The following is a 57671-nucleotide window of genomic DNA, read 5'->3' on the forward strand; positions in this document are numbered from 1 at the left end:
GTGGTACTGCCTGTCCGCCACCATCGGTGTAAGTGGCCGACAGGATGTAATTGCCTCCCGGTGTTTTCAAATGATCTTTCAAGGTTAAAGAACCCTGCTGCGGTAAACTTTTCGCCTGTTCTTCGCCAAGCGTCATAATGTACTTCACGATCTCGCCTGCCTGGGCCGTGCTCAGTTGCGGGTGCGCCGCCATAGAGTGTTCGCCCCAAACACCGCCACCACCTTTGATGATCTTGGAGGACAGGTATTCCAGGAAGTCTTTATTGCCCTTGTATTTTTTCGCTACTTCCACAAAAGCAGGACCTACAGATTTTTTATCTAATTGGTGACAAGCTTTACAGTCGCTGCTTTCCATGATCAGTTTGCCCGGATGCGCCGGCACCACCGTTACCTGCTGGTGGCCTACCTGCGGCTGGCCGCTGATGCGTGGCATGTAATGTAAACCTACCATCAGTCTTTCCGTAGCAATAGTGCCATCTTCTTTATCCGACACGGTTACCGCGTATTCCAGTGGTGTGTTATCAAAATAGAAAGTAGTGTTGCCTGTATTTCGCACGGCCACATCAGGCAGGGTATTGCCCACACGGATCAGGATTTCTGCGGTGCTTTTTTCGCCGGAAGGGTCGGTAACGGTGAGGGTTGCACTATAAGTGCCGTTGTTCTTGAAAGTGTATTCAGGATTGATGGCATCAGAAGTGGCATTGCCTTCGAACTTCCATTCATATTTCAGCTCATCTTCGTCATAATCGTAGCTGTCTTTACCGCTGAAGTGAACGGTGAGTGGCGCGGAACCTACTGTATCCGCAGTAGTGATTACCGCCTGTGGCTTACGGTTGCCGGCGTTGTACGTTACGCGTACCAGCCGGGCATCGTCGTTATCTACACCATATACAGATCCGTATTCGAGGATATAGAAGTCCCCTTTAGGACCAACCGCCATATCGATCGGGCGCCTGAAATCGCCGTTGGTGGCCATGAACGGCTCCATACGTTTGTAGTTTTGCTGCTCGTCGAGGCGAACGGCAAATATCCAGTTACGCATCCAGTCATAGATAAACAAAGCCTTGTCATAGTACTCCGGCAGTTTAGTATCAGACTTCAGGTCTTTGCTGTAGTGGTACACCGGACCAGCCATGGCAGAACGGCCACCGTTGCCGATGAGCGGAAACTCTTCGGAGAAGTTGTACGGATACCATATCATCGCCTTACGGGCAGCCGGCAATGTTCTTGCACCGGTATTGTTCAAAGATGGGTTTACCACTTCTTCAGGATTGAAAGCCGCCCCGAGTTGTTTGTTAACAAAATCATACATCAGGTAAGGCTTGTTATCACCCACGAAATAAGGCCAGCCGTAGTTGCCCGCCGTTTTCGCCTGGTTGATCTCATCGTAGCCGCGTGGTCCCTGCTTACCATCGTCGCCTGCATCGGGACCAATCTCACCCCAATAAAGAATATTTGTCGCCTGGTCTACCGAAATCCGGTAAGGGTTACGACAGCCCATCGTATAAATCTCCGGACGGGTGCCTGCAGTACCTTTCGGGAACAGGTTGCCTTCCGGAATGGTGTAAGAACCATCTGCTTCAGGATGAATGCGTAATATTTTTCCTCTTAAGTCGTTGGTGTTAGAAGCGGAACGCTGTGCATCAAACGTAATACGGCCGGGCGTTTCGTCGATTGGCGCATAACCGTCGGATGCAAATGGCACGGTGTTATCTCCCGTAGAAATAAACAAGTTGCCTTTGCTATCCCATTCCAGTGAACCGCCTGTATGCGCACTCACTTCCAGTTCCAGCGGAATGGTAATCAACACTTTTTCAGATGACAGATCGATAGAGTCCGCGCTGTGCATCACGAAGCGGGATACACGTTGTGCAGCCGGCATCGTCGGCGGTGTATAGAAGAAGTAAATGAAGTGATTCTTATCGAAATTCGGATCGATGGTGAGGCCCAGCAAACCGTTACCAAAACCTTCTTTGGTATCCGGCATTACCGGGAATGTATACACAACCTTAGTACTATTCGCGGTAGGGTTGTAGTAGTAAAACTTACCACTGCGTTCGATGAAGTACGCGCCGCCTTCGCTGGTCACCGCCAGTTCCATGGGCTCGTTCAGGTCGTTGCTCAGTATCGTTTTGGTAAAGCGATTGTCCTCGGGCGTTTTTACTGCATATGCTTTGCTGTAATCCAGCGGCGTGTTGTTACCCATTGCGTATTGAATGCCGCCGAGCAGGTGTTGCAGGAACTGCGGCTCTTTAAAGCTTTCGGAAGTATGTCCGCCGCCGGTATAAAATGCGCGGCCGCCATCGTATTCGTGGTACCAGGCAATCGGGTGATTGTCGCCGTTCTCGCCACCGTCGTAGGAATTTTCATCCAGTTTGGCGAGTACTTTAATGGCGGGATTGATGCTTTTGTAGTTATACCATTCGTCGGTACGCTCCCAGTTGGCCGCCATACCGCGTGTAGATGCATGCGCCGTATCCGTTACCATCACCATCGCCTTTCTTACATTCGGATCGTTGGGATGGCTTTTAAAATAGGCGCCTACCAGTTTGTTATACCACGGCCATTCATACTCTGTATCCGCCGCGGCGTGTATACCTACAAAACCGCCACCGGCCTGAATGTAACGTTCAAACGCCACCTGCTGCGTGCCATTGAGCACATTGCCGGTCGTGCTTAGGAAGATCACCGCGCCATACTTTTTCAGCTTATCTTCTTTAAACCAGGTAGCATCGCTGGTGGTATCCACCTTAAAGCCATGCTGCTTACCCAGTTCGATAATTGCTGCAGCGCCATCGGGGATTGACTCGTGGTAAAAACCGGCTGTTTTTGTAAATACAAGCACCCGTGGACCCGGATCGCCACAGGAGGTAATCATAAATAAGGAGAGGAGCAGCAGTACAATGCCGCCCACGCGATAACGCAGATTCATGTTCGTTCTATTGATTTAAAGTGCCGCTAAAATAAAAGATTGCCCCCGGCTTTTCGGGAGGAATATTAAGAACGGTAAATTATACACTTATGCTTGTTCCAGCAAGAAAAATGTGTGCTGCTCGCCAATAAAATGATTGTAAATCAATATTCGCCGGATGGGATCCGGCACGTTGGTCGCATAGGATTGCAGCATGTCGGGCAACTGCTGGTGCTTTAATATCTGCGCCCCGAGCCACACCGCGAAGGCGCCTGCGGTATCGTGTTCGCCGCACAGTTGCTTAAAAGGAACTTCAGGTGTAGCCGGACAATGTGCGGACAACAACACCCGGTAGTAATGATCGGTATTGATGTCGCCATTACGGCCGGTGATCACAAGGTCGATGTCGGTGGGCTTAAGGCCATGCTGTTCGAGAAACACGGGCAAGGCTTTATTCAGTGCTTCAGCACTGGGCTTGTACAGCATTTTCATACCGGTCACACATGCTTCTGCATTGGGTGTGCGCTCCGTTCCCAGCATAAAGAACGTAGCTCCCTCGCCGGAAATACTGCCGCTTGTGTTATGATCAAACATTGCAGCGTTGCCGGTAGGCGTATCTTTCCAGAAACCGATGCGACTCTTGATGTAAAAATGTTCGTCGGTCATTTCCTCGAACGCGCCGGTAAGCGTGTTGCCCACTCCTTCGTGCAATTGCAGCATGCTGTCGAGCAGCGCGTTTTCGAAGGAGAAGCCGCGGTGTACGAAGGTGTTATTATAACCGGTGCTTTGTTGCTGTAAAGCAATCAGCCCGTTTACGGAGTTGTAAGTGGATTGAATGAAAGGCGTGGGGTTCAGCGCACGTTCCTGGTATTGTTCAATGTCGCGTATGAACTTTTCGGTGTCGGACAGGCTGCCTTTGCCAGTACCGGTCACGATTACCTGCGGGGCAGGCTGACCGCTGTTCTGCACGGCTTTTAATGCAGCGGTAAGCCCCATCTTCAGCATACGGCTCATACGACGCAGGCTATTCGGCGGAATGAACGCTTTATAGTCTGGCTCCGCAGCTACCAGGTTATTGGTACTGGTCGTTACCATCGGCGCCGAAAAGAAATCGCCGTCGAAGGTGTGCTGGGCGGAGATGGCCGCGCTGCCTTGTATGTAACACCTGTGTTTATTCATATCTGCTGATCACCAAAGAGGCATTATTGCCGCCAAAGCCAAAGGAATTGGATATCACGTTCTGCACCGGGAATTGCTCCAGCAACCTGGTTTCCGGTGTAACGTCTGCCTCTTCCATCTTTTCTGAAAAGTTTAAATTAGGGAACACCATCTGCTCACGGATCGCCAGTACGGAAAAGATCGCCTCGATGGCGCCCGCCGCGGCCAGCGTGTGGCCGGTAAATGGTTTGGTAGAACTGAACATCGGCACCTTATCTCCAAAAAGCCGCAGCAATGCCTTTCCTTCGGAAGCGTCGTTGTTCAGCGTGGCCGTGCCGTGTACGTTTACATACTGCACTTCGCCGATCGTACGTCCACTCATGGCCAGCGCCTGTTTCATGGCGTTGTAAGCACCGTCGCCCTCCGGCGATGGCGCCGTGGGGTGAAAGGCCTCGTTGGCATTACAGTATCCACTCAGTTCGGCCAGTACACGCGCGCCGCGGCGTTTCACCTGCGACTCACTTTCCAGCACGAGGTAAGCGGCCCCCTCGCCGAGGTTAAGCCCGTTACGGTCCCGGTCGAAAGGTTTGCAATGCTGTTTATCAATATTTTTTAAGGAATTGAAACCGTTGATGGTAAAACGCGTAAGTGCTTCCGTACCGCCGCAGATCGCAAGATCGAGCTGCCCGTGTTTAATGAGCCTCGCCCCGTACATAAGCGCGTTGGCCGATGAGGAGCAGGCGGTACTGATGGTAGCGATGTGTGCGCCAATACCTGTTTCGTCGGCAATGCGCTGCGTACAATCGGCACAATCGAGGGTATCGATATAATCGAGGAACTCGCCTTGTTTGTCGGGGTTAATGATATCGAAATATACTTTCTCCGTATCACACATACCGCCTACGGTGGAGGCGTTTACGAAACCGGCGGCGGGGAGGTCGGCTTCTGTCAGACCAGCGCTTTGCAGCGCTTCCTTCATGGCAATGAGGCCCAGTAAGGTGGTGCGGGTGTAGCCCTGCACACCGGGCGCACCGGCCATAACTGCCAGCTGCTCCGTGCTATGACGCACTTCGGCAACGGGCAATATATCTTTATGAATGGTATCTATATGGCGGGTAGGCCCCAGGGCTGACTGCTGTAAACGCAGGCTGCGCAGGTTCTCCATCACATTATCACCAATGGCGGTGATCAACCCCATCCCTGTTATAAACACACGTTCCGCCATGCAAATAAAAACTTACGCAGGTTGTTTAGACTGGATAAATTCTGCCATCGACTGCACAGAAGCCAGTATTTTACGGCCTTCGCGCGGGTCTTCCACTTTAATGTTGTACTGTCTTTCGAGCAGCACCATCAGCTCCAGCGAATCGATGCTGTCGAGTCCCAGGCCTTCGCCGAACAAAGGCGCGTTGTCGTCGATGTCTTCGGGTTTAGTGTCCTGAAGGTTAAGGGCTTCGATAATCTGTTGCTTCAGTTTAAGTTTTAATTCTTCCATAATGTTGCAGGTTGTCACCTCTTTTTATATTGTCTTACGAGGTTGGGTAACCAATGCGGCTACCGGCAAACGGTCGTAAAAATAACGATTTAAGATAGTTTAGAAAACATTTATTGTCGTGGCTGGCTTAGGCCATGCGGCGTTTCTCCCACCAGGCAGCCACGCCGAGCATCACCAAACAGAATGCCAGTAAGCGGCCGATCTCCGGTAATATCATGCGTAACCCGCCGTTGCGCAGGTACAGGTCATTGATCGCATCCAGCCCCCAGCTGAGCGGGGACAGGCGGCCCATGAACTGAATGTTTTCTGGCATGATGTCCAATGGGATCCAGATACCGCCAATGGCGGATAATATCACGATAGAGATGGCGCCGAAACTCAGCGCCTGGTTCGGGGTGCTGAATACGGTACCGACTAAAATACCGTACGAGGTAGCCGCCAAACCAATGCTTACGGCAGTCACGAACGCAGCGAAGTGATCGCGGCCGAGTGCCAGTTTGGGCAGGTCCAGTACGGGCAGCAGGTACATGCCTACCAATATCATCAGGTAAAACTGCACCACGCAAATGCTCACGAAGAAGAACATCTTGCCCGTAAGAATTTGCAGGTACGAACCTGGAATGAGTTTCATGCGTAACAGGCTGCCGTCTTCCCGCTCGCGGATCATGTTACCGGCAATCGAGATCACGATAAAGAACATGGCAAAGATGCTCCAGGCCGGCACATTGTGTTGCACCGAGTTGGAAATCACATCGATCTTCTTTTCCTGCGAAGTGGTTTGCTCAACCAGTCCTACGGCCTTCAGGCGAATAGCCGGGAACGTATCTGTAGAAAGTGAATCTTTATTGCGCAATTGCTGGCGGATGCGTTCGAGCAGCAGATCGGTCTCCACCTGGGTAAGAAAATTGTCGATCGCCTGGTGAATAGCACTGCGGAACGCTTTTTTGGCGGCAGGATCAAAATACACCTGCACGTTTAAGGAGTCGTTACCTACTTTGACAGGCAGCTGCGAAGGCAGGCCCATACGTTTCGAAATATCGTTTACGATCTTGTTCGCATTGCTAACGATACTCGCCGTAGCACCTTTGGGTATGATGATGCTGATCTTGTATTCGCCGGTATTGACGCGACGGATCGCATCTTCCGTAGTAATCGGCTGACCATTCAGGGAGTCGAGCATGTTGAATTGTCCGGTGTTACCCAGCCCTTGTTTAATATAACGCGCCAGCCGGCCGTGGTCATTATCTACGGTGAGTATATCGAACTTAACTTCCTGGTAATCTTTAAAAGGAGCGTCCTGGATAACGGCCATGACGGTAATGAGCACTACGGGCATAATGAACAGCAGGGCCAGTCCGGCCTTGTCGCGCATCAGCAGCAACCATTCTTTTTTTATCGTTGCAAGTATCCTTAACATCGTTCGGTTTAATCTCTCAGGGCGTGACCCGTATAATGTAAAAACACATCTTCGAGGTTGCGGCAGGCGGGGTTCTGTTGTATCAACGCCATCGGCTGGCCTTGTACGATCAGTTTACCTTCGTCCATAATTACCACTTCCTCGCAAATGGATTGTGCTTCTTCCAGCAGATGGGAAGTGTATAACACACTCACGCCCTGCTTATTGTAGTCCCGCAAAAACTGGAGGATCATACTGCGCGATTGCACGTCAACACCAGCCGTAGGTTCATCGAGTACGAGCAGTTTAGGATCGTGCAGGATGGCGGCGATAATATTCGTGCGGCGTTTCATGCCACCTGAAAACTTGTGTACTTCTTTGTGGGCAGCCTTTTCCAGGCCAAACAGCTCCAGGTAATCTTCTACTTTTTTCCGCAGGGATTTGCCTTTTAGTCCGTACAGGTTACCGAAGTAAGTGAGGTTCTCGATCGCCGTCAGTTGCGGGAACAAAGCAATCTGCTGGGGTACGATACCCACCAGTCGTTTAATTTGTTCGCGGTGATCGGCATCCTGTGGCAAGTCATGAATACGTACCTCGCCCCGGTCCAGCTTCGTGAGTCCGCACAAAATAGAAATAGTGGTGGTTTTGCCGGCGCCGTTGGGCCCGAGCAGCCCGGCTATCTTCCCTTCGGAAAATGCGAAGCTGAGGCCTTGCAATGTTGGCTGCAGTGCTCCCCTGTAGGTTTTAAAAAGTGCGTTAACGGCGAAACTGTGCATACTACAATTTTACCTGCGCCAGTTTCTTAAAGAACGCTTCTTCCGTATCGGCAATGTGCAGCAGCAGTTTGCTTAAGTCCTGGTAAGAAGTACCTGCGGCGGAGCGGCTTTTACAAACACGGCCTGCTTCGAACGCGAAGTTGCGCCAGAGGTCACCTATCTTCGTGAGTTCACCGGCGAGCGTTTTTAGTTCGGGCTTGTCCAGCACCTGCGAAGCTTCCTGTAAGAAAGCCGCGTAGATAAAGCGGAAGCCGGCACCACCGGTACCAATTTCTTCCTGCATACGGATCACATTACCGAGGTACAGCGATGCCTTACGCGGACCCACTTTCTCCGGGTATTTCGCCAAACGTTTTGCGAGGAAGCGAATGCCTTTTACGCCGAACATCGGCAGGGGTATTTTCAGCATGTAGTGGCAGGTTTGTTTAATGCCATCTACAATTCCTTTTTTGAGTGATACGGCTTTAGGCACATTCACGGGATAATACATCTTCCCTTTCGGTGCCGGAAACCCTTGTGCAAAGCGGGCCTGGGCCAGGCTTTTACTGTCTATCTCGGTAATGCTTTCCATAATCGGATCGCTGACGAGATAGGTGTCCTGGTCCTTTTTACCGTATACGACCAGGTTATGGGCGTTAAAGTGAAAGCGGTAAGATTCGGGGAAGTAAGGCAGGTAGTACACGGAACTGAGCATGCCCACGGGCGTTCCCTGTTCCAGCACGCGGTCCAGTTCGGCCATGGCTTTTTCGGGCGTACCGAACTTCTGCGTTTTCACCTCCACGCCTACCCTCTTGCAAACATTTTTGAAGATTTGTCCGGGTGCCACACGGTAGGTACTGCCCGGAACACCATTCACTTTCACGAATGGCAGGTGGGCGAAAAAGATGCCCGCACCAATACCAAAAGCCATCGGCTCACTGATCTCCAGTCCGTAATGACGAAACATGTTCGACACTACGCCGCATTCGCAATGCGCTGTTTGCTGGTGTTTGAAATCTATCATAAGACCTTATTGTACTTGTTTAAGTTGAGCTACCGTAATATTAAAGGTAGATGCGTACCGCTGTAACAGGTCTTCGCTTAAATGTTGAAATACATCCGGCTTCATGTGCCGCTTTACCTGCCATTGCCACTTACCCACGTAACCGGCCAGTTGCGGCAGGGTGAGCAGGGATTTCTCCATATAGTAAGCGATGGGGCTCAGCTTTCCGGCGAGCACGGCTGCGCGTGTTTGTTCCACTTTCTCATTGATCTCTTCCCAGGCCTGTGACATGGCGATGTTTTCGGGCTCCCATCCAACGCTGGTGGCGGTGGTGTACTTCCCGCTATCGTCCACGGCATAAAAAAGCTGTTTAAATGTGCCTTGATGCATATTTTCCCCGTCCTGGGGTACTTCTTCTTTTTTCATGTCCGGCAGTTTTTGAGGGTTAAAAGTATCAATTTATGCATTCAATAAAAAAAGGAGGCCGCCGCAACGGCCCCCAGGTTATATTGACTTGTATAGATCTGGTGGTTACACTACGGTGATGTGTGCGTAAGCGTATGAGAAACGCGCGCTTTCGGGCACCATCATCGCAATGGTATCGCCTTTTTTCAGTTGGCCGCCCGACAGCAGTTCCTCCAGCATGAAATAAGGAGATGCGGTACCAACGTTACCCACGCGGGTAAGGTTCGTAAACCATTTTTCCTGCGGGATGGGTACTCCCAGTTTTGTAATTTCCTCGTCGATCTTCATACGGAAGAATTCAGAAGACAGGTGTGGCAGGAAGTAGGTCAGCTTATCGATGTCAATATTATGTTTCTCTACTAATTCTTTCCACATTTTAGCGCCGGAAGGAACGATGTTTTTGCCCAGCAGGCGGGTATCCTGTTTAAAGGAAAACACGCTGTTGTTCGCCCACTCCTCGGGGCTCATATCGATCCAGCCTGTTGTGGAGCCGTCGGGTTGTTTTACCGCCCCGGCGTACATGCAGGTTTCCAGTTCGTGTGCGTAGGAAGCAATTTCTACCCAATCGACACGCAGGCTTAAGCCATCTTCGTTAGGTTTGTCCTGGAACAGCGCCGCGCTGGCACCGTCGGACAGCATCCAACGGAGAAAATCCTTTTCAAAAGCGATGATCGGGTTTTCGGTGAGTTGCTTGAGGTTATCTGTTTCCGGGTTGAATTTTTCGGCCAGCAACCAGCTGGAGAATTTTTCGGAACCGGTGCTTACTGCATTTTCGGAGTTGCCGCTTTTAATAGACATAAAAGCGTATTTGAAAGCCTGCATACCAGCGGCACAAGCGCCTGTGGCGGCAATCAGCTCAACGGGCTGGCATTTCAGGATGCCGTGCACCATGGCGGCGTGGTTAGGCAGCAACTGGTCAGGCGATGTGGTGCCGCAGGCCAGGAGCTGTAATTTGGTCATTGGGAACTTTTCATCAAACAATCCTTCAACCGCTTTAGCTGTCATCTCGGCATTCGTGTGGGTCGTTTTTCCGTTCTTATCGAGGGCGTAATAACGCGTTTTGATCTTGTTATTGCCAAGCACGATCGATCTCGCACGGGAAGGCCTGCCATCTACCATCCCCAGTATGCTCTCCATTTGGTCATTCCCCACCGGCTCATTGGGTAAAAATTTTGCGAGCCTCGTGATATAAACTTCTTTCATGTCTGAATTTAAAAGTTATTGCGGTCGTAAATATATAATCTTAAACGTAAATACCCATTAAGGGTCCGGCTGTACTGCCCGAAAATCATATTCATTTCACTTTCCGGGCGCAAAATTACAGATAAGCCGTCAATTGCGTTAACGCAGCGAAACACCTTTATGGTATTCCACCTCGTCTTCCAGCTCTTTCTTCTTAAAAATAACCGCAAATTTAGCAGATATAGCAGATATCGGTGTAAGGGTAAATATGCCCAGTATCAGCAGGGTACGGTACATCTTGATACGACCTTGTCTTTCCGCCGCGCCGGGACCGCCTTTTTCGGCGATGTAACCTGCCCAGAAGCGGAAGGGCTTTTGTGCACGGGCTTCCAGCACTACCAGGCCTGGGTTGATTTCCACCGCGCCCAGTTTAAGCAGCGCGGGCTGCAGACTACTCCAGTCTTTCGTGACCAGCGCCCGGGCGATCGGCTCGCCGAAGCGGGAGGCCGCCTGTATATCCGCCGAGCTAACGCCCGCTTCGGGCAGCAGTCCACTCGCTTCCTTCTGGCCTTTGAACGCCCAGCGGAAAACAGTGAGTACAGATACCAGGTTATTATGTTTATCCACCAGCACCACGTTACCAACCAGGTTGGCGCCGGCATCTTTCAGATATTGTTTTACTCTTTCCTGGGGATTGAGCCACATGTTGCGTGCGCCAACGAGGGTGAGCACATTCTTTCCTTTTAACAGACGTTTACCGGCTTCACTTTGAAGAAATGCCGTTACAGGTTGTGATGGTGACAGGAACCAAGGCTGATAAGCGAGGACTACCAGGTCGAAATGCTCGTCCGCACTGGTCTTCAAGGGTTCGATCGCCCGAGGCCTGTGCAGCACGCACTCCGGCATGGCATCGTAAAATTGCTGTTTGGTCCATGGAAACGGGAAAGGTGCCACGGGCACAATCTGCTCAAATCTGATATCGGCCTTTCCCTGCAAAGGCGCCAATACCCGGTCAATAATCGCTTTCAGCTGGCCAGTTTGGGTGAAATAAATCACCAATATCTTAGGATTGTCTGTCATAGTTGGTATTCCGAATGCAACAATTGAGGCGTAAACTTACCTATTTTTTTAATAAGACTGACCAACCCGCTCTATTCCTTACGTACCGATCCGGAACCGACGATGCTCGTATTTCCCGCCGTAGCGTCGCCACGGTAGCGCACATCGCCGCTGCCGGCAATGTTCGCTTCTATTTTGATGCTGGCATACACGTGCGCATCGCCACTGCCTGAAATATCCACCTTTACATTTTCGGCCAGCAGTTCGCTGCCATGGAAGTTGCTGCTGCCGGCAATACTTACGTTCATATCGCGGGTTTTACCCTTCAGTTCCATATCGCCGCTGCCCGCAATTTCTACGTCCACCGACGGCGCGTCCAGTTCGGCGGCTTTAATAACACCCGACCCGGACAGGCTGAACAGCATTTTATCGTCGGCAGTAAATTTATCCTTCATATATATATTACCAGACCCGGAGAGCGACACCGCATCCAGAGAAGCAACGGTAATGTATACCCGAACAGGTTTGCTCGTGCGGATGGAAGTATTATTGCGTTGTTTTACGATCAGCTCTCCCTCTTCAGCTTCCAGCTCAATGTAAGGTTGCACGTTCTCGTCCGTTTCAATTTCTACTCTGGCGGTGGCGCCCTGGTGTATGTATACATCCATACTGCCGCGGATATCGATCCGCTGGAACGGTACTACTTCACGTGCTTGCTTTACTACATGACCGTTTCCCTTAACGCGCTCATTACCAATCATTTCATCGCATCCGCTAAAAACAAATACAGTAGTAACGGCCAGGAGCAGGCAGGTAAATATATTCCTCATAAAAGCTAAATTTTAGATATGACGATTTTTGGGTGGATTGAAAAACAGCAGAAAATTACAAAAAGCTGCGCATTGGAGCGTGCTCAATTTTGAAATCCCGCGGATCGGCTTTTCTCCTTTTCAGGCTTTAACCTATCTTTGCACCCATCATGACAGAAAAGATATTGATCCTCGACTTCGGTTCCCAGTATACGCAGCTGATTGCACGTGTTATCAGGGAGCTTAATGTGTATTGTGAAATTCAGCCCTGCACCTCCCCGATCAACTGGGAAAGCAGTATCAAAGGCGTGATCCTTTCGGGCAGCCCGTTTTCCGTTAACGATCCCAATGCACCTTTGGTGGACATTGCGGCCATGGCGGAAAAAGTACCCGTACTGGGCGTTTGCTACGGCGCGCAGCTGATGGCCAAAGTATTTGGCGGTGAAGTGGCCAAAAGCAACTTCCGCGAGTACGGCCGGGCGTACATGACACACCAGGACAAAGAAGAAAAATTGTTATTTGATATCAGCGCACAGAGCCAGGTTTGGATGAGCCATGCCGACTCTATCGTGCGCAGCCCCGAGGCATTTGAAGTGATCGCTACCACCGAAAACATCCCGGTAGCTGCCTTTAAATGCACCACCCTCACCACCCACCCGATGTTCGGCCTCCAGTTCCACCCGGAAGTGACGCACTCCATCGAGGGTAAACAAATCGTTCGCAACTTCCTTGTACACATCTGCGGTATGAAACAGGAGTGGACACCCGCTGCCTTCGTGCAGGAAACGGTGGAGCGCATCCGCCAGCAGGTAGGTAATAAACGCGTGGTAATGGCGCTGAGCGGTGGGGTTGACTCTACCGTAGCAGCAGAACTGATCCACAAGGCGATTGGCGCAAACCTGTTCTGTATTTTTGTGGATAACGGTCTGCTTCGTAAAGACGAATACGAAACCGTACTGGACTCCTATAAACATATGGGCCTGAACGTAAAAGGCATCAACGCAAAAGATCTGTTCTACGGCGAATTAGACGGTGTGAAAGATCCGGAGCAAAAACGTAAGATCATTGGCCGCCTGTTCATCGAAGTGTTCCAGCAGGAAGCCACCGCGCTGACGGACATTTCCTTCCTCGGACAGGGCACTATTTACCCGGACGTGATCGAGTCGGTTTCTGTAAATGGCCCGTCTGCCACGATCAAATCGCACCACAATGTGGGTGGTTTGCCGGAGAAGATGAACATGCAGCTGGTAGAGCCGCTGCGTTTCCTCTTTAAAGATGAAGTGCGCCGTGTAGGTAAAGAAATCGGCATCAGCGACGTGTTCCTGGCCCGTCACCCCTTCCCGGGTCCTGGTCTGGCCATCCGCATCCTGGGCGAGATCAACGCTGAAAAAGTAGCCCTGCTGCAGGAAGCCGATGCTATTTACATGGAGAACCTGAAAGAATCCGGCCTGTACAACCAGGTTTGGCAGGCGGGCACCATCCTGCTGCCGGTGCAGAGCGTGGGTGTAATGGGTGACGAACGGACTTACGAATTTACTATCGCCTTGCGTGCAGTAACGTCTACCGATGGTATGACCGCCGACTGGGCGCATCTGCCGTACGAGTTCCTCGCTAAAGTATCTAACGACATTATCAATAAAGTGAAAGGTATTAACCGGGTGGTGTACGACATCAGTTCGAAGCCGCCAGCCACCATCGAGTGGGAATAATACCCGATAATACAGTACTGGCGGCTCCGCAAAGGCCGCCAGTATTATTTCTGAAAACACCTGTTCACCAGCTCCCAGGCACACTTGGGAACGATTTTTGTAATTTTTGGACGCTATGAACCGATCAACGTCACTCCACAGCCTGGCCATCATTACGGTTTGCGCCGTACTGCTGTCGGGTTGCTCCGTTTTTAAAAAGGCGCCTGCCAAAACAGACGGGCCGCCACCATCCCTTTCCAAACCTGTAGAAGAAAAAAACCGGAAGCGCCTAAAAAAGAAACCTCCAAAGCTGCGCCATTCAATGTGCCCGCTTTTGGTAAAGAAGTAAAGAAAGCTTCGTACAACGTAGCGGTGTTTGCACCACTTTACCTCGATTCTGTTTTTGCTAACGCTACCGACCTGCCCGGCCGCACCATGCCGCGCTACGTATTACCCGGACTCGAATTTTATGAAGGCGTACAACTGGCGCTCGACTCCCTGGAAAAACAGGGAATGGCGCTGAACGTGTTCGTATATGATAATAAAGCCCGCCAGAACGATGTTTCCGCCCTCATCCGCAACAAACAGCTGGATGCCGTGGACCTGATCATCGGCGCGGTAAGTACGCCGGAACTGAAGACCCTGAGTGACTTTGCGAAAGAGAAACAGGTAAACCTCATTTCCGCCACTTACCCGAACGACGGCGGCATCACTGACAATCCATTCCTGCTGATCACGAACAGTACGTTAAAGTCACATGTGGAAGCGATCCAGGAATATGTGCAGAAAGGTTTTGCCAATCGTAACGTGTTGATCGTGCGCCGCAATAACAGCTTCGAAGCGAAACTGGCGGAAGACATCAAAGCGTCCAACGAAAAAATGGCGTACGACAAAAAATCACGCGTGCGTGAAGTGATCTGGAGCGATGCAACCAGCGAATCTGAATTGTCTAAATACTTACTGACAGACAGACCCAACCTTTGCATCGTAACCGCGCTGGACGAAGCCGGTGCCCGTTCTATCGTACGCAAAATGGCTACGCTGGCCACCACCTACCCCATCCAGGTGTTTGGTATGCCTACCTGGGACGTGATGAAGTTTAAAGAGCCGGAATATGCAGGCGTAACCCTGTACTACTCCACTCCTTACTTCAACGATAAGACTGACAGTTACAGCAAATACATCAACGACTACTTCCGTAGAACGTACAAAAGCCGCCCGTCGGACATGGCGTTTAAGGGCTTTGAGTATACCTGGTACTTCCTGAAGCTGCTGCAGCAGGACGGCATGTACTTCAACAAATCGCTGAACCGCGAGCCGCTGAAGCTGTACACCAACTTCAATTTTCAGCCGATCTACCTGAAACAAGGTGCAGAAACGCCTGATTACTTTGAGAACAAGAACATCTACATTATCCAGAAAGGCGACAGCGCGGACTATAAAATGAACGCTTTACAATAAGTCACCTTACCAACATATTCAAGGGCTGCCGGTACACGGCGGCCCTTTTTGCGTAACTTACATCCTGCCAAACCGATTTATACCCAAAAAACACCGGTTGGTGTATCGTTTTTCGAGCCCCTGAAATCTCCTGTAATTTTGTATTCGTTAAAACAACCCACTATGCGACCACTTTTATACCTGACTTTGTTTATCACCCTCCTTACCCCGCTGGCAGCCGCCGCACAAAATGGTGGCCTCCAAGGCAAAGTAACTGACACGAACACGCCACTCAAACAAGCAAGTGTAACGCTTTTCAAAAATGGCAAACAGGTAAGTAATCAACTTACCAGCGACCAGGGCGCCTTCGCATTTAAATCCCTGGACACCGGCCGCTACAGCCTCGGCATTTCCTTTTTAGGCTATCGCGATACGCTGGCTGGTCCGTTTACGGTGGCCGATAAAATGCTGGATGTTGCCCCCATCAGCATGATTTCCAGCGCTAAGGACCTGAAAGGCGTAACCGTGGCCACTATACAACCTGCTATTACCATGAGCGGCGATAAGATGATAGTGAACGTTGCGCAGAGTGCCGCTGCGGCGGGCAGCAATGCTTTCGAGGTCGTGTCCAAATCACCCGGCGTAATGGCCGACCAGGACGGCAACCTGAAACTGAACGGCAAGTCGGTGAACGTTTACATCGACGGCCGTCCGTCCAATCTTTCCGGCGAAGACCTGAAGAACCAGTTAAGCGGGCTGCCTGCATCCAGCGTTGACAAGATCGAACTGATGAGCAACCCATCCACCCGCTACGATGCGCAGGGCGCGGCGATCATCAATATCAAGATGAACAAACCCAAAGACATGGGCGTTAACGGCACTACGACACTGGGCGTTACCCAGGGTCGTTATACCCGCGGCAATGCTGGCTTCACGCTCAACTACCGCAAAAAGAAAGTGAATTTGTATGGTGGATACGATCACCTGTACACCCGGCAGTTTGTCGAAACAAAGTCGAACCGTTATTTCGAAGACGACTACCTGATCCGTGACGGGGACTTTGCCAGGGAACGTAAGAACACCGGCAATGCCCGTATCGGTATGGACTACGACATCAACAAAACTACTTCGCTCGGCGTACTCGTTAAAGGTACTTTAAGTGATCGCTACCGCACCTCCGACAACCGTACGAAGCTCGGCTTTCCCGGCCAGCCCATCGATTCGGGTACCCAGCAGCGCGCCACGGGCGACCAGGACATCCTGAACCCGTCTGTGAACGTATTCTTCAAAACTGGTAGCGAGAAAAAGAAGAACGAACTGACCATCAACATCGATTACTTCAATTACAACAAAGACTGGGACGATCATTTTTCTTCGCAGCGTATGAACGGATCTGATGTTAAAGTAGGTACACCTATCAACATCCGCAACAACTCCGACTCCCGAATTTACCTGTACGCCATGAGTGCCGACTTTGTACAACCTACCAAGTTCGCCAAACTGGAAGCAGGGCTCAAATCGACTTTTACCAAAACCGATAATAATACCATCTGGGAGAACCAGTTCGGCAATGCCTGGCTGAATGACGACGGCAAAACCAATCACTTTATCTACAAAGAAAATGTGAACGCAGCGTATGTGGGCTTGAACAAAGTAGTGAAGAAACTCACCTACAATGCCGTACTGCGTATGGAGCACACCCACGCATCCGGCCACTCGCTTACGACCGGCGAAAAGTTTGATCGCAACTATGCACAGCTGTTTCCGAGCGCCAGCATCAGCTATGCACACAACATGACGAACTCGATCAACGTATCGTATCGCCGCAGCATACAGCGTTTTGGTTACGAGATCGTGAACCCGTTTATCACGTATAAAAATGCGTACACTTACCAGCAGGGCAACCCAAACATCAGGCCATCGCTGAGCAGCACCGTAGAAGCCACCTGGTCGCACAAATACATGTTGTTCACCACAGTTGGGTATGTGCATGGCAAAGACAACCTGAGTCCCACTTTCCGTTTGGACCCGGATAAAAAGATCCTGATCAACGGGTACGACAACCTGGGTAAATTCGATGTGGTGTATGCGAACGTGGTACTCACCAAAAATCTGACTAAAAAGATTCACACCACATTTGTAGTAACCGGCATGTACATCAACATAAAAACCGACATGGGCGGCGGTGAGGTGTTCCAGAAAAAAAGCATCGCTGCTAACGCCAACCTGCAAACTACAGTCAACCTGCCTAAAAGCTTTTTCTTAGAAGTGAACGGACAAATGATGACGCCGATGAGCGCCGGTTACGCCGCCATCAACACCATGGGCGCCATCGACCTGGGACTTCGTAAGAACATACTTAAGAACGCCGGCACCTTAAAACTGGGCGTGACCGACATTCTAAACACCAAACAATACGACATTGATGTCGATTACCAGAACGTTAAAACCACCAACAAAATCAATATGGACACCCGCACCGTAGCGTTCGTGTTCACCTATCGTTTTGGCAACAAAAATGTGAAGCAAAGTAAAACACGTAAAAATGCAATAGAAGCAGAAACCAACCGTACCAATGTGAACACATTCTAAGATTAAATTGTAAATTCAGCCAGCTCCCCGTTCCGCCATTCCGGGGGCTGGTATTTTTAGCAACTAACCATGAAGAACATCTTACACGCCATCGGGCGATTTTTTAAAAGTGAATGGAAGCGGCTGCTGGTCATATTCGTATCCGTCGTAGCCTTTTATGTACTCATGCTACTGGTCGCCTTTTCGCTGGTGCCGGAAGCAGCTGAAGCGGCGTACAACCTGTGGCCGCAGAAGCTCTTGGCTCGCCTGGGTTCCATACTCATAACCACCATTACTTACTACGTACTGATTTTTGTGATCGTCCTACCGTTCCTCGATAAACGAAAACTGGGAAGGTTTTTCCTGCTCACAATCGGTTTCTTCCTGCTGAAACTCGGCTACAGCTTCTGGATGGATTTTCATACCATGGACAATGTAAAGATCAACACCGGCAGCGGCCCCGCATCCGCGCGCATAGAGGGTTTCATACAATTACACCGCTCCCTGTTTTTCATCATGGCGCAGGCCATCAACTACATGTCGGCCCTGTTCTTTTCGCTCATCATCGGCATGATCATCCTCTGGAACCAGCGCGGCAAACGCCAGAAGGAACTGGAAAAACAGAAACTGGATGCGGAACTCAGCGCCATCAAGTACCAGATCAACCCACACTTTTTGTTCAACTCCCTCAGCTTCATTTACAGTAAAACGGTGCCGCTCAGCGAAGAAGTATCTAACGCCGTAATGCTGCTTTCCGACATCATGCGCTACGCACTGGGCAAAGAGGAAGATGCCAATGGCAAAGTGGCACTGAGCAGCGAGATCACGCATATGAAAAACGTGATCGAGATTAACCAGATGCGTTTCAACAATAAACTCAACATCCTTTACAGTGAAGACATACAGCACCCCGGCGCCCGCATTACCCCGCTGGTGCTCATCACGCTGGTAGAAAATGCGTTTAAACACGGCGACCTGTCCGACCCGGCCAATCCGCTCATTATTCAGCTGGAAGCGAATATGGACCGGATTCGTTTTTATATTTGTAACAAGAAGAAAAAAGGACCCAAAGAGCTGTCTACCGGCATCGGCATACAAAACGTACGCACCCGGCTGGAGCTAATGTACGGCAACAAATACGACTTTAAGATCCAGGAGGACGAGCATTTCTATATCACAACGTTAATCACTAACCTGTAGGCCATGATCAACTGTATAATCATCGACGACGAGCAGCATGCCATCGACCTGCTTACGCATCATATTGAGAAAACGCCTTTCCTGAACCTGGTGTATTCCACCACGGAACCGCTGGAAGCCTTGCAGTTATTGAACCAGCAAAAGATTGATCTCATTTTCCTGGATGTGCAGATGCCTTCTATGACGGGCATCGATTTCATTAAAGCGATCAACGGAAAAAGTAAGGTTATCCTAACCACCGCCTACAGCGAGTACGCCATGGAAGGTTTTGAAAACGAAGTGGTCGACTACCTGCTGAAACCCATATCCTTCGCCCGTTTCATTAAAGGCGCGCAACGGGCCTTGTCGCTTATACAACCTTCATTGCCGGCTCAACCTGTCGAAGAATCAGATTACATCTTCGTAAAAACGGAGCAGAAGGGCAAGCTGTTAAAAATCAACATCAACGACATACTGTTCATCGAAGGACTCAAAAACTACGTCACCATCCACACCCGCCAGGGCGAGCGCATCATCGCCTTGTTAAACATCCGCGACCTGGAGGAAAGACTGACGCAGCCAAAATTCTACCGCACCCACAAGTCTTTCATATTGGCCACCACCTTCATCCGCATGATCGAAGGCAACCAGGTACACCTCGAACATACGAAAGAAACCATCCCCATCGGCGACACATACCGCGAGGGATTTATGATGCAGATGAAGGAGAAAATTATGACCAATAAAAAATAGATGCTAGCACCAGCTTTTGTTCTTTTTTCAGCCGCCGTTGTGTCACTCACTTCAGCAACTGTTTCGCTATTCGTCATGGCGAGTGAAGCGCGTACTACTTTCATGTCGAGCGAGGCGCGCGTACTACTTTCATGTCGAGCGAAGCGCGTGTAGTACTTTCGTCATGGCGAGCGAAGCGCGGCCACCCTCGTATGTAGTCTTCGCATTAACAGCCGCCTGCCGTGACTCAGAGACTGCCCCGGAGGTTCGCTTCCTTTCAGTCGCGATGACGAAAAAGGGGCTAGCAGTTGCAGAACGGCCTGTTTATTGATGACATCCCCGTTATGAACGTACTTCAATTCACCGATAACGGTATTTACTGTCCGGCCGGCGGCTTTTACATCGACCCCTGGAAGCCGGTGGATAAGGCGGTGATTACGCACGCCCACTCCGACCACGCACGCTGGGGCAGTAAACATTACCTCTGTCAGCACGACAGCGTTCCATTACTGCAACTGCGCCTGGGCAAGGATATTTCCGTACAGGGAGCCGGTTACGGCGAAACAACCCTCATCAATGGCGTGGAAGTAAGTTTTCATCCTGCCGGGCATATGATAGGCTCTGCGCAGGTAAAAGTAACCGTACAGGGACAAACCTGGGTGGCCAGCGGCGACTACAAAACCGAGAACGACGGCATCAGTGGCGAGTTTGAGCCGGTAAAGTGCCACACCTTTATTACCGAAAGCACCTTCGGCCTGCCCATCTACACCTGGAAGCCGCAGCAACAACTATTCTCCAACATCCGCGACTGGATCAGCGCCAACCAGGCAGCCGGCAAAAACAGTGTATTGCTGGCTTACAGCCTGGGTAAAGCGCAGCGGATTATCTATAACCTGAAAGATCATGTACAGAAGTTCATGGTACATGGTGCGATTTATAACGGTCACCAGGTGTTACTCGAACATGGCTGGAACCTGCCACCGGTAGAGCGCATCACGCCAGACACACCCAAGTCCGCTTATGCAGATGCGGTGATCATTGCACCGCCTTCCGCCGCGGGCAGCACCTGGATGCGCAGGTTTAATCCCTACGCACTGGGCGTTTGCAGCGGATGGATGCAGGTACGGGGAAATATGCGCAGGCAAAATGCAGATGCGGGCTTCGCGATCTCCGATCATGCTGACTGGCCTGGCTTGCTCGCGGCGGTAAAAGCCACCGGGGCAGAGCAGGTACTGGCCACCCATGGCTTTAGCAGCACCTTTGCACGCTACCTGACCGAACAGGGGCTTAAAGCCGGGGAAGTAAAAACCCAGTTTGGAGAAGAGGAAGAACCGGTGACCGAGAACGAATCAGAACCATCCTAAATGAAGAGCGGATATGCACCACTTTGCAAGCCTGGTAAAAACACTCAGTAACAGCACCAAAACCAATGAAAAGCTCGACGCACTCAGTCAGTATTTCGCTACGGCGGATGAGAAAGACAAGTCGTGGGTGCTGGCAATTTTCTCCGGCCGCCGGCCGAAGCGGGTGGTTAATTCCACCCAGCTCAAAACGTGGTGCATGCAGCTGACCGGGCTTAGCGACTGGCTGTTCGACGAATGTTACCACACGGTAGGCGATCTGGCCGAAACGATCGCATTACTGTTGCCGGAGCCTTCCCGTAAAGCGGAAGCGCGTCCACTGCATTACTGGCTCGGACGACTACTCGAACTGGAAAAGGCGGAGGAATCCATCAAACAAGATTTCATTCTTACTACCTGGGACGAATTGCAAAGCAGCGAACGTTTCGTTTTTAATAAACTGATTACCGGCGGCTTTCGCATCGGAGTGTCGCAAAGTATGATGGTTAACGCCCTTTCGAAAACCTACGACATACCTGCGGCCACATTATCGCACCTGATCAGCGGTAACTGGGATGCGCGCACCACGTTGCTCAGCGACCTGCTGAACGCTGAGAATGCGCAGACCGACAACTCCAAGCCCTATCCTTTTTACCTCGCTTACGCATTGGAAAGTGGCGCTGACGAACTGGGAGCCCCGTCTGAATGGAACGCCGAATGGAAGTGGGACGGCATCCGCGGGCAACTCATCAAACGGAATGACGAAATATTTGTCTGGTCACGCGGGGAAGAACTCATCACTGAAAAGTTCCCGGAGTTTACGCCGCTGCTGTCCCTGCTACCTAATGGCTGTGTGATCGATGGGGAGATACTCACTTTCGACCAGGCAGAGGGCAGGCCGCTGCCCTTCCAGGCGTTGCAAACGCGTATCGGCCGTAAGAACGTCACAAAAAAACAACTACAGGAAGCGCCAGTGGTTTTGCTCAGTTACGACCTCCTGGAATGGCAGGGCAAAGATATACGCGAGCGGCCGTTACAGGAGCGCCGCGCACTGCTCGTACAACTAGTCGAAGAGATCAACCACCCGGCACTTCGCCTGAGCGCTTCAATCACCTTCGATCATTGGGAAGACCTTACTCGTCTGCGCCTGACCGCCCGCGACCAGGGCAGTGAGGGGCTCATGTTAAAACGCCTCTCCTCTCCTTACCAGGTAGGTCGCAAACGTGGCGACTGGTGGAAGTGGAAAGTGGACCCGCTGGTGATAGACGCAGTGATGATATACGCCCAAAAGGGGCATGGCCGCCGGTCGAACCTCTACACCGACTACACCTTCGCCGTGCGCGACGGCGAGCAGCTTATTCCCTTTACCAAGGCCTACTCCAGCCTCACGGATAAAGAGATTGCGCAGGTAGACAACTGGATCAGGCGTAACTCCCTGGAAAAGTTCGGTCCCGTAAGAACGGTGAAGGCCGAACTTGTGTTCGAAATTGCATTTGAGGGAATCGCTGCGTCAAGCAGGCATAAATCGGGTATTGCACTAAGGTTTCCGCGAATGAACCGCTGGCGGCAGGATAAAAAAGCGGACGAAATCAACACGTTAGAAGACCTCCGCGGCATGTTAGCAGTGTATGGATAACGACAAAAAGTCAGCACAAAATTAACGTTAGCGCTCCTGATTATTAGTACACTAAAATGATGGTTTTTATAGAACAACTATATATAACAAAAAACAATACTAACTCACTTCAACTCATCTTCAGGAGAAAAATTCACCATCGATGGTAGCCTCGTAACCTCCTTTATTATCAGGCACTTCAGAAAAAATGAGCAGCCTTGACGCGGAGGGTGAGATACCGGTTACTATAAAAAGTACTAACTTTACCCACAGCAAAAAACCTTCATAACTTAATTGAAGGAAAACCAATCATTAGTACCGATTTTTGAACGCATTAGTTGCAAGCAACGGCCAAAACAATACACCTCAACTGTCACAATTGGCAGTTGTATGGTTGCCCGCTTCTTACCTGCACTGTAAAATCCGACGCTTTTGAAGGGAAACAATAAAAAAGGAGCATCAAGGAATGACATTGCTTTCAGCATTATTAATGATAGGAATAGGGGTTCTCATTGGCACCTTCGGCACCCTCATTGGTGCTGGTGGAGGTTTTATACTGATGCCGCTGCTATTACTCATGTTCCCCGACATGTCGCCGGACGTACTTACGAGCATTTCCCTGTTCGTGGTATTCCTCAACGCCAGTTCCGGTACAGTCGCTTACGCCCGCATGAAAAGGATTGACTATCGTTCGGCGATCGTATTTGCCGTAGCAACGCTGCCTGGTTCTATTATCGGCGCGCTGGCTACTGGTTACATATCCAGGCACGTGTTCAACGTTGTATTGGGCTGCCTGTTAGTAGCGATCGCCGTCTTCCTCATACTTAAGCCGCAACAGGGTGCTTATGCCACCCGCTTCAACCGTGGCCGCCTGGTAACCCGCGACATCACAGAATCCTGTGGCGACCGGCATGTATTTTCTTTCAATATCTGGAACGGCATCCTGATCAGCTTTGGCGTGGGATTTTTGTCGAGCATGCTCGGTATCGGTGGTGGTATTATTCACGTACCGGCACTAGTAAGCCTGCTTAACTTCCCGATCCACATCGCTACCGCTACTTCGCACGCGATACTGGCGGTGATGGCGCTCACCAGTACGATTGTGCATATGGTACAGGGCAGCTTCTGGGAAGGATGGCAAACCGCTGTTTGCCTGGGTATTGGCGTTATTGCCGGCGCACAACTCGGCGCAGGACTCTCCCACCGCATCAAACCCAAAGGGATTATTATTGCGCTGGCTTGTGCATTACTTATCGTTGGGGTGCGGTTACTGATTACGAAATAAAGACCACGTTATCATACACCAAAGCAGGCCAGCAGGCCTGCTATTTTTTTGCCTGCTGCATTTTGAAGACCTTTTTGTCGGCCAGCACGAACACCAGATCGCAGGGTTTCGGGTCTAACATGTATTTTTCACCTTCTTGTCTGCCAACACAAACGTCGGATCACCGGGTTCGGGTTTACCATGTATTTTTCCACTTACTGCATTTTAAACACCTTCTTGTCTGCCAAAACAAACACCGGATCGCCGGGTTGCGGGTCTACCATATACATGCCCGTAAAGTGGCTAAATGCCGGCAACACTGCATATTCGCGACCAAAGTAGAAACAGGCCAGGCGCATACTCTGCCTTCCATAACCGAACATACGTACGCCGGGGTGAATATGGCCAGACAGCACATATTTACCTGCAGCATCTGCATCGGCGGCATCATGTACGAAGTGAATATTACCAAGCGTGAGTGAATCGTAGCGGCAGATTTCCAGTTCATCATACACCTGTTCGTCCATGATGTCGTGGTTGCCCGTAATAAGGTCGAACTGCAGTTGCGAAAACTGCCGCCTCCAGATTTTGAAGTACTGCACTTCATTGTTGACGCTGCTATGAAACATGTCGCCTACAATAATGACCTTTTGCGGGTTGTAATGCACGACCAGTTTCTGGAGGCAGAACAGGTCTTCCTGCACAATATTAGCGGGTATTGCAATCCCCGCTTTCCTGAAATGCGCGGATTTACCGAGGTGAAGATCAGAAACGATGAGCGCGCGCTCCTCCTCCCAATACAGCCCCTTTCCCGATGACACGCGCCAATGTTGCTCCCTGAAATGAAACGAAATATCTTCCACGCTGCAAAAATAAGTTTTAATCGGCTTCCAGCTGAAGCTGCATTTTTTTGATGCGGTCCTCCAGTTTTTCGCTGGTTAAACTTTCCCGCAGGCTGTCCACTTTGATCGGGAAGCAGAAAGGGGTTAACCGCACCGGCTCCGTGATCACGATCTTGCTGGCATTGATGCGCTCCAGCATTTCTCTCAGGCGTGCTTCTTCCATCTGGTAAAAGAAGGCCTCGTTGTATGCCTGCCGTAATAACAGGTTGTATGGGTCAAAATCGCGGAACACGTTAAATATCAGTGAAGCACCTGCCTGCAGGTGACGATTCGTTTTGCTTTTACCGGGGTAGCCGGTGAAGACGAGCCCCGCGATTACCGAAATATCCCGGAACTTTCGTCGCGCCATCTCGGTGGCATTCACACTGCTCTGCAAATCGATGTTCAGGTTGTCGAGCGTAAAGAAGCCGGCGGCATTGGCATCATCGATCGGTATTGGCTGGTCGGATAGTAATTCGAAACCGTAATCGTTCATGGCGATCGAAAAAGTGATCGGGTGTTGCTGACTGATGCGCCAGGCCAGCAAGGTGGCCATTACTTCATGCACCAGCCTGCCCTCGAACGGATACACGAACAGGTGATAACCGTCGCGCGTCTGGATCTTTTCCATCAGCAATTCGTTCTCCCCGGGTATGTGCGATAGCTGCTGCTGCAAATCGAACAAAGGTTTCAATACCTGTATTTCTATATCCTCGCTATTACCAGCAATCGCCTCCTGGAACTTATGCCGCAACATCTTACCCAGATTAGCGGATAAAGGCATACGCCCGCCGCCCCAGCTCGGCACGATCACCTTTTTGGCGGATGTCTTACGTACCAGTACTGTCATGTCTTTGATCATGATGAATTCCAGGTTACGGCCGCCTAAACTAAAGGCATCGCCGGCCTGCAGGCGGCTGATGAAAGACTCCTCGATAACACCTACATAACCGCCGCTGATAAACTTTACTTTCAGCATCGCGTCACTCACAATGGTTCCGATATGCAGGCGATGCCGCATAGCGATCTTACGATTGGTGCAGGTGTAAAAATCACCGTCGCGTTCCAGTTTTTTAAACTCATCGTATGCATGCAACGCTTCACCACCCGTGGTGAGAAACGACAGTAACCATTGCCAGTCGTCCTCCGTCAGTTCCCTGAAACAAAAAGTACCCTTTACTTCTTCCCATATCGTTGGCCCGTGAAAACCATTCGATACCGCGAGCGTCATCAGGTATTGCAGTAGTACGTCGTATGCTAACACCACGGGTATCCGGCTTTCGATAAGGCTTTGTTTCATCGCCGTTTTCAAGGCTGCAGCTTCTACCAGCTCCAGTGAGTGCGTGGGCAGAAACCAGATATTACTGACGGCATCCGGCTGGTGACCGCTACGTCCCGCACGCTGCAAGAAGCGCGCGACACCCTTCGGACTCCCTACCTGTATTACGGTATCCACCGGGCGGAAATCCACTCCCAGATCCAGGCTGCTCGTACACACCACGACCTTCAATGTACCGGTATGCAATGCCTCTTCTACCCAGATGCGCAATTCCGAATCGACGGAACCGTGATGCAGGGCGATGATACCTGCCAGGTCAGGCTCCTCGCGTAGTAAGCCGTGATACCATATTTCAGACTGAGATCTTGTATTGGTGAATAGTAATGTTGTATTGCTGTCATTGATGACCGGCAGCGCTTTATGTACCAGGCGAATGCCCAGGTGGCCCGCCCAGGGGTACTTCTCAATTTCATCGGGCAGAATGCTATACAGTGCCACCTTTTTATCCAGCGCTGCGCGCACCGTTACGCCCGACCAGGTATCCTTTCCCAGCAAAACTTCCAGCGCTTCATCCAGGTTACCGATGGTAGCGGATATACCCCATGTTTGCAGTTTTCGTCCCTGTTCCGCCGCAATGCCTTTTAACCGCGAAAGGCCCAGTTCCACCATCACACCGCGTTTGCTGCCCAGCAGCTCATGCCACTCGTCCACAATGACTGCGCGCAGACTTTTCAACACGTTCGCATGCTCCTTTTGCGCTAGCAGGATGTGCACACTTTCCGGTGTGATGAGCAATATCTCGGGCATTTGTTTCTTCTGCTGCGCACGTACTGACGTAGGGGTATCACCACTGCGAATACCTACATCCCAGGGAATGCCCAGCTCCAGCAAGGCCTCCTGCATGGCACGGGCAATGTCTTTCGCCAGTGCCCGTAAAGGAGTGATCCACATCATTTGCAGACCGTTTTTCATTTTGGTCTGATACTTCGGCTGCTCATTGATCCACTGGATCACCACCGCCAGGAACAACGAATACGTTTTACCAAAACCGGTAGGCGCATTCACCAGGCCGGAATGCCCGGCCAGGTATTGCTCCCAGGCCTGCTCCTGGAACGCGAATGGTTTCAATCCTTTATTCGCCAGCCAGTCTTTTACAACCTTACTGCCCTTTGACTTTTGCATCCTCATGAAATTACCACAAATCCTACAATAATCGCTCCGCTACATGACGCTGTGCCGATGGTCCTTCAAACACCCGGTCTTCGAAGTAACCAATCTTCTTCATCGCCTGCACGTTGATGGTAATCACACCAAACTCCTCCGTCACCAGCCCCTCCAGCACATAAAAGCCACCCTTCTGAAAAGGATAACGTCCGAGGCTTTGCGGGAAGTGAACGGTATCTACAAAATTCATTTCGCGGTCAAGGAAGGTACCGAAACACATTGGGTCGCCCTTACTGGTACGGATGTACTTCAACGTCACCAGGTAACCCAACACCTTCACCTGCTGCCCTACCTTACGATCGATCATCCCCGCCGTATCATAAACGTCCTGCTGATGGTCAAGCACCTCAAACGGGGAGGCCAGTGGGAACCCCAGCAACTCAATTTCATCGAACGCATCTTCATGCGTATGCTTGCTCAAATGGGGCAACTTCCAGTCGCGTGGCTCTTCGCGGAATAAGGACAAACGCGCATCTTCCGCCACTTGCTTGCGTAACAACAGGGAACTTTGCCAGAGCAGCGACTTTTTACTTTCACCCGTGAATTTGAAGGCACCCACACGGATAAGGATTTCCAGCTGCTCAGGAGCCGGAGCCGTTCGTGCGATAAAATCTTCCAGGCCACTAAACAACCCGTCTGCCTGCCGGCAACGCAACACCCGTTCCATCCACGCCTGCTCCAGCCGGTCTACCTGGATGAAGCCTGTATACACATCACTCCCTTTGATATTCGTGTAGTAGTCGCCGTCATTCACACACGGCGGGTGAAGCGTAACACCCGCTTTCGATAACTCCCGGAAGTAGAGTTCCCGGTTATAAAAGCCGCCGAAGTTATTGATAACGGCCACCATGAACTCCGCCGGGAAATACGTTTTCAGGAACAAACTCTGGTAACTCTCCACCGCAAAACTCGCCGAATGTGCTTTCGAAAAAGAGAAGTTCGCAAAGCTGGAAATCTGTCGCCATACTTCTTCACTCACACTGCGTTCGCGGCCCAGCCGGTCACAATTTTCAAAGAACTGTTGCTGTATCTTCCTGAAACTTTCTTCACCCCGGTATTTGCCTGACATCGCTCTCCGCAATGTATCCGCATCGGCTAATTCCAGGTCGGCAAAGCGATGCGCTACACGGATCACATCTTCCTGGTAAACCATTACGCCATAGGTTTCTGCCAGCAGTTCTTTCATCACCGGATGCAAGTATTCCGTTTTATCCGGATGATGAAAATTATGCACATACTGCCGCATCATACCTGCCTGCGCCACACCCGGACGAATGATTGAACTGGCCGCCACCAGTGTGATGTAATTTTCGCAGCGCAGCTTCTGCAACAACTGCCGCATGCCCGGCGATTCTATGTAGAAACAACCAATTGTATTTACCTGCCGCAGGTTTTGTTTCACGTGCTCATCCTCCATAAATCCCTTCACATCGTCGATATCCACATCTACCCCACGGTTTTGTTTCACCAGCGAAATCGTATCGCGTATATGCCCCAGGCCACGCTGGCTAAGAATATCGAACTTGTGCAGGTGAATACTCTCGGCCATATGCATATCCAGCTGCGCGGTGCTGAAACCTTTAGGCGGCATATGGGTGGCGCAATGCTGGTGAATAGGTGCCTCGCTGATCAACACACCGCCGGCATGAATACTGAGATGATTCGGATAAGCCTCCAGCATTTGCCCGTAATGGAGAATGCGGCGATGTACATTGTCGGTCCCTAACGACACCTCGTAAGGCTTTTCCAGTACGCGGTCGATCTCATACTTCGGCAGACCAAACACTTTCCCTAATTCCCGCACCACGGCATTGGTCTGGAAGGTATTGACCGTTCCCAGTAAAGCGGCATGCTTCTCCCCGTATTTCTTAAAAATGTACCGGAATATATCATCCCTGTCGCGCCAGGAAAAGTCGATGTCAAAATCGGGCGGACTGGCGCGATGCGGATTGAGAAACCGCTCGAAATACAGTCCCAGTGCTACCGGATCGACATTGGTGATGCCCAGGCAATAAGCCACCACTGAGTTAGCACCACTTCCTCTTCCTACGAAAAAGAAACCTCGGTTACGCGCGTAGCAGATGATGTCCCAGGTGATGAGGAAGTAGGCATTAAAATCCATCTTATCGATGATGTGTAACTCCTTTTCTACCCGCTGCCGTGCTTCTTCATGATCGGCTCCATAGCGCCAACCCAGGCCTTCCATCGCCTTTTCCCGCAACAGCTCTTTATCCGATTGCCTGCTACCGGTAAAAGTCTGTTTATTGCGGCTCGCCTTAAGATCAAACTGCACATCGCAACTGTCCATGATCCGCAATGTATTTTGTACGATAGACGGGTAGGCTGCATACCACTCCAGCATACGGTGCGGAGGTACAAACAATTCGTCTGATGCAGCCACTTCCTGCTGTGGCAATTGCGTGATTAGCAAATTGCAGTCTACCGCGCGTAACAACCGATGCAGCTCATATTGTTCCGTCGTAGCGAAGGTGACCGGCTGCAGCATCACGAGTTTATCACGCAAGGCCTGCACATCCATCCGAAACAAACGACTCAGCTCCCGGGGCCTTACACCTATCAATTCATGCTCGGCCAGCGACGCCGGATGCTGTGCTCCCCAGGGATACACCACGTAAACGCCGGGCATATACCCAGGCTTCGCGGGAAATGGTGCGCCACTATGCAGGTGCGCCGAAAGAAAGTCGTTAATGCTTAACCAACCTTCCATCTCCCTGGCCAGCAAGAGGTAACAAAACGTTCCACCGTTGCGGCATTCCATGCCTATAACCGGCTTGATGTCCGCCGCCCGGCATGCACGCACAAAGTCCCAGGCGCCGGTCGTACTGTTGATATTGGTAAGTGCCAGGGACGTAACACCCCATTCCTTTGCCAGCGAGACCAGCTCCTTATCCCTGATCGTGCCGTAACGCAAGCTGAACCAGTTTTTGCAATTCAGGTACATGCTGTGGCCCCCCGCATGATATATTGCCAGCCGAACTGGCTTTTAATACTATCGATCGCCTGGTAAAGCGAAATCATTTCCTCCGTATCATCAAACATGCTGATCTGGTAATTACCGCCCACCAGGTGACTTAATCTGACCCCTACCAATCGCACCAGTTGCCGGCGGTCGTACAACCGGTTAAAGATCTCCGTCACCTTTTGCAGCAGGATATGATCAGATCCCGTGTAAGGAATCACTGCCTGCTTGGTCACGGTATTAAAATCCGAATAACGCAATTTCACGGTTACACATCCGGCCAGCTTATCCTGCTGGCGTAGTTCAAAACCCACCTTCTCCGTCATCCTCACCAGCTCCCGGTGCAGGAACTTCAGGTCGATCGTATCAGTCGAAAATGTATTTTCCGTACCGATCGACTTCTGCTCGTGGTAGGGAACAACGGGCGTCTCATCGATCCCGTTAGCTTTGTTCCAGATCGCGATGCCGTTCTTCCCCATCCAGGCTTCCAGTAATGCAGGGGGAATTTCGCTCAGCGTTTTCACCGTTTCCACCCCTCGTTGCCTTAGTCGCGCAGCCGTTTCTTTCCCCACCATCGGCAACTTATCGACCGGCATAGGTGCGAGGAAAGATTTCTCCCCTCCGAACTCCACGGCCATTTGTCCGTTCGGCTTCGCCTCGTTGGTCGCTACTTTAGACACCATTTTATTAGATGCCAAGCCAAAGGAGATGGGCAGCCCCGTCATCTTCATGATCTTTCTTCTCAACTCCGATGTCCATTTCAGTGATCCGAAGTATTTATCCATCCCGGTAAGGTCGAGGTAAAATTCATCTATAGAAGACTTCTCATAGAGCGGCGCTTCCTCCGCAATCAATCCCGTCACCTGCTGTGACAGTTCGCTATAAAAATCATGATCGCCCGTTCGCACGATCGCCTCCGGACATAGGCGTAAGGCCGTTTTCATCGGCATGGCAGAATGTATACCGAACTTCCTTGCCTCGTAACTACAGGCGGCCACCACACCCCGGTCGCTCATCCCGCCTACCAGTAAAGGCCGGCCTTTCAGGCGCTGGTCCTTCAGGCACTCCGCCGATACGAAGAAGCAGTCCAGGTCGAAATGTGCGATCGATCTTTGCTCGAGAGAAATCATGTGATCTGATTTTATTCGAAAATACTAAATTATTTAGCTTTACTAAAATTATTAGCTTTATTTTTTCGCACATTCTTCAACTTATTCGCTTCGCCGCTGTAGTTAATAAGTACACGTTATGCGACCGGTTTCGACGGAACGTTTTTCTTCACCTAAACGATCGTTTTTATGAAACATCCGGACTATCTCAAAGAATTGTTTCTCATTGTCTTATTGCTCATTCCAATCATCTATCTGGGCATCATATGGAACAGTTTGCCAGACATTATGCCTACTAACTTCGCTGCTGATGGAACACCCGATCACATTGGTTACAAGGGCGAATTTCTTTTGTTAATGATCTTTCTTTTCTTCACCAACCTGCTGCTTTACTTCCTGTTCAGATACATCCCGAAAGTAGACGATGATATGCATAGGTCTGCAGCGCCCTTACACGCCGGCGAGTACTACCGCATCCGGCTGGGCATTCACCTTTACCTGGCGATATTCAGCTGTTTCGTGGTGTTGTTATTACAACTGGGTTACCTGCGCGGGCTGGAGAAGTGGGCATTTGCAGGCGTGGGCATCCTGATCATCGTATTAGGCTATTACCTTGGCAGGTTGCGCCCGAATTATTTTGTTGGCGTACGTACCCCCTGGACCTTACTGAGTAATGAAGTATGGCAGCGTACACACGAAATGGCGGGGAGGTTGTGGATGACGGTGGGAGCAGTCGTTTTCCTGGCAGGCTTCTTTTTACCGGTAATGACAGGCGTTTTCCTGATTTTCGTAGCCGTGGTGCTACTTTCCGCACTGCCCTACATCTATTCGTTCCGACTATACAATCGCGATAAGGGATAAAAAAAGCGGACAGGATGACTGCCCGCTTCTTTTACAAAAGAATATATTATAAGGTAGGGAACCATCCCCTGCCTTTGCTTACTACCATTACCACCTGCAGGATCACAAACAGGAAAGACAGACCGAACAACACAAGACCTTTCTTGTGTTTAGCCGCGTCCGTAGTTGCTTTTTTCACTTTTGAGCGACCGATGTGCGCCAATACGATAGCTACCAGTGCCAGGGCAAAGTGTTCTACCGCCCAAAAGCGCAGCTCGGGATTTTTCATCGCAGCGCCCATATCAGCCATCGCAGACTTCAGCAGCGGACTGATGCCGTATAAGATCAGACCGAACAACAGTTGCAGGTCCAGGAAAATCATATAAAATAAACCGGCTTTGTTATCAGCAGGCGTGAACGGCGTTTTACCGCTAACACCTTTAAAAGCGCGGAGTACAGCCCATAAGCCAGCCAGTACGATCGCCCATCTGAGGATGGAGTGAAGGAATAATACAGTTGTATACATATCAGATTTGTTTTTCTCCCGGCAAAAATAAGTGAAGCAGAAGAATATATTTGGTATTTATAAAAAATATTTGCTAATTTTGTTAGCATCGTTATACTAAATTATTTAGGGATGTCTATCGTTTGCCAAAACTTGAAATATCTGCGTAAGCAAAAAGGCTGGACGCAACAGGAATTTGCAGATAAACTGAACATAAAACGTTCCTTACTGGGCGCTTATGAAGAAGAACGCGCAGAGCCCCGCACAGAGGTGTTGGAGCTGGTGAGTGACATGTTCCGTGTATCCATTGACGATCTGCTTCGTCGCGACCTCAGTTCTCCTAAGGAGACCTTCCTCGAAAAGCGTCGCCAGCAGAAGTTAGGTACCAGTCGTCAGAACATCACGTTCGTTCCGGTTAAAGCGGCTGCGGGCTACCTGGCTGGCTTTAATGACGACGAGTTTATCGATGAGCTGAACAGCTTTACCCTTCCCATGATCGGCGCCGGCGACTATCGTGCGTTCGAGATTGCAGGAGATTCGATGTTACCCACTCCGTCAGGCTCTGTGATCGTTTGTCATAAGGTGGAAGGCTGGGAGGACATTAAAAACAACGAAACCCATATCGTTGTGACTGCCCGCGAAGGTATCGTGTACAAACGCGTCCTGAAAAGTAACCGTTCGAAAGGTAAGATTACACTGGTTTCGGACAATCCGCAATACGAGCCCTACCCGGTGAGTATGGAGGATGTACTGGAAGTATGGCAGACAGATGCCGTTATCCAGAAGATTGCCCAGCAGCAACGCGTAAGCGTTAATCATCTTGCCAGCGTTGTTACGCACCTCCAGGAGCAAGTGAGCCAGCTGAAAAAGAAGATGAAAGATTAGCCCCTCTTTCCCCGAAGATCATTATCACATCCGTCGTGCATGGAGCCTGGCACCCACCAGGCTTCCATGTACCGGTCGATCTGTTTTCCCATTAAACCAGATCAGCCGGGTAACTAAACTTTGCCTTCCCACCACAGGCAAGTGTCACCATGGAATAATTTTCTTCTGCAATCAGCCTCAGTAACTTTTCTCTGCCGCCGTTGTGTCACTCACTTCAGCGAGTGTCCCGCTATTCACCCTACTGAAACAAGCTGCGTTCCTGACGAACATTACAAAGATACGATGCGAAATTATCGTACGAACACGTGCTGTCGCGAAGTGTCGCCAGATGTCGTAACTACCGCAGAATGTCGTAATTGTCGCAAAAAATTTTGTGTTTAAGTTATGCGAGAGTTATCTGAGAGTTATGCGAGAGTTATGTGAGAGTTATCTACCCCCAAAATGCCGACAAACAAAATGCCGTAACGACGAATCGCTACGGCATCGGATAAAATAACGGCAAAGACTATTCGAGATTGAACAGGCCTTTGTTCAGCAATTGCAAGGTTTTATCCTTGTGCTGTCCACCCACGAGGATGGAAATATTGTGACGGCTGCCACCGTAAGAGATCATGCGCAGGGGCACTTCGTTCAGGCAGTCGAACAGTTTTTTAAGGATAGAAGGCGTAGCCGCTACTTCGTTACCTACAATGGAAACGATCGCCTGATGGTGATCGAGTTCCACGGTGCCGAATGGTTGAAGCTCCTTTAGTATCTGATCGAGGTGCGTTTGGTTATCGATGGTGATAGATACCGCTACTTCGGAAGTAGTGATCATATCGATTGGTGTACGATACTTTTCGAACACTTCGAAAATCTTGCGAAGGAACCCATAAGCCAGCAGCATGCGGCTGGATTTGATCTTGATAGCAATGATGCCATCTTTCGCCGCGATAGCTTTTACACCATCGCCACTAGGCAACTCGGTGATGATGGTACCTTTTGCCTCGGGCTGCATGGTGTTCAGCAATTTCACCGGGATGTTGAAATGCTGTGCAGGCCAGATAGACGCCGGATGCAGGATCTTGGCACCAAAGTAGGCCAGTTCCGCCGCTTCGTCGAAAGACAGTTGATCGATCGGGAAGGTCTTCTTTACTACCCTTGGATCATTGTTGTGCATACCGTCGATGTCGGTCCAGATTTGAACTTCTTTCGCTTGTATAGCGGCACCGATCAGGGAAGCAGAATAATCGCTGCCACCACGTTTCAGGTTATCTACCTCGCCACGTGCGTTGCGGCAAATGTAACCCTGTGTTACGAAAACACCTTTGCCACCATGCTTCTCCAGCAAGGCAGACAATTTAGTTTTGATGCGCGGAATTTCAGGCTCCTCGTACTCATCGATGCTCATGAAATCGAGCGCCGGGATCAGTTTTGCATCAACACCAGTTTCCTCGAGGTATGCACAGAAAAGTTTGGTAGACAGCAATTCGCCCTGGGCGAGAATATCTTTGTTCAGCGCCTCGTTGAAAGAGATTTTGAGAATGATGTTCAGGAACTCAAAATGCTCGTCAACAATAGCTTTGGCGGCATCCTGCGCGGCAGGTGACTTTACAAGGTCGTTGCAGAAAGTACGGTAATGCGCCTCCAGCTTATCGATCTGCAGCTTCGCTTGTTCCTTCTTACCTTCAGATAATGACTGGCCTATTTCCACCAGGGCATTAGTTGTGCCCGATAAGGCAGACAATACCACGATTTTCGGGTCCTGATCTGCAGTGATCAACGATGCTACGGCATGCATACGCTCTGGTTTACCAACCGAGGTTCCGCCAAATTTTAAAATTTTCATTTTGTATGAGCTGTCTATATATTACTTAGAAATCGAGTGCAAATTTAGCTGCTACTTCTTTTAAATCCTTTACCACTGGTAACAATAGCGGTATGCCCGAATTGATCCTTTCCGCTGCCATTTCTCTTTCAGGATCGCCGGGGATCAATACCGGTTGCGCTTCATCCACCGGGGTGGTGTTGCGGAAACGTTTGATCCAGGTATCCATATGCCCCTTAAACTCGTCGGCCGGACGGAAAGCATCCACGCGCATTGCGCCGAAGAAGTGCCCCAGCCCCTCACCCACCGGATCGGGCGGTAAAGGTAAAAAACTTACGAATGGTGGTGCCCAGGGACCGTAATTGGCGCCGGACAACACCGCAGAAAAGATATCGACCACAGCACCCAGGCAATAGCCTTTATGGCTGCCATGATCACGATCGCCGCCCAGTGGCAGTAATGCGCCGCCAGACTTTAATTCATTCGGATTGGTGGATGCATTGCCTGTTTTATCCTGCACCCAGCCCGTCGGCGCTTCCTGCTCTTTACGCTGTAAGATCTCCAGCTTACCATTGGCTGCGGTAGTGGTCGCAAAGTCCGCCACAAATGCAGGCTGCTCGCCCGCCGGAATAGCCACGGCTATCGGGTTCGTGCCCAACATCCGCTCCTTTGCGAACGTAGGGGCTACCAGCGGACTGGCATTGGTCATCGCCATGCCGATCATATCGTGCTCCAATGCTTTCATGGCATGATATCCGGCAATACCGAAATGGTTGGAATGTTTCACACTCACCCATCCGGTACCGACATTCGTAGCCTTGTCGATCGCCACCTGCATAGCATAAGGCGCTACAACGAGCCCAAGCCCCCCGTCTCCGTCAACAACGGCGGTACTGGGGGTTTCATGCACAATACGGATATCAGGCGTTGGATTAATGCGGCCGGCTTCCCAGAGACGGATGTACCCAGAAAGACGGGCAACGCCGTGGGAATCCACCCCGCGCAGGTCCGCCGATACCAGCACTTCGCTGGCCAGTTCGGCATGCGCCTGGGAACAACCTATTTTCAGAAATACGTCGCGGGTAAATGATCTAAGCTGATCGAAAGAAAAAAGCTGGTCCATCCGGTCGAATAACGTCTATCTTCTTGTCTATAAATAATTGGTTATCAAGCTTGCGCAGTTGGGCCACCAAAGTTCAACGGTACAGAAACCGGTTCACCATCCTGGATAGTACCATGAGCGCTTTCATACTTCTTCACGTTATCGATCAATGCTTTCATCAGGCGTTTGGCGTGCTGTGGCGCCAGGATGATCCTCGACTTAACCCTCGCCTTGGGCAAACCGGGCATTACATTCACGAAATCCAACACAAATTCAGAAGGTGAATGGGTAATAATGGCCAGGTTCGCATAAGCGCCGTCTGCCACTTCCTCGGTAAGCTCTATATTCAGCTGCTGCTCATTTTGATTTTCCATCATGTACAGTTTAAAAGAAAGCACAAAAGTAAATAAGAGACCCCGGATTTGAGCCTCTTTTTTCGAAAGACGGACGATTGCATCCAAATAAAAGATAATACCTCACATAAACCCTTTACCAGTAAGGGCTAAATAAAAAGCGAGCCCCTGATAAGAGGCCCGCCAGTAGATGATCAAAAAGTGTCAATCAAAATCGGAATCTGAATCATCTATACCATCGTTAAAGAATATATTTTAGAATTTATCCCAGAACAGTTTACTGCCCACCTCATCGCCGCCAACAGAGGCAGCCGCCTTGTCGTAGTTCAGGGTATTGATATTCTGTTCTGTTACCGGGTAGGTGTAACGTACGGGAATATCTGCCGCGGTAAGCCCGGAGGGAACGTTAAACACTGGCGCATCCAGCCGGCGCCAGGCCACCCAGCCGTCGAAGCCGCGATTGTAATAAGCCAGCCATTGCTGTACGCCGATCTTCGCCTTCCAGTTACCGGGAGCGGTGGCGTACGCTACATTTGGCTGCAGCAAGTATGCCTGTGCCGTAGCGTCCGTACCACCCCAGTAAGTTACGGAAGCAACAACGCCCTTGTTATAGTGGCTTGCCGCAGTTCCGCCAACGTTAAACCCTCTTTCAATGGCTTCCGCCAGTATAAATTCCACTTCGGCATAATCAAGCAGTAATCCTTCAAAAGCAGGATCAGTGATTTTGCCTGAAGCGTGTGAATAAGAGTCGTACGAGTTACCCGATCCATAAATACCGCCAACATAAGTGCCGCCATCCACCGGTGTGAAATAATAGGCACGCCTTGGATCATTCCGCGTATTCATTACATCGATAAAGGTGTTCGCCGCCACAAAGTCGTTGCGATTACTTTGAATAAGTTCTACCCAAACCGGGTTCGTGTTAGGCGGCACCGACAAAAACTTAAACGTTGCATTGTGGCTATTGTCCGTAAATGCCCCGGCAGCGGCGGATTCGATAGCTGATTTCGCCGCCTGTGCATCTGCATCTGCCAGTAAAATACCCAGCTTTAGTTTTAACGAATTGGCGAAACGTTTCCAGGAGACCACATCTCCGCCGTAAATAAGATCGGCATCTTCGTAGCTGTCTGCATCCTCGTCCATCGCAGCCAGACTGGTATCGAGGCGTGCAATGAGTGCCGGCACGATCGCCGACTGTGGATCGTATTCAGGTGAACCAATCGTGTAATCCAGTGCTTTTGAATAAGGCACATCACCGAAAGTTGCTACCAATACGTAGAACGAGTACACCTGCATCACGTCGGTAATGGCCAGTTCGTTACGGCGTTCCTGCTGGTCACTGTAACTATTGTCGAGTAAGATCAATCTTTTTGCTTCCTGCAAATCGCCTAACACATCGCGGTAAATGGTATTCCAGAAGGTTTGAGGAATGTTGCGCGTGCCCAGGTCATAACGGCTTTCGTCCGTATAAGTGGTTTGCGCCCATTGTTGGGAGATGAGCCGGAAGATATTACTATTTACACTTGGCGTGGTCATAATGTTTGCCAGATTCTTTTGTGCATTGGAAAAAAGTGTAAACGACGGTACGTCCGTCGGGTTCTTGGGATCGTCGTTAAGGCTGATCAGGTCCTTACTACAGGCAGCCAGTGCGATCATGCTGATAAATATGAGGAGCTTTTTCATGGTCGTCAGTTTTAAAATCTCAGTTTCAGGTTAAAACCAATATTGCGGGTGGTGGGATAACTTCCTACCTGGTAGCCCTGCAGGTTGCCGGAACTCAGGTTGTCTTCGGGATCTGCATAGGGCAGGTTCTTGTGGATAATCCACAGGTTACGGCCCAGGAGCGACAAGTCTATCCCCTTAATCACCTTTGTTCTCACCAGCAATGATTGCGGAAAACTATACGTGAGCGACACTTCGCGAAGCTTTACATAACTGGCATCGTATACGAACGCGGCGGTCGGATTCCTGCTGTAACCCAGCGTACCATAGCCCACGGTTACACGTTTATCATTGATCTTGCCATCATCGTCCACCCCTGGAAAAATGACTCCGCCACCATCGGCCGCCGCACTACGCACGGGTTTACCGAGTTCATTATTACCTGCTGTTTCTTCCACCAGACCAGTAGCTAATCCGTAATACATATCGAGCGAGAACACGTCGCCACCTTTACGCACATCTACCAAAGCCCCCAGGGTAAAGCCTTTATAACGAAGGGTCGTTCCGATACCGCCAATCCAATCCGGGTTTACGTTACCGATAATTTCGTTGGCACCCGGTGTGCGCTGGTAATAACCATCGTCATCAACCTTACGCTGGCCTTTATCGTTGTACACGAAATTCCTGCCGCGGATCGTACCATACGGCTCATCCAATGCAGCATTCAGCGTCACACCGCCCGGGAATGAAGCGAGTTGCAGGTTTTTAGATTCTTCGTATAACCGCAACACTTTATTCCGGTTGCGTGACCAGTTCAGGTTCAGCGTCCAGCTGAAGTCGGCGGTTTTGATAGGCGTTGCGAAGGCAGACAGCTCCACACCTTTGTTCTCTACATCACCCGCGTTCACAAACTTGGAATCGTATCCTGTAGCAGAAGAAATCGTCACGGGGAATATCTGGTCCGTTGAATTCTGGCGATAATAGGTAACATCCAGGCCGAACCGGTTATCTACAAAAGCCAGTTCCACCCCCGCCTCAAAACTCTTGGTACGCTCGGGTTTCAGGTCCGGGTTGTTTTTGCGTAGTGGCATGGAGAAGAGTGTTACTGCGTCGAAACTGGTAGGCTTATCATAGGTATCTTTCAAACTTTTAGCGGGTGCAGTATTACCCACCTCCGCATAGTTAGCGCGTACTTTACCGTAACTCAGCCAGCTTACATCTTTCATAAATTCAGAGAAGAGCAGGCCCAGCGAGGCAGATGGATAGTAATACACGTTATTGTCCTCCGGCAGGGAAGATGACTCATCCCTACGACCGGTAAGATCGAGGAACAGGAAACCCTTGTAACCCAGGCTGACACTGGCGAACAGGCCATCCACTCCCAGCGCGGAATAACTCTCTTGCGGCGGCGCGATGGCATTGAGCGAATTAGCCAGGGAGTACAAACGATCGATCACTAATCCACCGTTCGTTTCTGCAAATACCGATTGAATGGTCGTACGACGAATGTTCAATCCGGCTAACGCTTTCAGACTAAAATCCTCGCCGATGTTTTTATTGAGATTCGCCATCAGGTCATAGTTATACTCCCTGAACGTGCGGTTGTAGCGGGAATAGTTAGATACATCCACACTGCCCTTGGCCATCCGCTCCTCCTGTTGTTCGTCGTAGGAATCGAGCGATACGCGGCCTAAGACATCCAGCCAGTCCGTAATACGATAGTTTAAACTAACATTGCCGAAGTAGCGGAAACGGTCGTCGTTTTCATAATTCTCATAGCGAACAAAATAGTTGTTATCCCAGTAGATCGGATTCAGGTTGGTCGGACTTGAAAAGTTCCAGGTGGCGTTGCGACGTTCGGCGAAGTACGCCTCCCGTTGTTCTTTGATATCCACATTCGTTTGCCACCACTGGCGGAAGTTGGTAGCCACGTTCTTCGAATCATACCCGGTACCGTAGCGGCCCTTACCCCGCACCCGTGAGAAGTTGATGGATGCGCCAGCCGTTAATTTGGGGGTGATGTTGTAGGACGTACCGAGGTTAATAATGTCCTTTTTCACAGAGCTATTCGGCAGGATGCCCTTCTCCGTACTACGCGTGTAGCCGAGTTTGAAGAAGCCCTTATCATTAGCCCCGTCAACCATCACGCTGTTGTTAGTGCCGAATGCATCTTCAAAAAAAGTAACCGGATCATTTTTCGCCGCCACCCATGGACGTGGCTTTCCGAAGTTGGCCGAGGTAGGTGTGAGGCTCGTCCAGTCATATACCATCAACCCCGGATCAAATTCTTTACCGAAGGATGCGTCTTCGCTGAGCGGCACCACTAAGTCCCTGGTGCCGTCGCCGTTCATATCGCGATAAAGAAAAAAGCCGTCGGGCGACTCATAGATCGTAACCGGGTTGTAACCTGCGCCGTACTTTGTTTGGTACTTAACGAACGTACTCTCGTCGATCAGTCCCCAGTTAACACCCGAGTTCACGGTGACGCCTACACCCCGCGAACCTTTCTTCGTGGTGATCATCACCACACCATTAGCTGCCCGCGAACCGTAAAGCGCCGCAGCCGCCGCGCCTTTCAGCACGTTCAGCGACTCGATATCATCAGGATTGATGTCGGCAGCTGCATTTCCGAAGTCGTACCCGCCGCGACCGGTCGTCTGGTTGGCATCGTTAGTATTGGAGTTATCTACCGGCACACCATCGACTACGAACAGCGCCTGGTTACTATACAACAGGGACTTAGCGCCCCGCAACACGATGTTGGTAGAGCCCCCAATACTGTTGTTGCGCCGGATCTCCAGCCCGGATACTTTACCCGAAAGGGAGTTTACAAAATTCGCGTCGCGCGTTTTGCTGATATCCTCACCCCGCACGCTTTGGGCGGAATAAGGCAGTTCGTTCTTTTTACGCTGCACGCCCATGGCCGTCACCACTACTTCCTGCAAGTTTTCCGAGTCGGAAATGAGTGTGACCGATAGCCGGGCGGCCGTGCCGGTGCTGTATTCTTTCGTGGCGTAACCAACACTTCGGACCACGAGTACGGCATCGGGCAATGCTTCGATCGTGAACTGGCCGTTTTGGTCGGCAGTTGTTCCGGTGGTGGTGCCTTTAATTTGAATAGTGGCAAACGGGATGGGAGCTCCATCTTCCCCGATTACCGTACCGGATACCTGTCGCTTTTGTGCGAATAACAGGCCGATACTCACCATGAGCATGGTGAAAAGGAGTAGTGCCTTTTTCATGAAATTCAGATTTTGGATGATATAAAAAATTCAGATTTTGGATGCTAAACGATCAAACGGGAGCCACTTGCTCCATAGAAATAATCACTAAAGGCTTATATAGATGGCGTTGCTTAGAATGGTTAAGTGCGTTTTATCCGGATTAACTATGCTCTTCGATTGTTGAACAGTTCAGGCTTGAGGTTTTTGCGTTGATACAGTGCCGTAAACGATATGGAGTGCCAGACGGTGCTAAATTGCTATCAAAAAAAGAAGGCGCATATGAATGTTCGATACATCACAGGCGCCTTACTACTGCAAATAGGGAGGAAAGAGACCTCTACGCGAGGCCTCTTTCAGGAAGAATATTATTTATCCCAGAACACTTTCTGATCGAAAGCGCTGGTAATGTTTTGAGCTTTTACCTGGTCGCCGTTCGTACCCAGCTCGCTGTTCGGATACAGCAAACGGGATGGGAACTTCTTCTCGGTAGCTGCCAGCGACATTGGATTGTCGGCCGGAAGACCAAGCCTGCGATAATCATTCCAGGCTTCGATGCCGCTGATAGAGTTTAAAGCGGTCCATTTCTGGTTGATGATCGCTGCCAGTTTATCTGTTGAGGCGGTGAAGTTTACGTTATTGATCGCTTGTCCGTAGTAGGTTGCTGCGGCAGTAGCTGCGTTAGGAACACCCAGGAAGATGAATGATTCAGTGATCGCATCTTCGTACAACTCCTGTACATTACCGGCAATCCAGCCGCGTTGTACCGCTTCCGCCTGCAGGAAAAGGGCTTCGAAAGAAGACAGTAATACCACGCTTTGACTGGCGGCTTTCAATACACCAGCAGCGCTAAACTGCGAAGTACTGTCTGCGATGAACAGCTTTGACTGCGCATCACCTGTATTCTGACCCAGGATCACACCTTTATAGCCGCCATTTACTACATCATACATTCGCAGCAAACGTGGGTCGTTGGTGTTTTTATACCTGTTTACAATATACTGAGTCGGACGTAATGCCTGGTAGTCACTTTTTTCGTTGCCGGCAGCATCTTTGTAAAACGCGTCCCAAAAAGGATTTTGCTTGTTGGTAGCGGCGGTATAACCAGGATTGGCATAAGCACCATCATCTACCCCGAGGAAGCCGGTACCTTCTGCCACGATCTTGGCGATCTCCGTTTTAATGTATCCGTTTACACGCTCGGCACCCATTTCAGATTGACGCAGCAGCATACGAAGCTTCAACGTATTACCGAATTTGATCCAGTCAGTCATAGTACCCTGGAACACGATATCGTCCGCGCCGGGTGCAACAGATTCAGCAGGTGCATTCTTTATGAGGGTGATACCAGAATCGATCAGGTTTAAGGCACCTTCGTACACCGCTTGTGCATCGTCATAAACAGGTCTAACCACTTCGGTACCTTTTAACGCCTGGCTAAAAGGAACGTTGTTGTACAAGTCCACCAACGCCTGGAAGTGATAACCCTGCATGATTTTAGAGATGCCTTCGTAATAGTCCAGGCCCTTAGCCTTTGCATCCTTTTCAACGAATTTGTAATCGTTGAGAATGTTGTAAGAATCGCTCCAAACTGTTGTGTAGAAGGAAGAAGTAATGTTATACTGCTTTTCGTTCACAAACCAGAGGAAGTCCGTCGCAGGGCCCCAATGGCCAGCCCATATAGAACCCAGCTGGTTAAATGTTACGGCTGTAACCCTTGAGCTGGCAGCCAATGCGGTTGGCAATACCAGTTCCGCAGACGAAGTAGCAGGTTTGTTCGGGTTTTCATTGATGTCGAGGAACCCCTTTCCGCAGGAAGCGAAAAGCGAAGCGCCTATCACGACTATTGCTAAGTTTTTGATGCTTTTCATGTTTGTCGGTTTTAGAAGGTTACACTCAGGTTTGCGCCATAAAATTTAGTCGGAGGAGTCTGGAAGGCCGATACGCCGACAGCGTTACCTTCTGTAAAGTTGAACTCCGGATCGATATTCTCATTGTCTTTCGCCAACCAGGTAAACAGGTTACGACCTACCAATGACACCGTAGCGCGTTTTACGAAGTTTTGTTTAGACAGTACGCCTTTAGGCAGCTCGTAGCCTACAGACAGCTCTCTCAGTTTCAGGAACTTCGCATCAGACACGTAGTTCTCATTGATGTTACGGTAGCGGGAATACCAGTAATCAAAGCCACCATACTGGGTTTTAACAGTGGTATTAGGCACCAGTTTACCGGTCCCGTCGTCATATACAGAATTAGGAACAACGAATGGCTCACGATCGTATGCGGCGCTGTGTGCGGACAAACCGGTGAAGTCCATCATGTTCATCAGGCGGTTGTAGAACACGTTACCAGCCCTGTAATCGATGTTACCGCTGATCGTAAATTCTTTAAATCTGAAAGTCGTGTAAGCACCGATACGTGTGCGCGGGTTCGTCTGGCCCACATTTTTCAGCACAGGGTCCTGCAGCGGGTTACCCGTTGTTCTGCTTACGATGATGCGGCCCTGCTCGTCACGCCTGTTGGCAGTTACTTTCAGTGCAGGATACTGCTGATCACGCATCGCATATACGTATGCCGCGTTCTCATATCCACCTAAAGGAATTTCATTTAATCCCTGGTAGAGCGAAGTAACCTTGTTATCGAGGTACGTATAGTTAAATCCAATTTCCCAGCGGATATTGGGGGTATTGATCGGTGTGCCTTTGATATCCAGCTCGATACCTCTGTTCTGTAACGAACCGGCGTTGATCCATGCACTGCTGTAACCTGTTGACCAGGAAGTAGACATCGGCACGATCGTACCATCGGCTTTGCTATCGAAGTAAGTAGCCTCCACATTCAACCTGTCGCGGAAGAAACCGAGTTGGAGACCTGCTTCTATCGAATTTACAAATTCAGGCTCCAGGGCTTCCTGGGCAAAACGATCACCTACGCTAAACCCTGGCAGTGATCCAAAGGGGAAACCGCTTCCGAGGTCGAAAGTAGTTTTCAGCTGATACGGTGACAGTGACACGTTCGCTGTTTTGTTTGCGGAGAAGATCACTTTACCATAGCTCAGCGTGTTGTTACCTTTCAGTGCAGAGATACCCTCTGTGAACACGAAGGATGCGGATGCACCCGGGTAGAAGTAAGACCTGTTGGCTTTGCTCAGCAGGGAGATCCATTCGTTTCTGCCTGTGAGCGTTACGAACAGGAAGTTTTTATAACCGGCAGATAACTCCGCGTAGGCAGCGATCTGGCGGTGATTGGTGTTAGATTGATTCACGATTGCCTCACCCAGGCGGTTGGAAATGTTGTACAGTTCGGGACTTACGATGGCCGTACCTTCTGTATTCAGATCATTCGTGCGGTTATCGCGAATGTTGTTACCGAGCAACAGGCGGGTGTTGAAGTCTCCAAACGTTTTACTGAAGTTCAGGATCAGGTCGGAGTTGATCCTCCTGGTTTGTGTGGCACCATCCTTCACGTTACCAGACTCATTCGCCGGGCGCTCGTAAGCATCGGTGTAAGCCAGCTTACCTCTCCAGCTTTTAAAGTTGGAAGTTTCGTTGTACATACCTACGCGGTATAATACGTCGAACCAGGAAGTCGGTTTCAGGTTAAACTCCACGTTACCGGAGAACACGTCTGTACGTGTAATCTGGCGGTGATTGGCAATACCCCAGTAAGGGCTCATATAGTAAGCAGAAAAATAACCGTCGGGAGATGCGAACTTGTTATTCTTCCAGTCTTTCAGCTGTGTGATGGGGATGTTCTGCGGGATGTTCAGCAGGTTAACATATACGTCGGACAGCGTGTAATCCTGCTTAGCCGTGGTATAACCTACGTTAAAGGCAGTGGTCAGAATGCCGTATTTGCGAGTTGCATTGAAACGTGCGCCTGTTCTGCGGTATTCGTCGTCCGGAACAATGCCGGTTACCTTTACATCCTGCAGGGAAGCGAAGAAAGTACCCTTTTCGTCGCCGCCGGATACGCTCACATCGTTCTGGATAGTGAGGCCTTTGTCGAAGAAGTTACGCTTCTCATCTTTCAACGGTGAATACTTCAGTTGGTATTGAGATCCGTCAACCAGTTCAGGACCTACGTCTACGATAGAACCGTCGAACTTAGGGCCCCAGGAAGTGTTTTCGTAAGGCACATACGTTTCGAGGTCATAACCGCCACCGAACTCGTATTGCATGTCGGGCATATAAGCAACCGTTTCGAGGGAAGTGGTGTGGCTGAAGTTAACGTTCGTTTTGCCTTCTTTACCTCTTTTGGTGGTGATGATCAGTACACCGTTAACACCTTCGGAGCCGTACAATGCGGCGGCGTTGGCACCTTTCAGTACCGATACGTCTTCTACGTCGTTGGGGTTGAGTGCTGCCAGTACGCTTTGCGGTACGGGAACACCATCTACCACCACCATTGCCTGGTTGTTACCGGTGAGGGAGCGGTTACCGCGAAGAACCACACGTGTTTGCGGGTTCACACCGTTGTTGATCAGGTTAATCTGCAGACCAGATACTTTCGCCTGGAGGCCGGTAGTGATATTGGTTACTTTGGCGTTGTTAAGGTTGGTATTGTCCACCTTGGCCACGGAGTAACCCAATTGAGAAGATGACCGCTTTAAACCGAGTGCGGTTACTACAACTTCATCCAAAGTTTTGTTGGAGGAAACAAGAGCGATGCTTAAGCTGGATTCACTACCTACAGGAAATTCTTTGGTTTCGAAACCTACTGCACGTACAACGAGTACGGCACCATTGGCTACAGACAATTGGAAAGCACCGTTTTCATCAGCTGTGGTTCCACGGGTCGTACCTTTGATTTGTAAAGTTGCGAATGGGACGCCGGCGCCATCGTCCCCAGTAATTTTACCGGTTACCTGGCGTGATTGGGCATAAGCCAGGACTATACTCACCATGAGCATGGTGAAAAAGAGTAGAGTCTTTTTCATAGATGATTTAGATTTTGGTTGACGCTCACAATGTAGCTAAAATTTCAGTTCCGGAAAAAAATTTAGTTAAACTTGTGTTAACTAACCCTACTAATAAGGTATACTATAAAATCGCAGTGACGCAAACGATTATATTTTATTGATTTATGGGTTATATTTTGACATTATATCTTGCTAAAAAAAGTTTGTTGTAGCAAGGATTTTAGCCATACATGAGAGATTTCGACGATAGATTCGGTCATTTCGTTGGCTAAATAAGACAGTTTTCCGGAGCTGTTGATCGAGGCAAAATGCCATCATCGTTAGCCAGTGAATCGACTAAATGTCGAATAGACATCGGATTAAGATCGAATTAACACTGAATTACGATCGAATTACACTTCGGTTGGACGGGACAAAAGCACCAAAAGCTACGAAAAGCAACATTTTTTAGTGATTTGTGGAATTGGGGTGATTGAAGCATGGTAGGATATTAACCTGGTGGAAGGTGTTGACGGGGGCTAGAACTGGCTTGTGTGGGGAATCGTCGTTGTCGGTGGTGAGGACGCTTCTTGCAAAGCCTTTGGTAACGACATTAATAACTACTACGATTACACGACATCTATTATAATATCACACATGCAATCTCTCAGAACAAACATCTCACTTCAGTAAAGAGCATAGCATGCCCGGCCTCCTTAGAAGCAATCGTTTTTTTATGGTTGGACCAGTTCTGGAAATATGCAATACTCGTATAGTGGTAAGCAATCCTAACAGTCCTTCGCTACAGTTACACCTCAATACACGCGGGCCCACATATGTGAGCCCACTTTGATGATTAGTCAGGTGTCAATCAAAATCTAAATCATCAATATCTATAATTACTCCCTAACGGAGCGATTATCGTATAGAGGTTTTGCAAAGGTAGCTTTGTTTTCAACATTTCCTATATAAAAAACACTTTTACTTATCATGTAAACACCAGTACAGGTCAGTGTTACAACGGACATCCGAACTTAACATTTATTGCCCGCTCACGCACGAATATCATCATTAATGAGTACTTATCTTGTAGGTCTGTATTGAGGCAATCGATCTCACCCATAACAGCCAAACATCACCAATGTGCAATCACCTGCCACTGGAGCAACATTGGCTCCGCCGCCGCCTGTTCCCGGGTACGATGCACCCTGAACCAACAGGTAACCGACTTCGACAGCTTGTACTGCATATTAAGATACCATTGCCAGCCAATCCCCGAGAACCGCGACATCGCATAATCGTACAACATTCCATTCTCGGAGGCGTACAGTCCATTGCCTTCTCCAGACACATCAAAACGCGTGAGCCGGCCGCTTACCCGCAAGGGGGTGCCCGGTATACGTGTTTGCAACTCCTGGTAAAACAACCAACCTCGACCAACGGCGCTCTCCCGTTCCCGTTGGTTCATTTCTATTCGCGTGCGCAGCAATACATTACTCACGGTCTTAAGTTCGGTATGCCAGCGCAGGTTGCTCGTCCGCACCAGCCCCACGTAAGGAAGCCCAGCCCCCCCACTCTCATTCAGCATCTGCTCCTTCCAGGTATACCGCACGACGGTCTCCACCACCTTCGACGGCCGCCACGTAGCCATGACTAACGCATCCATACCGGAAGACGGCGCATTCACCCGAAACTTTAACCAGGGATGCCGGTAAATATCTGTATACGCCGCCAGCTCCCAGCCGGGGCGGGGGCGCAGCAGCAGACCAATGTACAGGCCCGTTTCGTTTACGGGCTTCGTGTTAGCTGCAAAGGCGTTAGGATACATGGATTGATACGCCCGATCGTACTGCCTGTATATCAAAGACGCATCGACCCCCGCACTCAAACTCGCCAGCAATCCCTGCAACATCGCCCAACGCCCCTTCCGGTCGCGCGCCAGCTCACCGAAAAAGTGAAGGTTGCGAACCCCTTTACTATAGTCGATGCTGGCATTAAGCGTTTCGCTGCCCGTCACGGCAAACTTCCCGTACAACGTCGTTTCAGGCAACAAGGGTGCAGACAACCGGTGACCTATTACGTTCAGGCCTACACGCCCTCCCTTAATAGAATACTGAATGCATCCCCCATAGCTCATTTGCCTCACCCGCCCTATCTTTGATACTTCATTACTATCCCGATGGTAGCCGGAAGATATTAATGAAGTAATACCCTGGCCATCGCCGCCTGCATCGAGTTTGCGCATGGAAGCAAAGCCCGTAACGCTCCAACGTTTATGCGTAAGCGTCGTACCCGCACCGCGAAAGAAATAATACTCGCCAGCCGAGGTATAAGGCCGCAGCACCTCCCCTTCCCGCTTCACCTGCATCACCGCCGCCCCCTTACCCAAGGCCATGGAATGCCACTGGATCAATCCCTGCCCGAGGTTCACCACGTAGTCGCCTAACGCTAACGCCTGCACCCGGCGCCACCGGGCGATATAAAGATGGGCACTATAGAAGTCGAATCCCTTCCGCTGCGCACCCTTTAGAAATTGCTCCCCGGCATCCTTTTCGGCAGTAACGCCCGAGCTGGCGTAGCCTGGAAAACTGTACCGGTAACGAAACATAAGCTTATCCGGACTACCCAGGTAATCATCGGTCGTATGTAAGCGATGTGTGTGACGGAGCAATACCGTGTGCTGTCCGCGGCGATGATAATCAACCAGCAACGGCGCTCCTTCAACACCATCACTGACTTTTACGAACGGCAAGAGTCGCCGTACCGTTGCCAGGTCCCAGCCAGGAACTGCCTGCAATTCATAGATGCTCAGCAACGGCCCGTATAGCGACCGATATCGCATAAACGCCGTTACCTCCAGCGGTGTTAACAGGCCAAGGGCTTGTAAACTCAATTCATCTACCTTGTTCAGGTTAAGCTGATGCCTGGTGTACGCGTGCAATTGCTGCCACTGGGCATCATCTTCCGTTTGCTCATCGGCAGCCTCCTGTTGCTCCAGGCTCACCGCTACCTCCTGCTGCAATTCTTCCTGCGCATGTAACAGCACAGGCGCGAATAACAGCAAGCCTGCGACTAATACGCGCGCTGCTGCCATACGATCATCATGTTTGGAGTGATGCCAAGTTGAGGATGATAACTGCCTGTAAGCCCCGCCCTGATGCGCCCTTTCACACAATTGAACCCGGCGTAGTGCAACTGCGGTCGCGTAGCAACGCCTAACATACACCCGAAATACTTCACGGGCCGGTATTCCAGCACACCAACGGCTACAGGTGCTGCAGTCCCCTCCTTTCTTAATTCCATGCTAAGAGAACAGTGGACAGATGCGTCATAAGTAATACCTGCCGTACCAACCACCGGCATCCAATTACCTGCAGGATAAAACACGTGAAAACCAGCCCGCACATGTTCGGCCAAACGACATAACAAGCCTCCATTCACGGCCATCGCACCCTGCCGCTCATATCCCTGCGCACGCCTGGAAGCATAACTGAATCCCAGCCCCACATTGACCTGATCTCCCAGCGGCCGCCCATATGCCAATTTATAATATTGCTCCGCGTACAGGCGTCCGCCGGAACCGGCGATCACGCCTCCAAAAGCCCCGCCCATCGTGGGCACAACGGCTGCTACCGACCAGGCACTCAGTTCCTTCATCATAAATTGTCGCCATGATTGAACGCCCAGCAAGGGTTGTTTTACCTGTGATAACACGGCGGGCCGCGCCACGATACTAAAGGGCCAGGCAGCAGATTTCCCATAAGCTGGCATAACAGAATGGCCCGCAAAAAATTGCGCGACAAGCGATCGCCCGCATGCGAGGCATACGAACAACAATAAGATCTTCTTCATCAGAAAATAAAGCGGTAAGATTTATGCAGTGGCTGGCTGCGGGTTAAAAACGATGCGTGGGAATGGGAAACAAACGCACTTATAAAATGTCTTCGCGGCTAAACTGGAGAGGTGTTGATTAGGTTAACAACAAGGTAGGAATAAATCAATTAACAAAAAAAACTAAAAAAGACCGAACAGCTCAGAGTCAATACGGGAGATGATTTCGCCCAGGTGCTCTTCGTTCTCCGGAAATTTATTCTTATCAACATCAATAATCAATAACGGACCTTCTTTATACTTTTCGATCCAGCCGTTATAATATTCGTTGAGCCGTTTCAGGTAGTCGAGACGAATGTTTTCTTCGTACTCGCGGCCACGCTTTTGAATTTGCGCTACGAGCGTCGGTACAGAAGCCTGGAGGTAAATCAGCAAATCCGGCGGCTTTACCATGCCTTTCAGCGTTTCGAAAAAATTGAAGTAGTTGTCGAAGTCCCGCTTCGTCATCAACCCCATTTCATAAAGGTTAGGCGCAAAGATGTGCGCATCTTCATAAATCGTGCGGTCCTGTATTACCACATCTTTACCCTGCTGAATACCCACCAGCTGTTTAATACGGCTGTGCAGGAAATAGATCTGCAGGTTAAAAGACCAGCGAGGCATGTCTTCATAAAAATCGTTGAGGTACGGGTTATGTTCCACGTCCTCAAATTGAGCGGTCCACCGATAATGCTTCGCCAGCATTTCTGTGAGTGTAGTTTTACCGGCGCCTATATTACCGGCAATGGCGATGTGCCTGATCTTATTCTTTGCCATGCAGCTGGGGGGATATAATGATTACTGGTTCTCCTGATTAATAATAGTGAATGCCGATCAGCTTACGCGCTTCCCGGATGGTTTTGTTCGCGCTCTCACGGGCTTTTTCAGCACCTTCCTTCAGCACCTTCTGCAGGTAAGCACTATCCTCCTGGATCGACTTCGCTTTTTCACGAATGGGTGCGATGAAATTCACCATGTCTTCGCCCATTTGTTTTTTCATATCACCATAACGTATAGAAGCCCCATTATATGCGCCTTCAAAGAATTTTACCGTATCAGGTGCAGAAACAAGTTTCATGAGCAGGAACAGGTTCTCGATGTAATCCGGCATAGGGGTGCCCGGCTCTGTTGGACCACTGTCGGTCTTAGCCTTCATCACCTTTTTACGGATCTGGTCATCGGAATCGGCCAGGTAGAGGGTCGACATTTCGTTTTCACTCTTACTCATTTTACCGCTGCCATCCAGGCTTGGTATCTTCACCAGGTTATCACCATAGTTGAAGGCTACCGGCTCGGGAAACAGTTCGCCATAACGGCTGTTGAAACGCTGTGCATAGTGGCGGCACATTTCCAGGTGTTGCTCCTGGTCTTTGCCCACAGGCACTTTCACTGCGCGGTGGATCAGGATATCGGCCGACATTAATACCGGGTAAGTCAGCAAACCAGCGTTTACGTTGTTCGGGTTCAGGCGCACCTTGTCTTTAAAAGTAGGCACCTTCTCCAGCTCACCCATATAGGCCAGCATGTTCAGCAACAGGTACAGCTCAGCGATTTCCGGGAGGTCACTCTGCGCATACAACACACACTTTTCCGGATCCAGGCCGGAAGCAATGTTCTCCGCCAGCACCCGGTACACGTTACCCCTCAGGTCTTTCGGATCGGGGTGCGTGGTCAGCGAATGCCAGTCTGCCACAAAGAAGTAGCAGTTAAAGTCCTCCTGCATACGCAGGAAGTTGCGGATTGCGCCAAAATAATTACCGAGGTGCAGGTAGCCGGTAGAACGGATGCCACTAACTACAATTTCTTTTCCTGTTGCCATATTGGGCCGCAAAATAGTAAAAAAGTACGAAGGCTTGGTTTTTGAACTTTCTTATGTAATTAACATTTTCCTGCATCTTTTCATAACAGGAACCTCACCGTTTATCCCTATTTTTGAGGAATAGGCATAATTGTCAATAATATTTAAATCTTTTTCTATTTATTTGATTTATGGAAGTGAATGATACATTGATTGCCCAATTGTCGAACCTTGCCAGGCTTGAGTTTTCGGAAGATGAGCGCGCGGGCATCCGCGAAGACCTGCAACGCATGATAACTTTTGTAGAGAAACTTGGCGAGCTGGACACCTCCAATGTAGCACCCTTGCTGCACATGACTTCCGACGTAAACGTGCTTCGTGAAGATGAAGTAAAACCCGTAATAACCCGCGAAGAAGGCCTTCAAAACGCCCCTTCGGCTAACGATCAATATTTTAAAGTACCCAAAGTAATTAAGAAGTAACTATGTCACAGGAAGTTATACACCTTGAAGCCATCAGGAAAAGCTACTTTATCGGCAAAAATGAATTGCCTGTACTGAAAGGCGTAACCCTGGACATTCTGAAAAATGAGTACGTAGCGCTGATGGGCCCTTCCGGCTCGGGCAAATCCACGCTGATGAACATTCTAGGCTGTCTGGACACTCCTACGGGCGGTAAATACGTACTCAGCGGCCATGACGTTAGCACTATGGAAGACGATGCCCTTGCCCGCGTACGTAACAAGGAAATCGGGTTCGTGTTCCAGCAGTTTAACCTCATGCCCCGCCTTTCTGCCCTCGAAAACGTAGCCGTACCGCTGATTTATGCCGGCATCAGCAAACGCGACCGCGATGAAAAAGCCATGATGATGCTGGAAAAGGTAGGTCTCGGTCAACGTTATAAACACAAACCGAACGAACTCTCCGGTGGTCAGTGCCAGCGCGTTGCCATTGCACGCGCCCTGGTAAACGATCCCTCTCTCATACTGGCGGATGAGCCTACCGGTAACCTGGATACCAAGACCTCCGTGGAGATCATGGAAATCTTTGGCCGCATCCACGCTGGTGGCAACACCGTTGTACTGGTAACCCACGAGGAAGACATTGCCGAACACGCCCTGCGCGTAGTACGCCTGCGTGACGGACTGATAGAGTCCGACAAGCTGAACAACCACGCTTTGGCAGGTGTTGTAAACTGATAACAGATCTTATATCAATATAAAGGGGAGCAGCGATGTTCCCTTTCTTATTTTTAGTAGGTTTGCCGGAAACGCGATTTACTATGGCCATGAAGATCTACACCAAAACAGGTGATAAAGGAAAAACGTCGCTCATCGGCGGCACCAAAGTATCCAAAAGCCACATCCGTATAGAAACTTACGGCACGGTGGATGAACTGAACTCCTACATCGGCCTGGTGAATGATCACACCACGAACCCGGACACTAAAGTCCTGCTCAAGGAAATACAGGACCGGCTGTTCACCGTGGGCGCCTCGCTGGCCTGTGACCCGGACAAGGACACGAAAATGAGCATTCCGGACCTGCACGAAACAGACATTCAACTGCTGGAAGATACGATCGATAAGATGGACAGTCAGCTTGAACCGATGAAACACTTCATCCTCCCGGGCGGTCACGTCGCCATCTCCACCTCGCACATAGCACGCTGTGTCTGCAGGCGTGCCGAAAGATTGTGCGTCGCCATGCAGGAGCAGGAAATGTTCGTAGAGCCACTCGTGCTAAAATACCTGAACCGCCTCAGCGATTACCTGTTCGTACTCTGCCGCTTTATGGCGCATGAACTGGGCGTGGCCGAAATTCCGTGGAAGCCACGGGTATAGCGGCTGCTGTTATCTTTCGACGAAATGCCGTACGTTTGCACAAATTTTATTGAACAGATGAACCTGATAGAAGAATTACGCTGGCGGGGCATGTTGCAGGACATAATGCCTGGAACGGAGGAGCAACTTAATAAAGAGATGACCTCTGCCTATATCGGCTTTGATCCTACAGCTGATTCACTGCACGTGGGCAGCCTTGTTCCCATTTTATTGCTGGTACACCTGCAGAAAGCCGGCCACAAGCCGTTTGCGCTCGTTGGTGGCGCCACCGGTATGATCGGCGACCCGTCTTTTAAAGCAGAAGAGCGTAAAATGCTCGACGAAGCAACGCTTCAGGCGAACGTGCGCGGCATCAAGGCCCAGCTCGAACGTTTCCTCGACTTCGATCCTGCTAAACCTAATGCAGCCGAAATGCTGAATAACTTTGACTGGTTCAGGGATTTCAGCTTCCTCGATTTCATCCGCGACGTGGGTAAACACATCACCGTTAACTATATGATGTCGAAGGACTCCGTGAAGAAACGCCTCGAAGGCGACAACGGTATGTCCTTTACAGAGTTCACCTACCAGCTCATCCAGGGATACGATTTCTACTGGTTGAACCAAAATAAAAACATCAAACTGCAGATGGGCGGCTCCGACCAATGGGGCAACATCGTTACCGGTACGGAAATCATCCGTCGTAAAGGCGGCGGTGAAGCATTTGCGTTTACTTGTCCGCTCGTTAAAAAGGCGGATGGTACCAAGTTCGGTAAGTCCGAAAAAGGTAACATCTGGCTCGATTCCAGCAAAACGTCACCTTTCGAGTTCTACCAGTTCTGGAAAAATGCGAACGATGATGATGCGGTTTCTTACATTAAGACCTTCACTTTCCTGACGCAGGAAGAGATTAACGCGCTGATCGCCGAACATGATATCGACCGTGCAAAACGCATATTGCAAACTCGTCTGGCTAAAGAGATCACCACTTTTATCCACGGCGAAGAAGCCTGCGCGCAGGCAGAACTGACTACACAAACGCTTTTTGGCAAAGGCCCTTCTGCCGAAGCTTTAAAAGAGATGACTGAAGAGCAACTGCTGCAGCAAATGAACGGCGTACCTCAATTAGACGTGAGTCTGGCGGACATTGAAGCAGGTAAAGATATTGTGACTTTCCTGGCAGATGCAAAAGTATTTCCCAGCAAAGGTGAAGCCCGTAAAATGATACAGGGCGGCGGTGTGAGCATGAACAACGTGAAAGTGACAGCCGTTGACCAGGCCATTACCACTGAAGTGCTGATCCATAATAAGTATATCCTTTTCCAGAAAGGAAAGAAAAATAACATATTGGTAAAAGTGGTGTAAACCAACATCCAGCTTAACTTTTAGAGCCAAAGCACCTTCCGCCGGAGGGTGCTTTTCTTTTGCAGCCGCTATTATTTGTAAATTACCCCTTCAAACCGCATGCTATGATATCCAGAAGGACCTTCCTCGGTAACTCACTGAAAAGCATTGCCCTTATAGGCATTGGCAACACCCTGCAATCTTTTTCGGCGGATGATTTTATATTACCCGCCCCGGAAGATGTGCTGTTGCGCTTTGCGTTGGTAAGCGATGGCCACTACGGACAAAAGGACACGCCTTACGGGGATACGCACCGGCAAATGGCAGACTGGCTGAATACGCTGCACACCTCCCGCAAATTGGATTTCGCAGTGGTGAACGGCGACTTATTCCACGACAATCCAGCGTTTCTGCCTGAAGTAAAAACTGCCTGGGACCGCCTCAACATGAAATATTATGTTACGCATGGCAACCACGATCAAACGCCTGAAACCAACTGGGAACAAACGTTCGGCTATGGCTGGCATCACGACTTTGCCGTAAATGACAATGCCTTCCTGATCCTCAATACCGCCGACATCGCAGGCAAATACATCTGCCCCGATCTCGACTGGACCGCCCGTAAACTGGAACAATACAAGAAACACAAACACCTCTTCGTGTTCATGCACATCACGCCATTTAAGTGGACTGATAATGGCATCGACTGCCCGGAGCTACAGGCCATGTTCAGCAAACAGGCCAACCTGCGCGCCGTATTTCATGGTCACGACCACGACCAGGATAGCGTAAAACAACATGGAAACAAACACTACTTCTTCGACGGCCACCTCGGCGGCAACTGGGGCAAACCCTATCACGGGTACCGCACGGTGGAAGTGCTGAAGAACGGTACTGTGCTCACCTGGCAGGTGAACCCGAATGAAAAAACACCTGTAAATAATACGCGGATTAAAAAGTAAGGGCATCAAAAAAGGCCACTCGGGCTGAGTGGCCTTTTTGCAAACACGGAGACTGCCCACGAAGTTTGCTTCATTTCATTCGCAAGGACGGTGATAGAAACGAACGTCCTGCACTCGTGGCTATTGCGAGCCTGGCGAAACAAACCTCTGCGCTGGTCTCCTGATTCTATTGAAGATTATACTTATGTTTATAACGATCATACAACTGCTTATGCTTGTTATCCAAACTGATCTCACGTCCCTGGATGAACGCCTGCGTTACATGATTCGTTTTCATATCAAGGATGTCGCCCTTGCTTACCACGATATTCGCGTCCTTACCCACTTCCAGCGAGCCGGTTTTATCGGCAATACCAAGGATCTTCGCCGCATTGAACGTCACCGCGCTTAAGGCTTCTTCTTTCGTAAGACCATATGCACTGGCCGTACCAGCCAGGAAGCTGAGGTTACGTTGCTGCCAGAAGCCTTCATTACTGATGCAGAACAGCACGCCCGCCTTTTGCAACTGCGCAGCAGTCTTATAAGGCTGATCCACATCGTCGTCCTGCGTTACAGGTAATGCGTGCGGTTGGCCTAAAACTACGGGCACGTTGTTCTGCTTCAGCAGATCGGTTACCAGCCAGGAGTCAGCACCACCAACAATAACAATGTCGAAGCCGAACTCTTTCGCCATATCCATCGCCACCAATATCTCCTTCACCAGGTCGCAGTGAATGAACAGTTTTTGTTGTTTGCTGAACAAACCTTTTACTGACTCGTACTTAAGATTGGTTTCCGCATGTTTATCTACCGCCAGGTAAGCTTTCGCTTCGCGGAAGAAGGCTTTCACCGTTTCGATGCGGTCGAGGGCTGCCTTTACAGGATCAGCACCACCTACAGGCAAACCGCCCGGACCGAAAGCGCTGCTGCGGCCCATGAGGCGTGGCATATAAAAATGCAGGCCATTGTCAGTCTTGTAAGCGGCATCTTCCCAGTTCCAGGCGTCGAGCTGCACCACCGACGAGCTGCCGGTAATAAGTCCGCCCTGCGGCACCGTTTGCGCCAGCAGAATGCCATTGGAGCGAAG

The 57671-nt window shown here is 50.2% G+C and carries 43 protein-coding genes (2 of these 43 only partly in view); 15 read left to right on the forward strand and 28 right to left on the reverse strand.

Annotation, left to right across the window (positions count from 1 at the left end):
* The 11 genes from MKQ68_RS17190 to MKQ68_RS17240 all read right to left on the reverse strand — a co-directional run.
* Positions 1 to 2932, reverse strand: partial view of a ThuA domain-containing protein gene (locus MKQ68_RS17190; protein WP_264280191.1) — the 5' portion only. 401 nt of this gene lie to the left of the window's left edge; the window shows 2932 of its 3333 coding nt (coding positions 1-2932); its start codon is at positions 2930 to 2932; its stop codon lies beyond the left edge, outside the window.
* 87 nt (positions 2933 to 3019) lie between these two features.
* Positions 3020 to 4090, reverse strand: coding sequence for a beta-ketoacyl synthase chain length factor (locus tag MKQ68_RS17195; protein ID WP_264280192.1), 1071 nt, complete (start codon positions 4088 to 4090; stop codon positions 3020 to 3022).
* Positions 4083 to 5294 carry a beta-ketoacyl-[acyl-carrier-protein] synthase family protein gene (locus MKQ68_RS17200; protein WP_264280193.1) on the reverse strand — a complete coding sequence of 404 codons (1212 nt, stop codon included), beginning with the start codon at positions 5292 to 5294 and terminating at the stop codon, positions 4083 to 4085. The genes MKQ68_RS17195 and MKQ68_RS17200 overlap by 8 nt, the downstream gene beginning before the upstream one ends.
* 12 nt (positions 5295 to 5306) lie before the next feature.
* Positions 5307 to 5564: a phosphopantetheine-binding protein gene (locus MKQ68_RS17205; RefSeq protein ID WP_244842952.1), complete on the reverse strand. Its 258-nt coding sequence runs from the start codon at positions 5562 to 5564 to the stop codon at positions 5307 to 5309.
* Positions 5565 to 5691: 127 nt separating this feature from the next.
* Positions 5692 to 6981, reverse strand: coding sequence for an ABC transporter permease (locus tag MKQ68_RS17210; protein ID WP_264280194.1), 1290 nt, complete (start codon positions 6979 to 6981; stop codon positions 5692 to 5694).
* 8 nt (positions 6982 to 6989) lie between these two features.
* Entirely contained in the window at positions 6990 to 7736 is a 747-nt protein-coding gene (locus MKQ68_RS17215; protein WP_264280195.1) for an ABC transporter ATP-binding protein, read from the reverse strand.
* Position 7737: 1 nt separating this feature from the next.
* The gene (gene darH, locus MKQ68_RS17220) at positions 7738 to 8739 is read right to left on the reverse strand and encodes a BtrH-related acyltransferase DarH (RefSeq protein ID WP_264280196.1); all 1002 of its coding nucleotides are present in this window, start codon (positions 8737 to 8739) and stop codon (positions 7738 to 7740) included.
* Positions 8740 to 8745: 6 nt separating this feature from the next.
* Complete coding sequence (DarG, locus tag MKQ68_RS17225) at positions 8746 to 9144, reverse strand: flexirubin biosynthesis protein DarG (RefSeq protein WP_264280197.1); 399 nt, start codon at positions 9142 to 9144, stop codon at positions 8746 to 8748.
* A 105-nt stretch (positions 9145 to 9249) separates the two neighbouring features.
* Complete coding sequence (gene darB / locus MKQ68_RS17230; RefSeq protein ID WP_264280198.1) at positions 9250 to 10386, reverse strand: dialkylresorcinol biosynthesis protein DarB; 1137 nt, start codon at positions 10384 to 10386, stop codon at positions 9250 to 9252.
* A gap of 138 nt (positions 10387 to 10524) precedes the next feature.
* A complete protein-coding gene (locus MKQ68_RS17235; RefSeq protein WP_264280199.1) occupies positions 10525 to 11445 on the reverse strand; it encodes a hypothetical protein in 921 nt (306 codons plus the stop codon).
* 71 nt (positions 11446 to 11516) lie between these two features.
* Positions 11517 to 12254, reverse strand: a complete 738-nt coding sequence (locus MKQ68_RS17240; RefSeq protein ID WP_264280200.1) for a head GIN domain-containing protein — start codon at positions 12252 to 12254, stop codon at positions 11517 to 11519.
* A 149-nt stretch (positions 12255 to 12403) separates the two neighbouring features.
* On the opposite strand from MKQ68_RS17240, the gene guaA reads away from it, so the two are divergent.
* From guaA to MKQ68_RS17280, 8 genes are all read left to right on the forward strand, one after another.
* Positions 12404 to 13942, forward strand: coding sequence for a glutamine-hydrolyzing GMP synthase (guaA, locus tag MKQ68_RS17245; protein WP_264280201.1), 1539 nt, complete (start codon positions 12404 to 12406; stop codon positions 13940 to 13942).
* Between the two features lie 303 nt (positions 13943 to 14245).
* The gene (locus MKQ68_RS17250; protein ID WP_264280202.1) at positions 14246 to 15382 is read left to right on the forward strand and encodes an ABC transporter substrate-binding protein; all 1137 of its coding nucleotides are present in this window, start codon (positions 14246 to 14248) and stop codon (positions 15380 to 15382) included.
* Between the two features lie 162 nt (positions 15383 to 15544).
* The gene (locus MKQ68_RS17255; protein ID WP_264280203.1) at positions 15545 to 17953 is read left to right on the forward strand and encodes a TonB-dependent receptor; all 2409 of its coding nucleotides are present in this window, start codon (positions 15545 to 15547) and stop codon (positions 17951 to 17953) included.
* 69 nt (positions 17954 to 18022) lie between these two features.
* Positions 18023 to 19132, forward strand: coding sequence for a sensor histidine kinase (locus tag MKQ68_RS17260; protein ID WP_264280204.1), 1110 nt, complete (start codon positions 18023 to 18025; stop codon positions 19130 to 19132).
* 3 nt (positions 19133 to 19135) lie between these two features.
* Positions 19136 to 19864, forward strand: a complete 729-nt coding sequence (locus MKQ68_RS17265; protein ID WP_264280205.1) for a LytR/AlgR family response regulator transcription factor — start codon at positions 19136 to 19138, stop codon at positions 19862 to 19864.
* Positions 19865 to 20187: 323 nt separating this feature from the next.
* The gene (locus MKQ68_RS17270; protein ID WP_264280206.1) at positions 20188 to 21207 is read left to right on the forward strand and encodes a ligase-associated DNA damage response exonuclease; all 1020 of its coding nucleotides are present in this window, start codon (positions 20188 to 20190) and stop codon (positions 21205 to 21207) included.
* A 13-nt stretch (positions 21208 to 21220) separates the two neighbouring features.
* A complete protein-coding gene (locus MKQ68_RS17275) occupies positions 21221 to 22819 on the forward strand; it encodes an ATP-dependent DNA ligase (RefSeq protein ID WP_244842932.1) in 1599 nt (532 codons plus the stop codon).
* Positions 22820 to 23288: 469 nt separating this feature from the next.
* The gene (locus tag MKQ68_RS17280) at positions 23289 to 24083 is read left to right on the forward strand and encodes a sulfite exporter TauE/SafE family protein (protein WP_244842931.1); all 795 of its coding nucleotides are present in this window, start codon (positions 23289 to 23291) and stop codon (positions 24081 to 24083) included.
* A 194-nt stretch (positions 24084 to 24277) separates the two neighbouring features.
* Here the strand turns inward: MKQ68_RS17280 and pdeM are convergent, their stop codons facing one another.
* Genes pdeM through dinB form a run of 4 tightly spaced genes read right to left on the reverse strand, consistent with a single transcriptional unit; the run spans position 24278 to position 31556 of the window.
* Positions 24278 to 24925, reverse strand: coding sequence for a ligase-associated DNA damage response endonuclease PdeM (gene pdeM, locus MKQ68_RS17285; protein ID WP_264280207.1), 648 nt, complete (start codon positions 24923 to 24925; stop codon positions 24278 to 24280).
* Positions 24926 to 24941: 16 nt separating this feature from the next.
* Positions 24942 to 27404, reverse strand: coding sequence for a ligase-associated DNA damage response DEXH box helicase (locus tag MKQ68_RS17290; RefSeq protein WP_264280208.1), 2463 nt, complete (start codon positions 27402 to 27404; stop codon positions 24942 to 24944).
* Positions 27405 to 27426: 22 nt separating this feature from the next.
* The gene (locus MKQ68_RS17295; protein ID WP_264280209.1) at positions 27427 to 30378 is read right to left on the reverse strand and encodes a DNA polymerase III subunit alpha; all 2952 of its coding nucleotides are present in this window, start codon (positions 30376 to 30378) and stop codon (positions 27427 to 27429) included.
* 20 nt (positions 30379 to 30398) lie between these two features.
* Complete coding sequence (gene dinB, locus MKQ68_RS17300) at positions 30399 to 31556, reverse strand: DNA polymerase IV (RefSeq protein ID WP_264280210.1); 1158 nt, start codon at positions 31554 to 31556, stop codon at positions 30399 to 30401.
* Positions 31557 to 31724: 168 nt separating this feature from the next.
* Between dinB and MKQ68_RS17305 the strand changes: the two genes are divergently transcribed.
* Entirely contained in the window at positions 31725 to 32396 is a 672-nt protein-coding gene (locus MKQ68_RS17305; RefSeq protein WP_264280211.1) for an SdpI family protein, read from the forward strand.
* Between the two features lie 46 nt (positions 32397 to 32442).
* On the opposite strand, the gene MKQ68_RS17310 is transcribed toward MKQ68_RS17305, so the two are convergent.
* Positions 32443 to 32901, reverse strand: coding sequence for a hypothetical protein (locus MKQ68_RS17310; RefSeq protein ID WP_244842917.1), 459 nt, complete (start codon positions 32899 to 32901; stop codon positions 32443 to 32445).
* 132 nt (positions 32902 to 33033) lie between these two features.
* Here MKQ68_RS17310 and MKQ68_RS17315 point away from each other — a divergent pair, with 132 nt between their 5' ends.
* Positions 33034 to 33765 carry an XRE family transcriptional regulator gene (locus tag MKQ68_RS17315; protein ID WP_264280212.1) on the forward strand — a complete coding sequence of 244 codons (732 nt, stop codon included), beginning with the start codon at positions 33034 to 33036 and terminating at the stop codon, positions 33763 to 33765.
* Positions 33766 to 34270: 505 nt separating this feature from the next.
* Here the strand turns inward: MKQ68_RS17315 and MKQ68_RS17320 are convergent.
* The 11 genes from MKQ68_RS17320 to trpS all read right to left on the reverse strand — a co-directional run bounded on the left by MKQ68_RS17320 (position 34271) and on the right by trpS (position 52499).
* On the reverse strand, positions 34271 to 35545 hold the full coding sequence (locus tag MKQ68_RS17320) for an aspartate kinase (RefSeq protein ID WP_264280213.1): 1275 nt from the start codon (positions 35543 to 35545) through the stop codon (positions 34271 to 34273).
* Positions 35546 to 35618: 73 nt separating this feature from the next.
* Positions 35619 to 36695, reverse strand: a complete 1077-nt coding sequence (locus tag MKQ68_RS17325; RefSeq protein ID WP_264280214.1) for an Ldh family oxidoreductase — start codon at positions 36693 to 36695, stop codon at positions 35619 to 35621.
* 44 nt (positions 36696 to 36739) lie between these two features.
* Positions 36740 to 37048 carry a DUF3467 domain-containing protein gene (locus tag MKQ68_RS17330; protein WP_244843076.1) on the reverse strand — a complete coding sequence of 103 codons (309 nt, stop codon included), beginning with the start codon at positions 37046 to 37048 and terminating at the stop codon, positions 36740 to 36742.
* 234 nt (positions 37049 to 37282) lie between these two features.
* Positions 37283 to 38710, reverse strand: coding sequence for a SusD/RagB family nutrient-binding outer membrane lipoprotein (locus MKQ68_RS17335; RefSeq protein WP_264280215.1), 1428 nt, complete (start codon positions 38708 to 38710; stop codon positions 37283 to 37285).
* An 11-nt stretch (positions 38711 to 38721) separates the two neighbouring features.
* Entirely contained in the window at positions 38722 to 41931 is a 3210-nt protein-coding gene (locus MKQ68_RS17340; protein ID WP_264280216.1) for a SusC/RagA family TonB-linked outer membrane protein, read from the reverse strand.
* Positions 41932 to 42278: 347 nt separating this feature from the next.
* Entirely contained in the window at positions 42279 to 43781 is a 1503-nt protein-coding gene (locus MKQ68_RS17345) for a SusD/RagB family nutrient-binding outer membrane lipoprotein (protein ID WP_264280217.1), read from the reverse strand.
* An 11-nt stretch (positions 43782 to 43792) separates the two neighbouring features.
* Positions 43793 to 46849 (reverse strand): SusC/RagA family TonB-linked outer membrane protein, encoded by a 3057-nt coding sequence (locus tag MKQ68_RS17350; protein WP_264280218.1) that lies wholly within the window; start codon positions 46847 to 46849, stop codon positions 43793 to 43795.
* Between the two features lie 1096 nt (positions 46850 to 47945).
* Entirely contained in the window at positions 47946 to 49904 is a 1959-nt protein-coding gene (locus MKQ68_RS17355) for a ComEA family DNA-binding protein (protein WP_264280219.1), read from the reverse strand.
* Positions 49883 to 50470 (reverse strand): hypothetical protein, encoded by a 588-nt coding sequence (locus MKQ68_RS17360; RefSeq protein WP_264280220.1) that lies wholly within the window; start codon positions 50468 to 50470, stop codon positions 49883 to 49885. Before MKQ68_RS17360 ends, MKQ68_RS17355 begins: the two co-directional genes overlap by 22 nt.
* Before the next feature lie 354 nt (positions 50471 to 50824).
* Entirely contained in the window at positions 50825 to 51457 is a 633-nt protein-coding gene (locus MKQ68_RS17365; protein WP_264280221.1) for a deoxynucleoside kinase, read from the reverse strand.
* Between the two features lie 37 nt (positions 51458 to 51494).
* A complete protein-coding gene (trpS, locus tag MKQ68_RS17370; RefSeq protein ID WP_264280222.1) occupies positions 51495 to 52499 on the reverse strand; it encodes a tryptophan--tRNA ligase in 1005 nt (334 codons plus the stop codon).
* A 170-nt stretch (positions 52500 to 52669) separates the two neighbouring features.
* Between trpS and gatC the strand changes: the two genes are divergently transcribed.
* The 5 genes from gatC to MKQ68_RS17395 all read left to right on the forward strand — a co-directional run bounded on the left by gatC (position 52670) and on the right by MKQ68_RS17395 (position 56605).
* On the forward strand, positions 52670 to 52960 hold the full coding sequence (gatC, locus tag MKQ68_RS17375) for an Asp-tRNA(Asn)/Glu-tRNA(Gln) amidotransferase subunit GatC (protein ID WP_244842889.1): 291 nt from the start codon (positions 52670 to 52672) through the stop codon (positions 52958 to 52960).
* Between the two features lie 2 nt (positions 52961 to 52962).
* Complete coding sequence (locus tag MKQ68_RS17380) at positions 52963 to 53676, forward strand: ABC transporter ATP-binding protein (RefSeq protein ID WP_264280223.1); 714 nt, start codon at positions 52963 to 52965, stop codon at positions 53674 to 53676.
* A gap of 83 nt (positions 53677 to 53759) precedes the next feature.
* The gene (locus MKQ68_RS17385; RefSeq protein ID WP_264280224.1) at positions 53760 to 54320 is read left to right on the forward strand and encodes a cob(I)yrinic acid a,c-diamide adenosyltransferase; all 561 of its coding nucleotides are present in this window, start codon (positions 53760 to 53762) and stop codon (positions 54318 to 54320) included.
* A gap of 57 nt (positions 54321 to 54377) precedes the next feature.
* A complete protein-coding gene (gene tyrS / locus MKQ68_RS17390; protein ID WP_264280225.1) occupies positions 54378 to 55664 on the forward strand; it encodes a tyrosine--tRNA ligase in 1287 nt (428 codons plus the stop codon).
* A 104-nt stretch (positions 55665 to 55768) separates the two neighbouring features.
* On the forward strand, positions 55769 to 56605 hold the full coding sequence (locus tag MKQ68_RS17395; protein WP_264280226.1) for a metallophosphoesterase family protein: 837 nt from the start codon (positions 55769 to 55771) through the stop codon (positions 56603 to 56605).
* 166 nt (positions 56606 to 56771) lie between these two features.
* On the opposite strand, the gene MKQ68_RS17400 is transcribed toward MKQ68_RS17395, so the two are convergent.
* A protein-coding gene (locus MKQ68_RS17400; RefSeq protein ID WP_264280227.1) for an amidohydrolase family protein crosses the window boundary here: on the reverse strand, positions 56772 to 57671 show its 3' portion. The gene runs 405 nt beyond the window's last position; 900 of the gene's 1305 nt are visible here — the last part of the coding sequence; its start codon lies off the right edge, out of view — the gene reads right to left on this strand; the stop codon is at positions 56772 to 56774.

The organism is Chitinophaga horti, assembly GCF_022867795.2.
Taxonomy (GTDB): Bacteria; Bacteroidota; Bacteroidia; order Chitinophagales; family Chitinophagaceae; genus Chitinophaga; species Chitinophaga horti.

Bases quoted from the DNA above. Each gene is read 5' to 3' on its own strand.
- MKQ68_RS17395 (WP_264280226.1), top strand. From the start codon at position 55,769: ATGATATCCAGAAGGACCTTCCTCGGTAACTCACTGAAAAGCATTGCC.
- MKQ68_RS17305 (WP_264280211.1), top strand. From the start codon at position 31,725: ATGAAACATCCGGACTATCTCAAAGAATTGTTTCTCATTGTCTTATTG.
- guaA (WP_264280201.1), top strand. From the start codon at position 12,404: ATGACAGAAAAGATATTGATCCTCGACTTCGGTTCCCAGTATACGCAG.
- MKQ68_RS17385 (WP_264280224.1), top strand. From the start codon at position 53,760: ATGGCCATGAAGATCTACACCAAAACAGGTGATAAAGGAAAAACGTCG.
- MKQ68_RS17365 (WP_264280221.1), bottom strand. From the start codon at position 51,457: ATGGCAAAGAATAAGATCAGGCACATCGCCATTGCCGGTAATATAGGC.
- MKQ68_RS17280 (WP_244842931.1), top strand. From the start codon at position 23,289: ATGATAGGAATAGGGGTTCTCATTGGCACCTTCGGCACCCTCATTGGT.
- gatC (WP_244842889.1), top strand. From the start codon at position 52,670: ATGGAAGTGAATGATACATTGATTGCCCAATTGTCGAACCTTGCCAGG.
- MKQ68_RS17210 (WP_264280194.1), bottom strand. From the start codon at position 6,981: ATGTTAAGGATACTTGCAACGATAAAAAAAGAATGGTTGCTGCTGATG.
- MKQ68_RS17200 (WP_264280193.1), bottom strand. From the start codon at position 5,294: ATGGCGGAACGTGTGTTTATAACAGGGATGGGGTTGATCACCGCCATT.
- MKQ68_RS17260 (WP_264280204.1), top strand. From the start codon at position 18,023: ATGAAGAACATCTTACACGCCATCGGGCGATTTTTTAAAAGTGAATGG.
- MKQ68_RS17325 (WP_264280214.1), bottom strand. From the start codon at position 36,695: ATGGACCAGCTTTTTTCTTTCGATCAGCTTAGATCATTTACCCGCGAC.
- MKQ68_RS17255 (WP_264280203.1), top strand. From the start codon at position 15,545: ATGCGACCACTTTTATACCTGACTTTGTTTATCACCCTCCTTACCCCG.
- MKQ68_RS17330 (WP_244843076.1), bottom strand. From the start codon at position 37,048: ATGGAAAATCAAAATGAGCAGCAGCTGAATATAGAGCTTACCGAGGAA.
- MKQ68_RS17355 (WP_264280219.1), bottom strand. From the start codon at position 49,904: ATGGCAGCAGCGCGCGTATTAGTCGCAGGCTTGCTGTTATTCGCGCCT.
- MKQ68_RS17270 (WP_264280206.1), top strand. From the start codon at position 20,188: ATGAACGTACTTCAATTCACCGATAACGGTATTTACTGTCCGGCCGGC.
- darB (WP_264280198.1), bottom strand. From the start codon at position 10,386: ATGAAAGAAGTTTATATCACGAGGCTCGCAAAATTTTTACCCAATGAG.
- MKQ68_RS17320 (WP_264280213.1), bottom strand. From the start codon at position 35,545: ATGCATGCCGTAGCATCGTTGATCACTGCAGATCAGGACCCGAAAATC.
- MKQ68_RS17350 (WP_264280218.1), bottom strand. From the start codon at position 46,849: ATGAAAAAGACTCTACTCTTTTTCACCATGCTCATGGTGAGTATAGTC.
- MKQ68_RS17340 (WP_264280216.1), bottom strand. From the start codon at position 41,931: ATGAAAAAGGCACTACTCCTTTTCACCATGCTCATGGTGAGTATCGGC.
- MKQ68_RS17215 (WP_264280195.1), bottom strand. From the start codon at position 7,736: ATGCACAGTTTCGCCGTTAACGCACTTTTTAAAACCTACAGGGGAGCA.
- MKQ68_RS17235 (WP_264280199.1), bottom strand. From the start codon at position 11,445: ATGACAGACAATCCTAAGATATTGGTGATTTATTTCACCCAAACTGGC.
- MKQ68_RS17290 (WP_264280208.1), bottom strand. From the start codon at position 27,404: ATGCAAAAGTCAAAGGGCAGTAAGGTTGTAAAAGACTGGCTGGCGAAT.
- MKQ68_RS17195 (WP_264280192.1), bottom strand. From the start codon at position 4,090: ATGAATAAACACAGGTGTTACATACAAGGCAGCGCGGCCATCTCCGCC.
- MKQ68_RS17265 (WP_264280205.1), top strand. From the start codon at position 19,136: ATGATCAACTGTATAATCATCGACGACGAGCAGCATGCCATCGACCTG.
- dinB (WP_264280210.1), bottom strand. From the start codon at position 31,556: ATGATTTCTCTCGAGCAAAGATCGATCGCACATTTCGACCTGGACTGC.
- MKQ68_RS17240 (WP_264280200.1), bottom strand. From the start codon at position 12,254: ATGAGGAATATATTTACCTGCCTGCTCCTGGCCGTTACTACTGTATTT.
- MKQ68_RS17205 (WP_244842952.1), bottom strand. From the start codon at position 5,564: ATGGAAGAATTAAAACTTAAACTGAAGCAACAGATTATCGAAGCCCTT.
- MKQ68_RS17335 (WP_264280215.1), bottom strand. From the start codon at position 38,710: ATGAAAAAGCTCCTCATATTTATCAGCATGATCGCACTGGCTGCCTGT.
- MKQ68_RS17310 (WP_244842917.1), bottom strand. From the start codon at position 32,901: ATGTATACAACTGTATTATTCCTTCACTCCATCCTCAGATGGGCGATC.
- MKQ68_RS17380 (WP_264280223.1), top strand. From the start codon at position 52,963: ATGTCACAGGAAGTTATACACCTTGAAGCCATCAGGAAAAGCTACTTT.
- MKQ68_RS17345 (WP_264280217.1), bottom strand. From the start codon at position 43,781: ATGAAAAGCATCAAAAACTTAGCAATAGTCGTGATAGGCGCTTCGCTT.
- MKQ68_RS17275 (WP_244842932.1), top strand. From the start codon at position 21,221: ATGCACCACTTTGCAAGCCTGGTAAAAACACTCAGTAACAGCACCAAA.
- DarG (WP_264280197.1), bottom strand. From the start codon at position 9,144: ATGAAAAAAGAAGAAGTACCCCAGGACGGGGAAAATATGCATCAAGGC.
- darH (WP_264280196.1), bottom strand. From the start codon at position 8,739: ATGATAGATTTCAAACACCAGCAAACAGCGCATTGCGAATGCGGCGTA.
- trpS (WP_264280222.1), bottom strand. From the start codon at position 52,499: ATGGCAACAGGAAAAGAAATTGTAGTTAGTGGCATCCGTTCTACCGGC.
- MKQ68_RS17360 (WP_264280220.1), bottom strand. From the start codon at position 50,470: ATGATGAAGGAACTGAGTGCCTGGTCGGTAGCAGCCGTTGTGCCCACG.
- tyrS (WP_264280225.1), top strand. From the start codon at position 54,378: ATGAACCTGATAGAAGAATTACGCTGGCGGGGCATGTTGCAGGACATA.